General features: G+C 65.8%; 41 protein-coding genes and 1 tRNA gene (1 of these 42 cut by a window edge). 25 read left to right on the forward strand and 17 right to left on the reverse strand.

Annotated elements, in window-relative coordinates:
• Nucleotides 1–1,005, reverse strand: the 5' portion of a protein-coding gene (gene acs, locus AOP74_RS06675) for an acetate--CoA ligase (protein WP_061961524.1). Its footprint begins 993 nt before the window's first position; 1,005 of the gene's 1,998 nt are visible here — the first part of the coding sequence; it begins with the start codon at nucleotides 1,003–1,005; its stop codon lies beyond the left edge, outside the window.
• A 227-nt stretch (nucleotides 1,006–1,232) separates the two neighbouring features.
• On the opposite strand from acs, the gene AOP74_RS06680 reads away from it, so the two are divergent.
• On the forward strand, nucleotides 1,233–1,508 hold the full coding sequence (locus tag AOP74_RS06680; protein ID WP_152649205.1) for a hypothetical protein: 276 nt from the start codon (nucleotides 1,233–1,235) through the stop codon (nucleotides 1,506–1,508).
• Nucleotides 1,509–1,541: 33 nt separating this feature from the next.
• Here AOP74_RS06680 and AOP74_RS06685 read toward each other — a convergent pair whose 3' ends face one another.
• From AOP74_RS06685 to AOP74_RS06695, 3 genes are all read right to left on the reverse strand, one after another.
• Entirely contained in the window at nucleotides 1,542–2,006 is a 465-nt protein-coding gene (locus tag AOP74_RS06685; protein WP_061961526.1) for a GNAT family N-acetyltransferase, read from the reverse strand.
• Nucleotides 2,007–2,031: 25 nt separating this feature from the next.
• Entirely contained in the window at nucleotides 2,032–2,964 is a 933-nt protein-coding gene (locus tag AOP74_RS06690; RefSeq protein ID WP_061961527.1) for a hypothetical protein, read from the reverse strand.
• Nucleotides 2,965–3,165: 201 nt separating this feature from the next.
• The gene (locus AOP74_RS06695) at nucleotides 3,166–3,969 is read right to left on the reverse strand and encodes an HAD family hydrolase (RefSeq protein WP_061961528.1); all 804 of its coding nucleotides are present in this window, start codon (nucleotides 3,967–3,969) and stop codon (nucleotides 3,166–3,168) included.
• 174 nt (nucleotides 3,970–4,143) lie between these two features.
• Here AOP74_RS06695 and AOP74_RS06700 point away from each other — a divergent pair, with 174 nt between their 5' ends.
• Together AOP74_RS06700 and AOP74_RS06705 are read left to right on the forward strand one after the other, a co-directional pair.
• Nucleotides 4,144–5,163, forward strand: coding sequence for a TadA family conjugal transfer-associated ATPase (locus AOP74_RS06700; protein ID WP_061961529.1), 1,020 nt, complete (start codon nucleotides 4,144–4,146; stop codon nucleotides 5,161–5,163).
• On the forward strand, nucleotides 5,153–6,145 hold the full coding sequence (locus AOP74_RS06705; protein WP_061961530.1) for a hypothetical protein: 993 nt from the start codon (nucleotides 5,153–5,155) through the stop codon (nucleotides 6,143–6,145). Before AOP74_RS06700 ends, AOP74_RS06705 begins: the two co-directional genes overlap by 11 nt.
• 19 nt (nucleotides 6,146–6,164) lie before the next feature.
• Here AOP74_RS06705 and AOP74_RS06710 read toward each other — a convergent pair whose 3' ends face one another.
• The 4 genes from AOP74_RS06710 to AOP74_RS06725 are packed head-to-tail and all read right to left on the reverse strand — an operon-like array spanning nucleotide 6,165 to nucleotide 10,156.
• Nucleotides 6,165–7,427, reverse strand: a complete 1,263-nt coding sequence (locus AOP74_RS06710; RefSeq protein ID WP_061961531.1) for an alanine racemase — start codon at nucleotides 7,425–7,427, stop codon at nucleotides 6,165–6,167.
• A 9-nt stretch (nucleotides 7,428–7,436) separates the two neighbouring features.
• Nucleotides 7,437–7,823, reverse strand: a complete 387-nt coding sequence (locus AOP74_RS06715; RefSeq protein ID WP_061961532.1) for a RidA family protein — start codon at nucleotides 7,821–7,823, stop codon at nucleotides 7,437–7,439.
• 27 nt (nucleotides 7,824–7,850) lie between these two features.
• A complete protein-coding gene (locus tag AOP74_RS06720) occupies nucleotides 7,851–8,579 on the reverse strand; it encodes an IclR family transcriptional regulator (protein ID WP_061961533.1) in 729 nt (242 codons plus the stop codon).
• Nucleotides 8,576–10,156: an N-acyl-D-amino-acid deacylase family protein gene (locus AOP74_RS06725; protein WP_061961534.1), complete on the reverse strand. Its 1,581-nt coding sequence runs from the start codon at nucleotides 10,154–10,156 to the stop codon at nucleotides 8,576–8,578. Before AOP74_RS06725 ends, AOP74_RS06720 begins: the two co-directional genes overlap by 4 nt.
• A gap of 242 nt (nucleotides 10,157–10,398) precedes the next feature.
• On the opposite strand from AOP74_RS06725, the gene AOP74_RS12050 reads away from it, so the two are divergent.
• Genes AOP74_RS12050 through AOP74_RS06735 form a run of 3 tightly spaced genes read left to right on the forward strand, consistent with a single transcriptional unit; the run spans nucleotide 10,399 to nucleotide 11,284 of the window.
• A complete protein-coding gene (locus AOP74_RS12050; RefSeq protein ID WP_236683741.1) occupies nucleotides 10,399–10,572 on the forward strand; it encodes a DUF4244 domain-containing protein in 174 nt (57 codons plus the stop codon).
• A gap of 29 nt (nucleotides 10,573–10,601) precedes the next feature.
• A complete protein-coding gene (locus AOP74_RS06730; RefSeq protein WP_152649206.1) occupies nucleotides 10,602–10,898 on the forward strand; it encodes a TadE family type IV pilus minor pilin in 297 nt (98 codons plus the stop codon).
• Nucleotides 10,850–11,284 (forward strand): hypothetical protein, encoded by a 435-nt coding sequence (locus tag AOP74_RS06735; protein ID WP_152649207.1) that lies wholly within the window; start codon nucleotides 10,850–10,852, stop codon nucleotides 11,282–11,284. Before AOP74_RS06730 ends, AOP74_RS06735 begins: the two co-directional genes overlap by 49 nt.
• 23 nt (nucleotides 11,285–11,307) lie before the next feature.
• Here the strand turns inward: AOP74_RS06735 and AOP74_RS06740 are convergent, their stop codons facing one another.
• Nucleotides 11,308–13,140, reverse strand: coding sequence for a hypothetical protein (locus AOP74_RS06740; RefSeq protein WP_061961537.1), 1,833 nt, complete (start codon nucleotides 13,138–13,140; stop codon nucleotides 11,308–11,310).
• On the reverse strand, nucleotides 13,137–13,682 hold the full coding sequence (locus AOP74_RS06745; protein WP_061961538.1) for a sigma-70 family RNA polymerase sigma factor: 546 nt from the start codon (nucleotides 13,680–13,682) through the stop codon (nucleotides 13,137–13,139). The genes AOP74_RS06740 and AOP74_RS06745 overlap by 4 nt, the downstream gene beginning before the upstream one ends.
• Before the next feature lie 171 nt (nucleotides 13,683–13,853).
• Here AOP74_RS06745 and AOP74_RS06750 point away from each other — a divergent pair, with 171 nt between their 5' ends.
• From AOP74_RS06750 to AOP74_RS06765, 4 genes are all read left to right on the forward strand, one after another.
• Nucleotides 13,854–16,145 (forward strand): sodium-translocating pyrophosphatase, encoded by a 2,292-nt coding sequence (locus AOP74_RS06750; protein WP_061961539.1) that lies wholly within the window; start codon nucleotides 13,854–13,856, stop codon nucleotides 16,143–16,145.
• A 223-nt stretch (nucleotides 16,146–16,368) separates the two neighbouring features.
• The gene (locus AOP74_RS06755) at nucleotides 16,369–17,895 is read left to right on the forward strand and encodes an MFS transporter (protein WP_082096069.1); all 1,527 of its coding nucleotides are present in this window, start codon (nucleotides 16,369–16,371) and stop codon (nucleotides 17,893–17,895) included.
• Nucleotides 17,892–19,292 (forward strand): M20/M25/M40 family metallo-hydrolase, encoded by a 1,401-nt coding sequence (locus AOP74_RS06760; RefSeq protein WP_061961540.1) that lies wholly within the window; start codon nucleotides 17,892–17,894, stop codon nucleotides 19,290–19,292. The genes AOP74_RS06755 and AOP74_RS06760 overlap by 4 nt, the downstream gene beginning before the upstream one ends.
• 32 nt (nucleotides 19,293–19,324) lie before the next feature.
• Nucleotides 19,325–20,857, forward strand: a complete 1,533-nt coding sequence (locus tag AOP74_RS06765) for a DUF7059 domain-containing protein (protein WP_061961541.1) — start codon at nucleotides 19,325–19,327, stop codon at nucleotides 20,855–20,857.
• Nucleotides 20,858–20,876: 19 nt separating this feature from the next.
• Here the strand turns inward: AOP74_RS06765 and AOP74_RS06770 are convergent, their stop codons facing one another.
• Nucleotides 20,877–21,698, reverse strand: coding sequence for an inositol monophosphatase family protein (locus AOP74_RS06770; protein ID WP_061961542.1), 822 nt, complete (start codon nucleotides 21,696–21,698; stop codon nucleotides 20,877–20,879).
• 185 nt (nucleotides 21,699–21,883) lie between these two features.
• On the opposite strand from AOP74_RS06770, the gene topA reads away from it, so the two are divergent.
• The 5 genes from topA to AOP74_RS06795 all read left to right on the forward strand — a co-directional run bounded on the left by topA (nucleotide 21,884) and on the right by AOP74_RS06795 (nucleotide 29,525).
• Nucleotides 21,884–24,562, forward strand: coding sequence for a type I DNA topoisomerase (gene topA / locus AOP74_RS06775; RefSeq protein ID WP_061961543.1), 2,679 nt, complete (start codon nucleotides 21,884–21,886; stop codon nucleotides 24,560–24,562).
• An 83-nt stretch (nucleotides 24,563–24,645) separates the two neighbouring features.
• On the forward strand, nucleotides 24,646–25,416 hold the full coding sequence (locus AOP74_RS06780; protein ID WP_152649208.1) for a hypothetical protein: 771 nt from the start codon (nucleotides 24,646–24,648) through the stop codon (nucleotides 25,414–25,416).
• Entirely contained in the window at nucleotides 25,413–26,924 is a 1,512-nt protein-coding gene (locus tag AOP74_RS06785) for a hypothetical protein (RefSeq protein ID WP_061961545.1), read from the forward strand. Before AOP74_RS06780 ends, AOP74_RS06785 begins: the two co-directional genes overlap by 4 nt.
• On the forward strand, nucleotides 26,917–28,437 hold the full coding sequence (locus AOP74_RS06790; protein WP_061961546.1) for a hypothetical protein: 1,521 nt from the start codon (nucleotides 26,917–26,919) through the stop codon (nucleotides 28,435–28,437). Before AOP74_RS06785 ends, AOP74_RS06790 begins: the two co-directional genes overlap by 8 nt.
• A gap of 47 nt (nucleotides 28,438–28,484) precedes the next feature.
• Nucleotides 28,485–29,525, forward strand: coding sequence for a Gfo/Idh/MocA family protein (locus AOP74_RS06795; RefSeq protein ID WP_061961547.1), 1,041 nt, complete (start codon nucleotides 28,485–28,487; stop codon nucleotides 29,523–29,525).
• On the opposite strand, the gene AOP74_RS06800 is transcribed toward AOP74_RS06795, so the two are convergent.
• Nucleotides 29,526–30,158: an SGNH/GDSL hydrolase family protein gene (locus AOP74_RS06800; protein WP_061961548.1), complete on the reverse strand. Its 633-nt coding sequence runs from the start codon at nucleotides 30,156–30,158 to the stop codon at nucleotides 29,526–29,528.
• Between the two features lie 161 nt (nucleotides 30,159–30,319).
• Here AOP74_RS06800 and tmk point away from each other — a divergent pair, with 161 nt between their 5' ends.
• The 4 genes from tmk to AOP74_RS06820 all read left to right on the forward strand — a co-directional run bounded on the left by tmk (nucleotide 30,320) and on the right by AOP74_RS06820 (nucleotide 33,780).
• Complete coding sequence (gene tmk / locus AOP74_RS06805) at nucleotides 30,320–30,976, forward strand: dTMP kinase (RefSeq protein ID WP_061961549.1); 657 nt, start codon at nucleotides 30,320–30,322, stop codon at nucleotides 30,974–30,976.
• Nucleotides 30,973–32,115: a DNA polymerase III subunit delta' gene (locus AOP74_RS06810; RefSeq protein ID WP_061961938.1), complete on the forward strand. Its 1,143-nt coding sequence runs from the start codon at nucleotides 30,973–30,975 to the stop codon at nucleotides 32,113–32,115. The genes tmk and AOP74_RS06810 overlap by 4 nt, the downstream gene beginning before the upstream one ends.
• A gap of 10 nt (nucleotides 32,116–32,125) precedes the next feature.
• Nucleotides 32,126–33,667, forward strand: coding sequence for an alpha/beta hydrolase (locus AOP74_RS06815; protein WP_061961550.1), 1,542 nt, complete (start codon nucleotides 32,126–32,128; stop codon nucleotides 33,665–33,667).
• A gap of 37 nt (nucleotides 33,668–33,704) precedes the next feature.
• Nucleotides 33,705–33,780, forward strand: a tRNA-Thr gene (locus AOP74_RS06820).
• 302 nt (nucleotides 33,781–34,082) lie between these two features.
• Here AOP74_RS06820 and AOP74_RS06825 read toward each other — a convergent pair.
• The gene (locus tag AOP74_RS06825; RefSeq protein ID WP_061961551.1) at nucleotides 34,083–34,310 is read right to left on the reverse strand and encodes an RNA-binding S4 domain-containing protein; all 228 of its coding nucleotides are present in this window, start codon (nucleotides 34,308–34,310) and stop codon (nucleotides 34,083–34,085) included.
• 110 nt (nucleotides 34,311–34,420) lie between these two features.
• Here AOP74_RS06825 and AOP74_RS06830 point away from each other — a divergent pair, with 110 nt between their 5' ends.
• The 3 genes from AOP74_RS06830 to AOP74_RS06840 all read left to right on the forward strand — a co-directional run bounded on the left by AOP74_RS06830 (nucleotide 34,421) and on the right by AOP74_RS06840 (nucleotide 36,363).
• Complete coding sequence (locus AOP74_RS06830; RefSeq protein ID WP_152649209.1) at nucleotides 34,421–35,479, forward strand: tocopherol cyclase family protein; 1,059 nt, start codon at nucleotides 34,421–34,423, stop codon at nucleotides 35,477–35,479.
• 114 nt (nucleotides 35,480–35,593) lie between these two features.
• A complete protein-coding gene (locus AOP74_RS06835; protein WP_061961552.1) occupies nucleotides 35,594–35,935 on the forward strand; it encodes a YciI family protein in 342 nt (113 codons plus the stop codon).
• A 23-nt stretch (nucleotides 35,936–35,958) separates the two neighbouring features.
• Complete coding sequence (locus AOP74_RS06840; protein WP_061961553.1) at nucleotides 35,959–36,363, forward strand: VOC family protein; 405 nt, start codon at nucleotides 35,959–35,961, stop codon at nucleotides 36,361–36,363.
• Nucleotides 36,364–36,367: 4 nt separating this feature from the next.
• Here the strand turns inward: AOP74_RS06840 and AOP74_RS06845 are convergent, their stop codons facing one another.
• On the reverse strand, nucleotides 36,368–36,694 hold the full coding sequence (locus AOP74_RS06845; protein ID WP_061961554.1) for a hypothetical protein: 327 nt from the start codon (nucleotides 36,692–36,694) through the stop codon (nucleotides 36,368–36,370).
• 186 nt (nucleotides 36,695–36,880) lie between these two features.
• Here AOP74_RS06845 and AOP74_RS06850 point away from each other — a divergent pair, with 186 nt between their 5' ends.
• Together AOP74_RS06850 and AOP74_RS06855 are read left to right on the forward strand one after the other, a co-directional pair.
• Nucleotides 36,881–37,420 carry a PadR family transcriptional regulator gene (locus tag AOP74_RS06850; protein WP_061961555.1) on the forward strand — a complete coding sequence of 180 codons (540 nt, stop codon included), beginning with the start codon at nucleotides 36,881–36,883 and terminating at the stop codon, nucleotides 37,418–37,420.
• A 38-nt stretch (nucleotides 37,421–37,458) separates the two neighbouring features.
• Nucleotides 37,459–39,135 (forward strand): ABC1 kinase family protein, encoded by a 1,677-nt coding sequence (locus tag AOP74_RS06855; protein WP_061961556.1) that lies wholly within the window; start codon nucleotides 37,459–37,461, stop codon nucleotides 39,133–39,135.
• Between the two features lie 26 nt (nucleotides 39,136–39,161).
• On the opposite strand, the gene AOP74_RS06860 is transcribed toward AOP74_RS06855, so the two are convergent.
• Together AOP74_RS06860 and AOP74_RS06865 are read right to left on the reverse strand one after the other, a co-directional pair.
• Complete coding sequence (locus AOP74_RS06860; RefSeq protein ID WP_061961557.1) at nucleotides 39,162–40,622, reverse strand: NAD-dependent succinate-semialdehyde dehydrogenase; 1,461 nt, start codon at nucleotides 40,620–40,622, stop codon at nucleotides 39,162–39,164.
• A gap of 130 nt (nucleotides 40,623–40,752) precedes the next feature.
• On the reverse strand, nucleotides 40,753–42,405 hold the full coding sequence (locus AOP74_RS06865) for a DUF389 domain-containing protein (RefSeq protein ID WP_061961558.1): 1,653 nt from the start codon (nucleotides 42,403–42,405) through the stop codon (nucleotides 40,753–40,755).
• A 123-nt stretch (nucleotides 42,406–42,528) separates the two neighbouring features.
• Between AOP74_RS06865 and AOP74_RS06870 the strand changes: the two genes are divergently transcribed.
• The gene (locus tag AOP74_RS06870; protein ID WP_201774300.1) at nucleotides 42,529–43,350 is read left to right on the forward strand and encodes a L,D-transpeptidase; all 822 of its coding nucleotides are present in this window, start codon (nucleotides 42,529–42,531) and stop codon (nucleotides 43,348–43,350) included.
• A 301-nt stretch (nucleotides 43,351–43,651) separates the two neighbouring features.
• On the opposite strand, the gene AOP74_RS06875 is transcribed toward AOP74_RS06870, so the two are convergent.
• Nucleotides 43,652–48,952: hypothetical protein (locus AOP74_RS06875; protein ID WP_160297467.1), on the reverse strand; the 5,301-nt coding region annotated here is incomplete at its 5' end.

Consider the following 48,952-nt stretch of genomic DNA (forward strand, 5'->3'; position numbering starts at 1 on the left):
AGCGCCGTTAATCATGGGGCCGTAGACGATGTACGAGTGGCCGGTGATCCAGCCCACGTCCGCGGAGCACCAGTAGACGTCCGTGTCCGGCTTGAGGTCGAACACGACGCGGTGCGTGTAGCTCGCGCCGGTGAGGTAACCGCCGGTGGTGTGGAACAGGCCCTTGGGACTGCCGGTGGTGCCGGAGGTGTAGAGGATGAACAGCGGGTGCTCGGCCTCGACCATGACGGGCGTGTGCTCGTCTGAGGCTGGCTCGACGACGTCGTGCCACCAGATGTCGCGACCTTCGGTCCAGTCCGTGTCCTGTCCGGTGCGCTTGATGGTCAGGACGTGCTCGACCGACTCCGCTTCCGTGGGATTGGCCTCCGACGGCGCCAACGCGGCGTCGACCAGCGGCTTTAGGGCAAGGTGCGAACCGCGGCGGTTACCACCGTCGGCCGTGATGACCAGCTTGGCCTCGGCATCGTCGATGCGCTGACGCAGGCTATCGGAGGAGAAGCCACCGAACACGACCGAGTGAATCGCGCCGATGCGCGCGCAAGCAAGCATCGATACGACAGCTTCGGGGATTTGGGGCAGGTAGATGGCGACGCGGTCGCCCTTGGTGAGGCCAAGTGACTCGAGGGCATTGGCGGCCTTCGAGACCTCGCGCTGCATGTCTGCGTACGTGAGGGTGCGGGTGTCGCCCGGCTCGCCCTCGAAGTAGAAGGCGACGCGGTCGCCGCGGCCCTCGCGAACGTGGCGGTCCACAGCGTTGTCGCAGGCGTTCAGGGTGCCGTCTGCGAACCAGCGCGCCACAGGGGCGTTGGACCAGTCGAGGGTTTCAGTGAAAGGCGTGTCCCAGTGCAGGTGTTGTGCCTGGTCACTCCAGAAACCGAGGCGGTCTGCCGCGGCCTGGGTGTAGAGATCTGCCTGGGCGTTGGCCTGGGCAGCGAAGTCGGGAGACGGCGGGAACGACCGCGTCTCGGTGGACAAGTTCTCGATAGTTTGGGCATCGTTGACCATGCGCTCACTCTAGTTTGTTAGGAAAGTTTCGTAAACTCTCGACCAGGGGTTTGTTAGGTGCCCTGGTAGAAGCGCAATCGAGGCTTCGGGCATGCAACGTTTCGAGTGATTTCGCCGGTTTCGGCGTTGCTCACGGAGCCGCTAGCAGGAGTGTTAGGCCGGTGCTCACCGCGCGGCCACGATGGCTCACCGCGCGCCCGGGCCCCATCCGTGTGACGATGATTTGCATGAGCACACCAGAGGGATACGACTACCGAGCTCGCACCAATGGCGAGGTGGCGATCTTCCATCACGGCAAGCTCGCCAAGATGATGCGCGATGAGGAAGCACAGGAGTTCCTCGACGCCATGAAGGACGGCGACGCGCAAGAGGTCATGGGCCGCTTCGCGGGATTCGACGGGCAGACTCAGCGCCCGGGCACTGGACCGCAGTCGGGGACGGATGCGCTCCACGGCAACGGCGAGGCCCACGCCCAGAAGGACTTCCGCCGCAAGACTGGCTGAGGGCTCACCTCTTGACCGGTGGCGACCCGGGCATCAGTCAGCGTCGAGGCTGAGCGTCATGAATCTACTGTGCGGGTCGACGGAGTAGCCCGCGAAGGGTTCGCAGTCGAGGAACCCGTGTCGTGAATAGAGCCGATGCGCGGGATAGAAATTCGTGTCCGTCCCGGTTTCTAAGCTCACCGCAGCGTAGCCGCGCGCTACGGCAGTTGCCAGGAGTTCGTTGAGGATGGCAGTGGCGACGCCCTTGCCTAGGGCTTCGGTTGCCGTCTTCATTGATTTGATCTCACCATGCGTAGGGTCGAGTTCTTTGAGTGCCCCGATGCCCAATAGTGTCGGGCCCTTCCAGGCCGTCCGCACAGTGACGTTCGTCTCGCGCAGCGATTCGATCGGCAAAGCGTGCACCGAGTCTGCCGGTGAGGTTGAGTGCATCGCGTCGAGGTGTGCGGTGAGTAGCGCATGGACCTCTGGCCGGGTGAGGTCGTCGATCGCAATCAGCATGAGTCCGCCTCGCTGGTGCTTGCGCTTAATTGACCGTGAAGGTGAAGGCTTCCGAGATCGCGACGACCGGCTCGTCGTCGACGATGTAAGACTCCGGCACATCCCGCTCGAGTAGCTCCATCAGCACGTCCTGTGGCACGTCGCACAAGAGTTCAGTACCGCCGTCCGGCGTCTCATTCTCACTGCAATAGGGCTGGATTGCGGGGTCATCCGCGAGCGGTGAGTAGCCCGCTGTGTACTGCAGGAGCGCGAGGTCGGTGATGCCCTCCTCGGCGAGCTTGCGCGCCACGGCTGCCTGCTCGCCCACGATGATGGGCGTCCACGCGTAGACCTTGTACTCCCCTGCGGGCAGAGCCTGGTTCTCCTGCTCAAATTCCGCGGCCTTCTCATACTGAGCGGCGATCTCGTCCTCGGTCGCGTTCTCCCAGTCGAAGTCGCCCAGAATCGCGTCGAGGTCACCGGCCACGTCGCACAGCGAAGCTCCAGACATTTGCAGCGTGGCGCCAGGCGCGGTGTCGTGATCCTCGGTCGTGACGAAGAGTTCGGGCGCAAACTCGGTGCCCCAGTCGGGAGTGACCACGACGTCGTCGCGAGTCACGATCACTTGGCCCTCCTGTGCAAGGAACGCCGTCACGCCTTCGAGGTCTGAGGTGAAGGCGACATGCACGGAAGCGCCGTCGTCATCGGTGGCGACATCGACGACCGGCATGACGTGATTGCCGCGCGTGGCCTGCGCCGTCCACTCCTCGCCGCACGCGGGCGGGGTGAACAGGTCGGCACCCTCAGCGGCGACCTGGGACAAGTCGAACGTCAGGGGAACGGTGGCTCCGGCGGGCTCTCCGCCAGCCGATGCATCGGTCTCGTCAGGTGCGAACAAGTACTTCACGCCGTACCAACCCACGGCCGCAGAGGCTCCGGCGATCGCGACGGCTCCGACCACCATGAGGGCCTTGTTCATCGCTTGCCTATCCTCCCGGCGCATGCGCGCGCCCCGTCTTGCCGTGTGGTGTGAGGCATAAGGATACGTGCCGGATATGTCCGGTGTGTATCGCTCACGGCGCTCCTGTACGCCCCACGTTCAGGCGCCTGTGGATAACGCCTGGTGTGGGCCTTCAGGACATTAGACGCACGCCGCGCAAAAAACGTTGCGTGCGATTTGTCACGCGGGGTCGGAGTTGGACACGCCGCGCGTCAGCAACACCACTCCGGTGACGATCGCCGCGACTGCCAGGACACCAAACAGCAGGGATTTCGTGGGTGGTCCTGCGTGGAGGCCGACGGGCTTCTTGAAGTGAAGGTTGCCCCATCCGTGTTCCATCGCGGCCCTGCGCAGTGCGCGATCCGCGTTGACCGTAAAGCCGTGTCCCACGGCGTCGAGCATGGGGGCGTCGGTGATGGAGTCCGAGTATGCGTAGGAACGTCGCAGGTCGTAGCCACGCTTGGCAGCCAGGTCGCGCATGCCTTCAGCCTTGGCCTCGCCGTAGGCGTAGGACGTGATCTCACCGGTGTAAAAGCCCTTCTTGACCTCTAGTTCTGAGGCAATCACGGCATCGGCCCCAAGGACCTCAGCAATGGGCTCAACTATGTCGCGCACGGATGCCGACACGATGACGACGTCGCGCCCATTGGCCTGGTGCCGCTTGATGAGCTCGACGGCCTCAGCGAACACGACCGGGTCGATGTGCTCGTGGACCGTCTCCTTCACGATCTCCTTGACCTTGGCGACTTCCCACCCCTTGATGATGTCGGAGAGCGAGTCGCGAAGACGCGTGGTCTGTCGTTCGTCAGCCGAGCCTACGAGGAACAGGAACTGTGAGTATGCCGAACGCAACGCTCCGGATCGCGTGATCAAGCCGCCGTCGTAAAACGGGCGGGAGAACGCCATCGACGAGCTGGTCGCGATGATTGTCTTGTCGAGATCAAAGAATGCGGCGGACCGCGGTGCGGGCTTCTTGCGGGGCATAGGCACCTCCTAGTCCGCACAGCCTATCTGGCACCACCGACACGATGCCAGGGCCGCGGGGTGCACGTCTGTTCAGTGTCGCGGCGTCGTCCCCAGCGCCCCTGATCGGAAGGTATGTCCCGAGATGCGCGTGCGGCGACCGCGGGCAGGTGACATGCAGGCAAATCTTGAGGCATGAGCACTCATCACTCTGCCTGGGCCGGGCCCCTGGGACCCGTGTTGGGCATGCCCGGCGTGACTGATGTTCTGGTCAATGAGCCGGGGAAGGCGTGGGTTGATCGGGGACGTGGGCTTGAATCGCAAAGCGTGGACCTGGCCGATGCTGCGGCTGTGCGGGCATTGGCAGTCACCATGGCGAGCGCCGGAGGTCGCAGGCTTGACGATGCGAGTCCCCTGGTCGACGCCCGGCTTCCCGACGGCACCCGACTGCACGCCGCTCTGCCTCCCGTCGCGCAGGACTGCGCGGCTATCTCGTTGCGACGCGTGCGGACCTCGGCATTGTCGCTGGACGACCTCGCGGTGGGCGGGATGATCAGTGCACCCGCGGTGCCTCTGGTGCGGGAGTTGGTACGCCGACGGTGCTCCGCGCTCATCACGGGAGCAACGGGCTCCGGCAAGACGACCCTCCTCGCATCCCTCCTGTCCGAGGTTGAGCCACGCGAGCGCATCCTCATCATCGAAGAGGCGGGCGAGCTGCAGCCGAGACATCCGCACGTGGTCCGGCTCGTCGAACGACGGGCCAACATTGAGGGCTCCGGTGCCATCAGCATGCCGACGCTGGTCCGCGAGGCTTTGCGCATGCGCCCCGACCGGGTGGTGCTGGGCGAGTGCCGCGGTCCAGAAGTGCGAGACGTGCTGACGGCGTTCAACACGGGTCACCGTGGCGGCTTCGCCACGTTGCATGCGAACTCACCGCAGGACGCCCCAGCGCGGTTGGTGGCGCTCGGGGCGCTAGCCGGGATGGACCAGCGGACCGTCGAGGTCCAAGCGGCGATCGCGTTCGACGTGGTGCTGCATGTGGAACGGGTACGTGGCGCGCGCCGCCTGTCCAGCATCGCGGTGATGGAGATGGGGACCGCGGGCCTGAGCGCGGTTGAGGCTGTCGGTTGGACGGCACGTGGTTGGCGTCAGGGACCGGGATGGAGCACCCTCGTGGCGGCCATGGGCGGATGGGAAGTTGCCGATGCCGCGTAAAGAGACCGATGTTGACGCGCAATTGGCCGATGCGGTGGCGCTGTTGGCCTCGGGCCTCCCTCCGCAGGTGGCATGGGCGGAGGCGGGGATTGGCCTCGACGACAACGGGATGCCCGAACTCGCGGGCACGCAAGCTGGCACGGTCGCGGCGGTGCGGGCTGCCGCGACGCTGGCCCGCGACTGCGGGGTTCCACTCGCCGCCGTGCTGAAGCGGGTTCTCGAGGTCGAGCGCGATCGAGAAGAGGCCCGCGACGCGTGCGAGGCGGCATTGGCAGGCCCCAAGATGAGTGCGCGCGTGCTGGCGTGGCTGCCGCTCGCGGGGGTGGGTCTCGCCGCTCTACTTGATCCTCGCGCGATTGATGTCCTGGTTTCGACGCCCATTGGCTGGGTTCTGCTCGCGCTCGCGGCCATCCTCACGTGGTGCGGGCGCCGCTGGACCCGCGCGTTGCTCGGCGCCGCCACGCCGGACTCCGAGGACGTTCCGCCGGCCTTGGCGCTCGCGCTGGTGGAAGCGGCATTGTCGAGCGGGATGGATGTGCCCGGTGCGGTCCGAGCCGTCGGGGGCGTCGTGGATGGCGTGGAAGGAGACGCGATGGTGCGTGCGGGTGCTTCGCTCAGCACAGGGGCGGCCTGGGACGAGGCGTGGGACAGGCCTGCGCAGCGCACACGGCGTTGGCGCCCTTTGCGACCGGGCTCCGTGGCGCGCGGACCGGGGCAGTCGTTGTGTGGGCAGGTCGAGCGGGCGCTGCGGGCACCTCATCGTTGCGGGGCATCGGCCGTGCCCGCCTTGCGGTCGGCGACCGAGGGTGCGCTCCGGCGCTCGCGGCGGGATGCGCAGCAAGCGGCCGGGCAACTCGGCGTGACGCTTTCGCTTCCGCTCACAATGTGTCTGCTGCCAGCGTTCATTCTCGTCGGGATTGTGCCGATGGTGCTTGCCGTGTTGGCGAGTGTGTCCCTGCCTCAACTTCCCGGAGAGGCCTGAGGCAGTGTGTGACCGTGGCTTAAAGAGAGGTGGGAAGCAGATCCACAATGACAGCGTCGGCCCCGCGCGCCAGGTCGTCGACGACCGGGATGAGTCGCCACTTGTCCGTCATCGTGCACGGGTGGGACAGGGCGAGTTCAATGCGGTCGCCCACGGCCAGTGCGGCGTCAGGCGCGCGCAGGAACGTGTGCTGATCGTTGAGGGCGTCGATGTGGGCGTTGGCGAGTCCGTCGCGCTGGCCCCCCGTGCGCAGGATCGCCACGGGTGTGGGGAGGCCCTCGTCGTATGGCACATCGCGTTTACCAGCGTCCAGCAACGCCAGGCCCGGTTCAGGCACCGACGTCACCCGCGCATGGGCTCGTGCGGCGGGAAGCAATCCGCTTTCATGTCGGGTGTGGTCGAACGGCGACATCTCCAAGTAGTGGCCCTCGTCGTGCAGCACGTACGCGCCGCACCGGAGGACGCCGCGGAGCCCTTTCGCGACTGCCGGGGCAAGCGCGTCGGCCACGGCGTCGGGGTACGCGGATCCGCCTGCAGTGACGATCAGGCCCCGGCCGTCGGAGTTGCCCGCGGCGCCGGCGTCTCGAGCCTCAACTGCCAGCGAGACAAGGTCAGCGACGTAGTCGCGCACGGTGTTCAGAGCCTCGGCCGAGCGGCCACGAGTGATCGCGCCCTCGTAGCCGGCGACGCCAGCCAGGCGCACCCCCGGCGACTCGCGGACGAGCGCCACCAGCGCGCGAGCCTGCTCGACAGTGCGCGTACCGGTACGTCCGCCCGGACGCCCCAACTCGACGAGAACGGGAACCTCCGTGCCCGCGGCGACCCCGGCATCGGCCATCAACGCGATTCCGGAAGGCGAATCGACCCAGGTGATGACCTCTGTCCAGCCCGACTGCTGGTCGGCGACCCACCGAGCCGTGCCGGCATCGGCCGCCTGATGGGCAAGCATCACCGTCGAAAAGCCGGCCTCCACGGCAATCCGCGCCTGCCAGGGCGTCGCCACAGTGATGCCGCTCGCGCCGGCGTCGATCTGCTCCCGCCATAATCCGGGCGACATGGAGGTCTTGCCATGGGGCATGAGCTCCAGTGCTCGCTCGTTGACCCACTGGGAGAGGAAGCCGATGTTGTGGCTGAGGCGCGCACGATCAATGAGGAGCAGGGGAGTCCAGCATTGATCGACCGTGGGGCGGCGGGACAAGAACTCGTCCACCGTGAGCCCGGCGGCCCACGGCGGCAGAGACTTGTCGCTACCCAGCACGGTAGCCCGGTCGATCAATGCCATGGCGGGCGCCTACTTGTCGCCGATGTATGCGACGACGTCGATCTCGACCAAGATGTTCGCCAGATCGGAGCCGACCGTCGTGCGCACGGGGTAGGGCTCGTTGAAGCGTTCCCCATATGCGCGGTTGTACTCGGCGAAGTCGCGGTCCAGGCGCTCGAGGTGAGTGGTCACCTTCACGACGTCGTCCAGCGTGGCGCCGTGGGCTGCGAGCACGGCCTCGACATTGGTGAGCACCTGGTGGGTCTGTTCGTAGACGCCGCCGGTGACGACCTCGCCGGTGGCAGGGTCCTGGGGGCCAAAGCCCGCGGTGTAGAGGAAGCCTCCGGCAACAACGCCGTGGCTGTAGGGACCGGCGGGCTTGGGGGCGTTCTCGATGAGTACGGCCTTCTTTGCCATGGGTGTCCTCCTGGTGAGTGGTTGGGGTTACAGGGCAGAGCCGATGCGTGTGGCAGCGGCCGTGAGAGCGGGGCGGTGGCGCAGGAGCGAGTCCGTGCCACCGGAGTCGCGAGGTGTTGTGACGGAGAGTGCGCCGACCACTCCGTGCGAGGCGATGATCGGCACTGCCAGGCACGTGACAAATGACTCGAACTCGCCGTCGTCGACGGCCCACCCATTCTCGCCGACGGTGACCAGCTGTGCGTCCAGTTCGCGGCGCGACGTGATCGTGGTGGGCGTGAAGGCTTGCCAGGTGACGCCATTGAGAATGCGGTTGCGGCCGGCACGGTCAAGTTCCGACAGGATCGCCTTGCCGGACGCCGTGCATTGCGGAATGACTGCGCGGCCCACCTGTGAGTAGAGGCGAATGCCGCGGGGATCGTGGCGCTTGTCGACGTAGACGATCGCGTTGTCCATCAATGCGGCCAGGTGCACGGTGCCGCCAACCTGGGCGTGAAGCGCGTCGACCGTGGGGCGGGCGACGTCGCGCAGGTCGATCTGATCGAGCGCGGCCTGCGCGAGCGCGATGAGGCGCACGCCCAAGCGGTAGCTGCCGCGCACGTCACGTCGCAACAGCCCGGCATCCTCGAGGGAACGCAGTTCTCGGTACATCGTGGTGCGGTGCACGCCAAAGTCGTCCGCAAGCGCGGAAATTGGTTGGGGACCTTCGGCAAGGCGCGTGAGGATCTCCGCGCCGCGGGTCACGGACTGAGTCATCGTGCGGCTCCCTGCCTGCGCAGCCCGCGACCGGGTGTTTCCTCGGTCAACTCCCCGCCGGCCAGGACCGGAACTCCCGCGACGAGCACATCGTCGATTCCGGTGGCGAGGGCGCGGGGGTTCTCGTATGTCGCTTCGTCGCGCACGGTGGTGGGGTCCACGACCGCAATGTCGGCGATCCAGCCCGGCCTGACGGCTCCCCGGTCGCCGAGCCCGAACCGCTGCGCCGTTCGGCCCGACAGGTGCGTCGCCGCTCCGGCCCATGTGAAAGAGCGGCCCACGAAGAAACTCAGAAGCCTCGCGAATGCTCCGAACGCGCGCGGGTGTGGCGACCCTCCCAGCACAATCCCGTCCGAGCCGGCGATGAAGCTCTCGTGAGAGAACAGCTTGGCCAAGTCGGCATCGGGCCGCTGATCGCGCACCGCCATCACCGCCGATACTTCGAGGCGCAGTTCGATCAGCAGGTCCAGCACCGTGTCCACCACGGTGTTGCCGCTGCGCCGGGCGATCTCCTCGAGAGTGAGCCCCTCCGTCCACATCCAGTCCAGGTGTGGCGCGTGGGCGATCGTGATCATGGACGGCCAGGCGGGGCCCAGGCTCGCCTTTTGGGCCACCTGGGGGAACCAGTCCTTGAGCAGGCGCTGACGTTCGCGAGTGGTCTGCAAGCGCTCCACGGCTTCATCGACCCCGAGCGCCGAGTACTCCGGAGGTAGCAGCGGCATGGCCAGCAACGTGCACCCGCGTGTGTAGGGGTACATGTCGAAGGTGACGTCGTGCCCGGCCGCCGCGAGGTCAGACAAGAGGCGGCGGCCCTCTTGGGCGGCCACGTGAAAGTGCGAGATGTGTCCGCGCACTCCAGAGCGCTCAAGAATTCGGGCAACTTCGCGTACCCCGAACTCGCTGTTGGCCTCGTAGCCGCCGCGCATATGGGTGACATAGACGGCTCCTGCGGCCGCGACAGGTTCACACAGCCGGGCAATCTCTTCCGCATCGGCGAAGAGGCCAGGCACGTAATCCAGTCCGGTGGATAGACCCAGCGCGCCGTCGGTGAGCCCATCGCGGACCATGCGCTTCATTTGCGTGAGTTCGCGGGACGTTGCGCGACCGGTGTCCATCTCCATGACGGCGTGACGGACGTTTCCCGCCGGAACTAGGAGTCCCACGTTGACGGCCGTGGTGCCGTCGTATGTCTTGAGAGCGTCGCGCACTCGCGGCTCTGGAAGGTGGGGGTGGGGCCCATTGATCGCCGCGAAGTATTGGCTAGCCCAGGCGCTGTCTCCAGGGACGTAGGAAACCCCGTCCTGTCCCGCGATCACGGAGGTGATGCCCTGGCGAAGGGTGGCGCGCTGGACGTCGCGGTCGAAGATCCCGCCCTCGAAGTGGGCGTGGGCATCGATGAAGCCGGGCATGATGAGCCGGCCGGTGCAGTCAATGATGGTGTCGCGGGGGTGGCTATCTACGTGGCCGACCGCGGTGATGCGCTCGCCCTCGATCGCCACATCTGCGGCGCGCGTGCATTGGCGTAGCCCATCGACAACGGTGCCGCCGCGAAGGACGAGTCGTCTGCGGTGCGCCATGAACCCCCCTGGTTGCAGTATTTGCACGGCGTGTGCGGACGTCGCACGTCGCCACACTAACGTCGGAGGCGGACCGTTGCCAACCACGGGTTAGTCTTTGGAATCCACAAACCCCCTCCTATGTCCCCAGGTCGCCCCGAGGGTCGCCGGTTCCACAGATGTGTGGCGACCCATGCTGTGGCCGAGGAATCCGGCGCATCGTGGTTCTGCGCCCGGAAGCACCGGACGCAGAAGGGAGAGCAATGCAGTGGTGGAGGAGCCGGCTAGAACTCAAGGGCGACGAAGGAATGGCGACCACGGAGTACGCGCTCGTGACGGTCGCGGCCGCGGCATTCGCGGGCCTGCTGATCGCGATCATCAGGTCCGAGGAGGTACGCGAAATGCTGCTCGGCGTGATCCGGTCCGCGTTCGGATGAAGGTTCACGCCCGCGGCGACCGTGGTTCCGTGACGACCGAGTTCGCGCTCGTACTTCCCGTCGTGGTGATCGTGATGGGACTGGCGCTCGCGGCGCTCGCCTGGGGCGGGCATCGCCTCCAGGCGAGCGACCTCGCGTCGATGGCTGCTCGCACGGCCGCCGTGGAGGGAGACACGTCCGCGCATGAAGCCGTGAGCGCTGCGGCTCCTGGGGCTCATCTCGCCGTGTCACGTAGCGGCGTATGGGTGACGGTGACCGTCTCCGTTGAGTCGGTTTCATGGCTTCCTACGGCCGATGCTCGGGTCACCGCGAGAGCGGAACCATGAGCGTTCCGGTGGCGCGCGCGGGCAATAGGCCCGATGCTGGGAGCACCTCCGTACTCATGGTGGCCGTCGTGTGCGTAGTCATGGCGGCGACAGCCGTCATGGTGCTGGGGTCGCAGGCACTGGTCGCGCGAGCGCAAGCCAGGGTTGGTGCGGATCAGGCGGCGCTCGCGGGTTCGATGGTGGCCCGCGAGCACGCCGCCTCCGGTTTCGCGGATACGGCTGCGGTCTGCGCGGTCGTGGCGGAATCGGCGTCCCATAACGGCGTCACCGTTGTGACCTGCAGGGTCGACGGGGCTCTCGTGAGAGTTGAGGCTGCCGGCGGAAGTGGGCTGAGTGCCGGCCATGCGTCAGCGACGGCGGGCCCGCAGTGGGCCGCGCCGCCGTGACGTGTCCCGGCCTGGGCGGAGTGTCAGCCGGTGACGGTGATGGTGCCCAGCGACGTCCACAGTTGCAGGTCCACCCACGTGTAGTCCTCGATGGGCGCGATAGCGGTCGCTGGCTCGGTGACATCGAGCGACTCACGGGCGAGCGCCCTTGCCTCACTGTCGGCGGTGTCGCCGGGGCTGTCGAAGAGAGTGGGCTCACCCGAGGAGGCATAGTCGTTGACCGTGAGCGATGTCGATGCGAGCAGCGTGTACACACCTGCCTCGACTCCCGCGGCGCGCCCGTTGTCGGTGTCGCAGCGGGTGATGTCGCGCCAGAGGTAATCACCCGCGACCGACTGTCCCGCATCTAGCCGCTGAGCGTCCGGAGCTGGCCAGATGAGCGCCTCGGCGTCGTCTTCCATGATCACGGCGTCGGGCTCGTTTAAGCCGATCGGGTAGCCCTCAGCGACGATGACTCCGTCACGCACCAAGTAGAGCTGCGGCTGGGCCGATCCCCAATAGTCGTAGATGTCGTACTCGGACACGTTCGTGACCGTCGAGCGCACCTCCGGGTTGCCATCCACGACGAATCCGTAACTGACCGACAGTGACTTGGGTGCGGCGACATCGAAGTCCAGCAACTCCATCGTCGAACTCGACTCGGGGAAGTTCTGACCTTCCATTCCGCCCCAGGTGCACCCGAAGTGCGAGTAGGCCTCGCCGCCGCTGTCATTCATGAGCCAGCGATGCGAGCCCGCCTCCATGTCCCACGCGTCGCCCACGGCTGATGCGGCGTACAAGTCACGGACGATGTCCGGCGTGAGCGCATTGTCGGGAAGCGGGGCCGGTTCCACCGGCGTGCCGGGCTGTGAAGGCTCGAGCATCGGCTCAAGTGGAGTGAGGTAGTCACTAAACGGATCGTCGACCTTCTCGCCGTCGATCGTCAGCGTGACGGGGCCTCCTGCGACACGGAACGCCTCCCAGTTCCTCTCTGGCCCGGGAAGTTCCTCCGCGGGGCCAGCGGTCGCGGCATCGCCGGATTCTTCGGTCTCGATGACGTCAGGGGTGTCCGAGGGTGCGGGGGTCGCGCTGGACCCCGGCTCTGCGCCGGGACCTGCCGACGGATCGGTAGCCGCGGCGTCGTCGGCCGGGTACGCCAGCGTCTTCGCCAGGTGGACCTCGTAGGTGCCTGCAGGCAGCGGCGCACCGTCCCAGCAGTTGACCGCGCCCACAACAATCTGCTGCTCGAGTGTGGAGAAGTCGCTGCCGGGGTCAAGACGCTCGTACGCGGCACCGTCGGGCAGCATCGGCTCATCGGCTGGGCCGTACTGAATCGGCGAGTGCTCGATGTAGCGGCCCACGACCATGCCGTCCCACGTGATGACGTAGTCGCTACCACTCAGGAGATCGACAGGACGGTTCGCCGTGATGGTCTCCGACACGAAGTACTCGCCCTCCCCGCCGGACGTGCTGGCGCCCACCTCGCCCACCTCGTACGTCACTCCCGAGGTGTCGCCGTAGGACCACGCGCCGTCATCGGGCCGGAACTGAGACCCGCACATCCACTGCTCAGCAACCATGGAATCCGCGGCGGAGTCGAGAGACTCGGTCGTCGCACCACCCATCGCGGACTCTTCGCGCGCCTCATCGGCAGCGCCCGCGCTCTCGAAGTCCGCCGCAGAGTCGTTCATCGACCCCACCGGCCCAATGAACGCCATCCCCAACACGGCCACCGCGCCAGCCCCCACCAGGGCATTGGCCCCCGTGTGAAGGCGACGGCTTCGCGTCACCCTGCGTGCAGCATCGGCCGTGGAAACCCGCGCCTCATCGACAGGTGCGCGATCCGCAGCACCTCGCATCGCATCGGACAGCCTCATGATCGGTTCCTTCCACTCGCAGGAGCGGACTCAGAGTCGGCAGAGTCCGCATCCTCCAACGGGCCCAGCGCCAGTTCTAGCTGGCCCATCCCGTCGCTCAGGTAGCGCTTGATGGTGCCCTCGGCCAACCCCAGTTGGCGAGCGATCTGCGGCACCGTCAAGTCATCGAAGAACCGCAGGACCACGCAGGCCCGGACCCGGGGAGGAAGCGTTGCCAAGGCGTCCACGACATCGGACCCTGCCTCGACTTGGCCAAAACGATCGGGAGCGATCGCCTCGGGACGGAACAAGTGCTGGACTCGCTGCCAGCGCTGTTGGCGCCGGTACTGGTCCACGAAGGACGACATGATCGCGCGCCGGACATAGCCCTCGGCCTTGACCGCAGTGAGTCCGCGCCGCTCGCGGCTAAACGTCCTCACCAGCGCGTCTTGCACAAGGTCCTGCGCCTGCACCGCATCGCCGCACACCAGGTACGCGTAGGACAGCAGGGCGCGTTCGCGATCACGCACCAGCTGTTCCATAGTGTCCCGCCACTGGGCCATGAGTTCCTCCGGGTGCCTTCCAGGTTTGGTCGGTTCACTATGTCGACGCACGGCACCGCTAAAACGTTGGGTCTCACCGTGCCGCGATTTCTATAGTCCCTTACAGTGGCCTTAATCCTGGTAGGAGGCACAAAGGCGTGCCTGCTACGTGAGCGTCGTCAAGGAGGACGGATGCACACGCTGGTCAGCACAGAAGTTGAGGTGGGGTCTAACAACCTCCTCATCGTGGGTGTCATCGCGGCCATTGCGGTTGCGGCCCTCATATTTTCCTTCGCCCTTCGACAACAAGTCTTGAAGGCTCCCGACGGCAGCGAACGCATGCGCGATATCGCCGGCGCGGTGCAAGAAGGGGCATCGGCATACCTGAGCCGACAGTTCCGCACGTTGGTGCTGTTCGCCGTCGTCGTCTTCGCTTTGCTGTTTTTGCTTCCTGGCGATGCGGGCGTTCGCGTGGGACGGTCGGTCTTCTTCCTTCTGGGCGCGGGCTTCTCCGCGGCGATCGGCTACATGGGGATGTGGCTGGCGGTGCGGGCGAATGTGCGCGTGGCAACGGCGGCGACCAAGCCCGGTGGTCGGGCCGAGGGCGCGCGCATTGCATTCCGGACCGGCGGTGCTGTGGGGATGTCGGTGGTCGGCCTAGGACTGCTCGGCGCCTCCGCCGTGGTGCTGTTCTACCGGGGTGATGCGGCGGCGGTGCTTGAGGGATTCGGCTTTGGCGCAGCCTTGCTCGCAATGTTCATGCGCGTGGGAGGCGGAATCTTCACCAAGGCGGCAGATGTTGGGGCTGACTTGGTCGGCAAGGTCGAGCAGCATATTCCTGAGGACGATCCGCGCAATGCCGCGACGATTGCGGACAATGTGGGAGACAACGTCGGCGACTGTGCCGGCATGGCAGCCGACCTGTTCGAGTCCTATGCCGTGACGCTGGTCGCGGCGCTGATCCTTGGCAAGGCGGCGATGGGAGAGCAGGGCCTGGTCTTCCCGCTCATCGTGACGGCCGTCGGCGCGTTCGTGGCGGCCATCGGTGTGTTCATCACGAAGGTGCGCAAGGGAGAGTCCGGCCTGGCGGCGATCAACCGTGGCTTCTACTCCGCGGCCGCCATTGGCGCGGTCCTGTCCGCCATTGCCGCGTTCGTCTACCTGCCCGACTCCTTTGCAGAGTTCACCGGTTCCACCATCGAGAACGAGACCGGCGACCCGCGCATCATGGCGACCGTCGCGGTCTTTGTCGGAATCGGCCTGGCCGGCGCCATCTTGTGGCTGACCGGATTCTTCACCGACACCGCAAAGAAGCCGACGAAGCGGGTGGCAGCCACCTCCAAGACTGGAGCTGCGACGGTGGTTCTATCCGGCATCGGCCTGGGACTCGAGTCCGCCGTCTACACCGCAACCGTGATTGCGGGAGCCATCGTGGTGCTGTTCTTCGTGGCGGGCGGGTCGGTCGCGATGGCGCTGTTCTTGGTGGCGCTCGCGGGCTGCGGACTACTGACCACGGTGGGCGTGATCGTGGCGATGGATACGTTCGGTCCTGTCAGCGACAACGCGCAGGGCATCGCAGAGATGAGCGGCGAGGTCGACGAAGAGGCGGCGCAGATCCTGACCGACCTCGACGCGGTTGGCAACACGACGAAGGCCGTGACGAAGGGCATCGCGATTGCGACCGCGGTCCTCGCGGCGACGGCGCTGTTCGGGTCCTACTCCGACGCTGTCGCGAAGGCGATGCTCGAGGCTGGCAGCGCGGTGGCCGACTTCTCCTATGAGGTCATCAACCCGCTCACGCTCGTCGGCATCATCATCGGTGGCGCAACGGTCTTCCTGTTCTCCGGGCTCGCGATCGACGCCGTGACCCGCGCTGCCGGCGCCATCGTGTACGAGGTCCGCCGCCAGTTCCGCGAGAACCCCGGCATCATGACCGGCGAGGTCCGTCCCGAGTACGGCCGCGTGGTCGACATCTGTACTCGTGACTCGTTGCGCGAGCTCGCGACTCCGGGTTTGTTGGCCGCGATGGCTCCGGTGTTTGTGGGCTTTGCGCTCGGGCCGGGCGCGCTCGCTGGATTCCTCGCAGGGTCGATCGGTACGGGTGTGCTGATGGCCGTGTTCCTGTCCAACTCCGGCGGTGCGTGGGACAACGCCAAGAAGATCGTCGAGGACGGCCACCACGGCGGTAAGAATTCCCCGGCGCACGAGGCGACCGTCATCGGTGACACCATCGGCGACCCCTTCAAGGACACCGCCGGCCCGGCGATTAACCCGCTGATCAAGGTGATGAACCTGGTGGCGCTGCTGATCGCTCCCGCGGTCGTGATGGTGACGTACGGCGACGGTGCCAACGACGCACTGCGCTGGGGCATCGCCATCGTCGCGGGAGCCATCGCCGTGGTGACGGTCGGCATCTCTTCACGCCGGGCGCACGCGGCCGGCATTGAGGACGAGGCGGACGAGGTGGCTGCAGAAGCGCAGTAGGGCGCATAGCCGTCTGACTGATGCGCTCACATGGAGCGCGAGCCGCCATCGACAAGCGTTCGTGGCGGTTGGTGCTCCATTTAGGGCACGGCACATGCGTACTGGTGGGCACCGGCGCCGGCTGCGGGGCACGGGCGAAGGCGACACCCACGGGTCACAGTGTGGCCACAAGTTTCCGGTACGCAACGTCCCGGACACACAGCGCGTCCATACTTTCGGTGTGATGGCACGCAAAGGAGCCCTCGCCGGCGGCATTGTCGGCGCGCTCGTGGTGGTTGAAGCCACGTCCGGAGTCCTGCAGGGGTACTACACGCCTCTGTTCACCGATATCGCTCGGCATCTCGGCATTAACGATGCGGATATCAACTGGTTCGAGGCTGCGCAGCTGCTGCTGAGCGCCATCGTGGTGCCGGTGCTCGCGCGCCTGGGCGACATGATTGGCCACCGCAAGGTGCTCATCGCCTCGCTGATCATCACGATGATCGCCAGCTACCTGATCGCGTTTGCGCCAAGCTTCCCGCTCTTCGTGGCTGCTTGGGCGCTCCAAGGCTTCTACGTGGTGTGGCTCCCACTGAATGTCGCCATCATCTTCTGGCGCGCTCGTCAACAACCCGACACCGCCGCGCTGACCCGCAAGGGCGCCGGCGTGATTGTGGTGGCGCTCCAAGCAGGCGCAATTGGCGGCGCACTGCTGGGCGGCCAGGCCGGCGCCATCCTGCCCCTGTGGGGCGCGCTCCTGGTCCCCGCCGTCATGGTGACCATCGCGCTGCTCGTCGTCCTCTTCAAGGTTCCTGACACGGGTGTGCGCGGCGGCGGCACCATCGACTCGTTCGGTACCTCAGTCCTCACCATCGCACTGCTGGCCATCATGGGCGGCCTGTCGCTGGTCCGTCTGGATGGCATCACCCTGTGGGTCGTTGGCATGGTCGCCATCGGTATCGCATTGCTGTTCGTCTTCGTGAAGGTCGAGCAGCGCCAGGAGCACCCGCTCGTCGACATGGAGATGATGCGCAACCCCGCGCTGTGGCCCGTCATCGTGACCTCCACCCTGTTCGGCGTGAGCGTCCTGGGAGCCCAGGGCCCGCTGTCGACCTTCGCCCGCACCGACCCGGATGCGGTCGGCTACGGACTCGGCCTGAACTCCGCGACCGCCTCGTACCTCATTGGCGCTTACGTCTTCTCGCTGCTCATTGGAGCGGGACTCTTTGCGCGCATCTCCGCCCGGTTCAGTCCGCGCAGCGTGCTGATTGGAGCCTCGTCTCTAGTCTCGATCGGCTACCTCGCTCTTATCCCGTTCCACGACAACGTGACGCAGGTCGTCGCGTGCATGGTCGTGGCCGGTCTGGGGTCGGGCGCGCTCGTCGCAGCCCTCCCGGCAGCAGCGGCCGCCGCCGCGCCGCCCGAACACACCGGCGTCGCCACCGGCCTGACCAACACGACCAAAACCATCGGTGGAGCCTTCGCGTCCTCCGCGTTCGCACTCGCGCTCGCGAGCGGTGCCACAGTCGCGCTCGACGGCACCGAGTCCACCGCCGGGTCCATGTCCGGCTACATCGGCGTGTGGGCCATCTGCGGCGGCACGGCGATCGTGGCCACGATCTTCCTCTTCGTCGTCCCCAAGGTCGCATTCAGCGGCAGCGGCGATACGTTGGTGGCGGAAGCGGGCATTGATCTGCAGGCGGATCCGGCCGATGCTGCGGAGACTCCCGCATCCACGCCCAGCCCCGTACGTGAGGAGAGGGAGCAATGAAGCGCAAGCGAGCATCGGCCCGACAAACACCCCCGGCCCCGAGCGAGCGCGCCCGGCGCATCGCCGAGCATCTAGCCACCGTGGTCCGCATCCCCACGATCGCTCCCGATAGTCCCCGCGCCCTCACCGACGAGGAAGAGGAGACGTTCGCCAGCCACCGCGCAGCGCTGCGCGACCTCTATCCGGGAGTCTTCGCGGCCGCTGAGACCGAACAGGTGGGCCGTGCCGGTCTGCTCATGCGTGTGCCCGGCGCTACCTCTGAGCGACCCATCGTGCTGATGGCGCACCAGGATGTGGTGCCGGTGCCCGAGGAGTGGGAGGCCGAGGGCTGGGAGCACGCACCCTTTGACGGCGTGATCGCGGAGGGGCGCGTGCACGGTCGCGGCACGTTGGATGACAAGGGCGCGCTCATCGTGTTGCTTGAGGCGCTTGAGGAACTGCTCGCCGAGGGATGGAGTCCCGCGCGTGACGTGTGGCTGCTGTTTGGCGGGGACGAGGAACAGCACGGTGCATCCGCAGTGGAGGCCGTCGCCTTGCTTGAGGAGCGCGGGGTGGAGCCGTGGTTCGTGCTCGACGAGGGCGGCGCCGTGGCAAGCGGAGCTTTCCCGGGGCTCACGACCCCGATGGCCGCGATCGGTGCGTCCGAGAAGGGCATCCTGACGCTCGAACTGATTGTGGAGGGGCTCGGCGGGCACGCCTCGATGCCGCCGCGCCAGTCCGCGCCGGGAATCCTCGCCCGCGCCCTGACTGAGGTAGAGGACAACCCCTTCCCGGTGTCGATGCACGACATTTCTGTGGAGATGTTTGAGGGCGTTGCGCCTCATTTGAAGGGGCCGATGCGCGCGGTGCTCAGCCGCGCCGAGCGCCTTCGCGGACCACTCGCCCGGGTGCTTCCGCGCTTGGGAGCGGAGCTCGCTGCAATGGTGCGCACCACGGCCGCGATCACGATGCTCGAGGGTTCTCCCGCGCAGAACGTCTTGGCTACGCGAGCGAAGGCGACGCTCAACTGCCGTATCGCTGTGGGCTCGACTGTCGCCGAGACGGTCGCGCACCTCGAGGAGGCAATCGACGACGAGCGCGTGAAGGTGCTGATCGTTGAAAGTTCAGAGCCGTCGCCCGTGTCGCCTACCGGTGATGATGTGCGCTGGACGGCGCTTGTTGACGCAGTGGGCGCTTCCTACCCGGATGCGGTCACGGTGCCGTACGTGATGATGGCGGCGTCCGATGCTCGGCACGTCGCGCGCATTGCGCCGGCGGTCTATCGGTTCTCGCCATTGGCGATGGATAAGAAGCAGCGTGAGGCTATCCACGGCCCCAACGAGAACGTCGAGATCGCCTCGTTGGAGCGCGGCGTCGACTTCTATCGCGCGTTGCTCACCGGGCCTGTTCTGGCCTGACCGCGGACACCGAGGCGGATAACCTGAACGACGTGAACGCCACGCCTCCGCACCTCACCCCTGAAGCCGCGAGCCAATTGCGCGACGATCTCGACGGGTGGACTGTCGACACGGTCCAGGACACGCTCGGTGAGCGCGCGATGCGCGCCTTTGGACGGGAGCAGCTTCTGCCTGCCACGATCGCTGCCCGGGCGGCGGGGCGTGAACGCATCGCGATCCTCAGCAGGCTCTTCATTCTGGGCGATGCAGTGCCGCGAGAGGACGTCGATGCAGCGCTCCCCACCCTCGGTACCGACGGCGCGCTCGCGACCGGATTGGTCGAAGCATCCGGCGACGCCGCAACCGACGAGATCCGCGCCCTCGTCGACCTACGCCCCACGAGCGCGACAACGGAGGACGGTGAGCTGACGTGGTGGGTTGCCCACGACCAGGGCGAGTCCATCACGGGTCGCGCGGTGCGCGAGGATCACGTGCTGGGGGTGGGCGGAGCATCGTCCACGCTCGCCTCGATCACGATGCGCACGCCTGTGGGCCGCACCTTGGACCTGGGCACTGGCTGCGGCATCCAGGCGCTTCACGCCTCCCAGCACTCTCAGCAGGTCGTCGCGACCGATATCTCCCGCCGTGCGACGGCATTCGCGGCCTTCAACGAGGCTCTCAATCAGCCCCCGGGCGCCGCCTGGGACATCCGCGAGGGCAGTCTGCTCGAACCGGTAGCGGGGGAGCAGTTCGACCTCATCGTCTCCAACCCGCCCTTCGTTATCAGCCCGCCCGGCACACCGCAGTTCGAGTACCGCGACGGAGGCCTGGAGTGGGATGGCGTGGTTGCGGCACTTGCGACGGGCGTTGGCGCGCACCTCAACCCCGGCGGCGTCGCTCAGTTCCTCGGCAACTGGCTGATTCGCGACGACTGGACTGAGCGTTGGGAACAGTGGCTCGACGCCTCCGAGGTGCCGCTGGACGCCTGGGTGATCCAGCGGGATGTCCTGGACCCCGCCGAGTACGCCGAGACCTGGCTACGCGACGCCGGGATCACCCGCGAGCGCGACGAGGCCCGTTTCTACGCCGCGTACGAGGCGTACCTCGCTGGATTCGATGCTGAGGGGGTGGAGGGCATCGGTTTTGGTGCGGTCCTGCTTAGACGGCCGATGCTCGGGTCGCCAACCCTGCGGCGTCTCGAAGAGCACGAGGGTGCCTTGCAGTCGCCGCTAGGCCCGCACTTGATCGACGTCCTGGCCGCAAGCGACTGGTTGGCGGGAGCGAGCGATCAGGAGGTTCTCGACACCGCCTTCACCGTGGCACCCGACGTCACCAAGGAAACCTACGGCCGCCCCCTGCAGCATGAGCCCGAGCACATTCTCATCCGCCAGGGAGGCGGGCTTGGCCGCTCCATTAAGGCCGACACCGCCCTCGCGGGACTCGTCGGTGCATGCGACGGCGAGCTCACCGCTGGCCAGATCGCGCATGCGCTCGCGGCATTGCTAGACGTACCGCCAGGCGAGATGATCGGCGGGCTGGTGCCAGCGGTTCGCGACCTCGTCCGGGACGGATTCCTGACGCGCTAACGGAACCCCAGCATCGGCCCTAGGAGCCGGCGGCGAGGCCCTCGACCAGGACTTCGAACTCACCTGGGCGCGTCACCAGGAACGGGCGCCCGGGAACCCCAGGTCGGTAGGGCGCGCCGTCGTCGATGTAGCGGGCTTCAAACCCGGCAGCGATACAGATTGCGGCGCCGGGGGCGTGGTCCCACGGCTTGGCGCGGGAGTACAGCAGGAAGTCGACGTCTCCGTTGAGCAGGTCCCAGTAGTCCCACCCTGCGCACATGCGCGGTTCTGTCGCGCCGCCCAGGTTCGGCAGCATAGCCTCGACCTGCTCGCGCAGGCCATCGGGTGTGAAGCGGGTGACGACCATGCCGCGCAGGGCATTGAGCGGCCGCACCGGACCCTTGGAAGCATGCAGCGGGCGGGACAAGCCCTGCAGGTTGGTGACCTGCGCACCGCCACCAATGACGCCGTCGATCATGTCGCCGGTCTCCGGGTGCAAGATCCAGCCCGCGTGCGGATTTCCGTTCAGGACGTGAGCGACCATGACCGCGTAGTCCTCGCGGCCGTGGGCAAAGTTCCAGGTGCCGTCCACGGGGTCGACTGTCCACGCCGCATCCGCGTCCGCCAAGATATCGGGGAGCGCGGGGTTGTCGGCGGTGGCCTCCTCGCCCACAACGGGGATGTCCTCGATCTCCTGGAGCAGGGGAGTGATGGCTCGCTCGGCCTCGACATCCGCGATCGTGACTAGGTCGCTAGGACCTTCCTTGGTGTTGATCTGGCTGTCGGTGAGGGCGCGGAACCGGGGACGAATGTGCTCGTCGGCGATGGTGCGCATGAGCGGTGAAACGGCGTCGGTCGTCATGCTTCCATCGTGTCACGTCCACCTGGCGGCAGGGTGAACACGGACGGCCTCAGAAGCTCTCCGGCCTACGGCCGGCCCACTAGTCCCGCTGGACACCGCGATTTCCCTATGTATTCTGTGAGCGTCTCGGCCGTACCGATCTGGCAGGCCGCAACCCCACTTTTACCCGAAGGCAGGACACCCATATGGCCCACAAGCTCGTCATCGTCGAGTCGCCCACCAAGGCAGGCACGATCGGCGGCTACCTGGGAGACGACTATGAGGTGCTGTCTTCTGTGGGACACATCCGTGACATCCCCGAGCCCAAGGAGATGCCTGCCGAGGTCAAGAAGGGACCGTTCGGCAAGTACGGCGTCAACATCGAGGGCGACTTCGAGCCGTACTACCAGGTGTCGCCCCGGGCCAAGAAGACTGTCGCCGAGATTAAGCGACGCCTGAAGGATGCCGACGAGCTCTACCTCGCAACAGATGAAGACCGCGAGGGAGAGGCCATCGCGTGGCACCTGCTCGAGGTCCTGAAGCCCAAGGTCCCCGTGAAGCGCCTGGCCTTCCACGAGATCACCCGCGAAGGTATTGAGCGTGCTTTGGCCGCTCCCCGCGAGGTCGACATGGAGATGGTCGAGGCGCAGGAGACGCGTCGCATCTTGGACCGCCTGTACGGCTGGGACATGTCCGACGTCATGCGCCGCAAGGTGGGACAGGGCTCCTCTGCGGGCCGTGTCCAGTCCGTTGCGCTGCGCCTTGTCGTGGACCGCGAGCGGGAGCGTATGGCGTTCCAGGTCGCTGAGTATTGGGACCTCACCGCCCGCTTCACTGCCACGCAGGGGGCCGATGCTGGGGTTTCCTTTGTCTCTCGCCTCGCCAAGGTTGACGGCAAGCGCGTCGCCTCGGGTAAGGACTTCGACGACCGCGGCGTGCTGACGACAGACAAGGCGCACCACGTCACCGCTGGAGAGGCTGGAGCGCTCGCTGCGGGGCTGGCCAATGCCGACTTCTCGGTGCAGGACGTCACGTCCAAGCCGTACAAGAAGCGCCCGGCCGCGCCCTTCATTACGTCTTCGCTGATCCAGGAGGCCTCGCGCAAGCTGGGCCTCGGAGCCCGCCAGGCGATGTCCGTGGCTCAGGGTCTGTACCAGCAGGGTTTCATCACCTATATGCGTTCGGACTCACCAGCGCTGTCCGCTGAGGCGACCAAGGCCGCACGTTCGCAGGCCATTGAACTGTTTGGCTCCGACGCCGTGCCGACGTCGCCCCGTGTGTACTCTTCCGGCGACTCGAACGCCCAGGAGGCACACGAGGCGATCCGCCCCGCAGGTGACAAGTTCCGCACCCCGGAATCGTTGCGCGCCCAGCTTCGCGGCGACGAGTTCCGTATGTACGAGATGATCTGGAAGCGCACCTTGGCTTCGCAGATGGCCGATGCTGTGGGTACGACGTCGACGATCACTATCGGGGCAAAGTCCTCGGCTGGGCATGCGGTGGAGTTCACCAAGTCCGGCACCATCCTCACCGCGCCCGGCTTCCGTGCCCTCTACATCGAGTCCACGGAAAAGGCCCGCTACGAGGACGAGGACGGCAAGCAGCCCGCCGACGGTGACTCGCGCCTGCCGCAGGTCACCAAGGGCGACGGCATGGATGCCTCCGAGCTCGAGCCGCTGACTCACACCACGAACCCGCCGCCGCGCTTCACGCAGGGCTCCATGATTAAGGAGCTCGAGGACCGCAAGCTCGGCCGTCCGTCGACCTACGCGGCGACCGTGGACGTCATCATCGACCGCGGCTACGTCCGCGTCGACAAGCGCGTGCTGGTTCCGACCTGGCTCGCCTTCAATATCATCACGCTGCTGGAGACGCACTTCCCGACGCTCGTGGACTACGGCTTCACGGCAGAGATGGAAGCCGGGCTGGACTCGATCGCCTCCGGCTCGCGATCCATGCGCGACTGGCTGCAGGAGTTCTACTTTGGCGGCGCCGACGCTCAGCAGGAGGGCTTGCGCGAGCTGCTCGACAACATGGGTGAGATCAACGCTCGCGCCGTCAACACCTTCGAGATCGGCGACGGCATCACCGCGCACAACGGCCGCTACGGCCCGTTCGTGGAGCGCGTGGTCGACGAGGAGAAGCAGACCGCATCGATTCCCGAAGAATTGCCGCCAGGCGACCTCACGGTTGCCAAGGCGGAGGAGTTGCTGTCGAACCAGGGTGGCGACGAGCGCATCCTGGGTGAGCACCCTGCCCTGGGAACCACGATTGTCGCGAAGGCCGGCCGCTTCGGCCCCTACGTGACGGAGCAGCTGCCCGAGGACGCCAAGGGCAAGCCCAAGACCGCCTCGTTGTTCAAGAGCATGGACCTCGAGACTGTGTCGCTTGAGGACGCCGTGCGCCTGATGTCGCTGCCGCGCGTTGTGGGCGAAGACCCCGAGTCCGGTGAATCCATCACCGCGCAGAATGGTCGCTACGGCCCGTACCTGAAGAAGGGTACGGACTCGCGCACGATTGAGTCCGAAGAGCAGCTGCTGTCGATCACGCTCGACGAGGCGCTTGCGATCTATGCGCAGCCCAAGCGCGGTCGTGGTCGCACGGCGAAGCCGCCGCTGAAGGAGTTCGGCGCAGACCCCGTTTCCGGCAAGCCTGTGGTCGTCAAGGACGGCCGCTTTGGTCCCTACGTCACGGACGGCGAGGTCAACGCGACGATCCCGAAGTCCGAGGATGTCGAGGCTCTGACTGAGGAGCGGGCTTTCGAGCTCATCGCTGACAAGCGCGCCAAGGGTCCCGCCAAGAAGAAGACCACGCGTAAGCCGGCGGCCAAGAAGCCCGCCGCGAAGAAGCCTGCTGCGAAGAAGGCTGCGCCCAAGAAGAAGTAGCCCGAGTCGACGCGCGGTTCCCGGACGGAACTTGCGCGCCCCCGGTGGTGTGTCCTTAGGATGCGTTCACAAGGGGGTGCCGTGTGAGTGACCGACAGGTGCTGATCGAGGACGTGCTCGATGAGGCTGGGGCGCGTCTAGGCGCGTTCGGATGGTTGCTCACCGGGTCTGAGGATGATGCCGCGCAGTTGGTGCGTGACGGGCTCACATCGGCGTTCGGCGTCCTGCGGCCCCCTCGGAGCGTTGACGTAGCTGAGCAGGCAGCCCGTGCGCAGATGGGGCGCCTCGCCGCACGCCATTGTCGGAAATCCGAGAATGAGGATTCTGAAGCGCCGCCTGCGGAACCCTCGTCCGATGGCGAACCGCGCACGGTCGCGTCCGGGGAGGCCTCCGATGTTCCCAGCGCGCCCCTGACCGAGAATGTCGAACCGTCCACGTCATCAGCTGACGAAGACCCGTGGGCTGCCTGGGCGCCGCCGTCCGCGGACTCGGCGGCAACGGACGTTTCCGTGCCGAACGACCCGGAGGCACCGACGGTCGAACCCGCCGCCGCCATCGCGTACCCGGAGGTTGCCGAGGCTCCCTCCCCAGAGGCGCCGTCCCCAGAGGCAAGGGATGGCGTGAACCCGGCCCTGGCATCGGCCCTATCCACGATGGAAGCGCGCGTGCGCGTCGCCGTGGTGTTGGCGGAAGTCGAGGGAATGGCTCCAGAGCGTATTGCGCGCTCGATGCGTTGCCCGACCCGTCGGGTCGAGGCTGATATTGCGCACGGGCGCTCGGTGCTGGCCCCCGTGTTGGGGTTGCCTCCGGATGACGTGGAATTTGTCGACGTTGTGGGTGGCCCGCGCCGATGAGTGAGCTGGGTGACGCGCTCGGATCCCATGCCACGGAGCACGGTGATGTGGTCCGGCATGGGCTTGCTCCGGAAGTGGCGGGGGACGTCGCTCGCGACGCGGTGCGACGGCGCGGGCGACGCCTGGTGACGGGGACGAGTGCTGCGCTCGTCGCTGTGGTCGCTGCCGGCGGCACAGCGTGGGCCCTTGCGCCCGAGCCGCCGGTTCCCGCCATGCAGGTGGCCGATGCGGTGGTCGCGGATGTCCCGCCCATTCCATCTGACTTCCGCGGGGAGACGTGCTCGAACGTTCGCCCGGACCCCTACGTGCCGTGGGCAGCTCAGGGCGTGACGATCTCTTCCGAGGACGTGCGGGAGATGGGGCTCGAGGTGACTGCGCGCCTGTTTGAGATCGACCCGTCGGACGGCAGCGAGGACGCCGTTGAGGTGGACCCCGGAACGGCGATCGTGTTCGACGAGTCCGGCAGTTTCGAGGTGATCCCGGACATTGCGGGGGTGGAGTTCGACATCTCGTGGCGCGGTGAGGCCCTGTACCAAGTGGACGCCACCGCGATCCTTGTGTCAGGCGAGCGGGTGATGACGCCGCTGTCCTCGTGGGAGGCGGGCATCTTGGACGCAGACAGCGGGCCGACGTTCCCCGCGGAGTCCACGTACGACCCTCAAACAGACACATCCCGTGCCGTGCGGACCTCGATCATGCAAACCGGAATCTGTGGCTACGGCTCTTCCCAGACCGCGCGACCCATCCCGCCCGGGCCGGCATCGGTCCACACCCTGGTGCAGATCAAGGACGAGGCGGGAGTGCCGCTCGCGACGTGGGTCGACTCCAACGGAATTGACGGCACAACGGTCGACTTTGACACCCCGCCGGACGCCTCACCCGTGCGTACCGCGGAGCCCGTGCCGGATGAGGAGCGGGAAACAGTCCTGGCAGAGCGTGCGGAACTGGAGCCGGTTCCGTCAGGGGAGGCCGTGCTCCGGGATCTGATCGCGCAGGAAGGCGAGCCATTGGGTGAGGCTCAGCAGGGACTTGTGCGCCAAGCCATCTGCCCGGCCCCGGACTCCATGCTCCTCGAGGAGCCCGTCTACGAGGTGACGGACTTTGCGGTCGCGGACGGCGTCACGCTACTGCCTCCACTGCCGTCTGAGGTGCCTTTCGGAGCTGTCGACGGCGGGACTGTGACGATCGAGGAAGGTGCGCGCAGCTCGGGGATCTCGGCGCAGGCGCGCGTTTTCTTCCTCGATTCCACGGGGGCCATCGCGGGGCTGACCAACGCTGTGTTCACCGGCCGCGGCTACGGAGGAACCTGGGAGTTCGTGGACTGGGAGCCATGCGACGACGTCTCCGGCCTGGTGGCAGGAGAGGCGTACACCGTTGTGGGCCAAACGCAGGTGTGGGACGAGCGATGGGTGCCGACCGATCTGCCGCAACCCGCAGTGTGGGACATCGCAGCCCGCGAGGTCATGGGGACGGTGACGCTGGTCGACGCCGGGGCAGCAGATGAGTGATCTGGGTGACGCGCTGTGGCGCGAGGCAGAGGCGCGGGCTGATGCGTCTGGTGACCGCGTTGGGAATGCGGCCGGGGTTGCGGACGCCGCCCGCCGTGCACGCGGGCGCCGGGTGCGCGGCGCGGGCGCGATGGGGCTGGTCGGGGTCGTGGCTGTGGGCGCGGGCGCGTGGATGCTGGCGCCCGAGCCTCCGCTACCCGCCATGCAGGTCGCTGATGGCGTGGTGTCCGCGGATGTGCCACCCGTGCCTCCGGACTTTCGAGGACTCACCTGCTACGAGGAGGGATTCGAGCCCTACGTTCCGTGGGCCGAGCCGGGGGTGACGATCGCGTCCGCGGAAGTGCAGGATCTCGGCATCCACGTTGACGCCACGCCGTACCTGCTCGAGTGGGGCGATAACGAGGTGGATGCGGAGGAGTTGGAGCCAGGCGGAGTCGTGAATCTCGCCGTGCCGGAGGATCTGATTGAGCGTCCCGAGCTTCTTGCGGTCCAGTTCGACGTGAGTTGGGATTCAGACGCGCTCTACCAGGTCGCCGCGACGGCGTTCGTGACGGCTGGCGAGCGCGTGGTCTCGGAGATGGGGGGCTGGGACGCCGAGGGGTGGTGGGGTGGTGACCGCCCCGACTTTCTCGCTGAGGCTGCGGCGCAAGACGGAATGTCGTCTGTGTCGCTCACATCGGTCCCAGATCATGTGTCGTGCGCAGTGAATATTTCTGGCGACTTTGATGATCAAGCCGACGTCCCAGTGCCAGCCGGGCAACTCGAGTTACACACGCTGGTCCAGATTAAGTCGGAGGACGGCGAGCCCCTGGCGACCTTTGTCGATGCAGTGGGCCTGGACGGCACGTCGGTCCAGTACGGCGACGGCGCGCCCGAGGACCCCATGGTGTTAGACCCGATTGAGCCCAGCGAACTCGAGTATGAGGCGCTACAGCGGAGCATGCTGGAGCCGGTGGCGTCGTTCGACGCGGCGCTGCGCGATGCGCTGGAGGCCGACGGTGAGCCGCTGCGCGAGGCGGGCGTGGGATTCGTCGGGGGCCAGTACTACCAATGCGCGCGTCCGGGCGGGCGCCTCCTTGACGAACCCATACTGCCGTTCGCTGGCGACGACGCTAGCGAGCGAAGGTCGCTCGTTGGTGTACTCCCCGCCGCACTGCCGCTTGACGAACTCAAGAACCAACGCGTCATGGAAATTGAGGTGCCGGAGTCCAGCGAGGTGATCACCGGATCCATGGATGCGCAATTGGTGTTTCTAGATCAGGACGGAGTCGCGGTCGCGAGCCACAACGTCTTCTACGGCAACACGGGCAACGCTGCGACGCTCGACTTCGAGCACTGGAGCGATTGCGCCGATATTGCCGCGCTCGAGGTAGGCGAGACGTATGGTGTCGTGGCGATGCTCGGCGATCTGGGGCTCTCCGCCCTGGATGACGACATCCGCGAAGCGTATGAGAGTGGATCTGCGGGTGCGATCACGAGGGTGGAGTACGTCGGCGAGGTGACGTTCGAGTAGTCGCCCGGATTTGTCGCAGGTTCCACCAAGCCCACTAGGCTGGCCGCATGAGCGACAACGCGAAGATCCAGGACATCATCCGCGACGCAGCAACCGCCCCCGATCCCATGGAGGCGCCTGCTTACCGATGGGGGATCCTCGGGGCTGGCGGCATTGCCCGCAAGCTCACGGATGCGGTCACCGATCACACGCAGTCCGAGGTGCTCGCCGTCGCGTCGGCCTCTAGCGCCGCCAACGCGCAGGCCTTCGCTCAGGAGAAGGGCATCGAGCGCGCGTACGGCTCCTACGCGGAACTCGTCGCGGACCCCGACATCGGCATCGTCTACGTCGCCACCACTCACTCGAACCACCACGAGCCCGCGCTCCTCGCGATCAACGCAGGCAAGCACGTGCTCGTCGAGAAGTCGTTCACGCAGAACCTCGCTCAGGCCAAGCAGGTCGTCGAGGCGGCTCGCGCTAAGGGCGTCTTCGTCATGGAGGCGATGTGGACCCCGCACCTGCCCCACATGCACGTCATTCGTGACCTCATCAAGCGCGGTGTGATTGGCGACGTCGTCTCGCTTGAGGCAGACCACGGCCAGAAGCTCACGCACGTTGAGCGCATGGTCCGCCCGGAACTCGCCGGCGGTGCACTTCTTGACCTCGGCGTCTACCCGGTCTCCTTCGCGCACGACATCTTGGGCGTGCCGGACCGCGTCACGGCCCGCGGACGTCTGCGTGACACCGGCGTTGACGGCCAGGTCGGCATGATCTTCGACTACCCGAACGCGCAGGCAGTCCTGGCGACAAGCATGGAAGCCAAGAGCGGCAACGTTGCGCAGATCGCCGGCACCGAGGGCTGCATCACGATCGACGGCGTCTTCTACAGCCCCACGACCTACCGCGTGACTCTCATGGACGGCACCGTGATCGAGCTCGACGGAACTGTCGACAACGGCTTCCAGTACGAGGCCGCCGAGGTCGCTCGCTGTGTCGCGGCAGGCCTCACCGAGTCGCCGCTGCACACGCTTGACCAGAGCCTCGAGATCATGACGATCCTCGACGAGATCCGCGCGCAGATTGGCCTGGTCTACCCGAACGAGAAGTAGTCAGTCGCCAGCGATCACGTTGGAGGTCAGCTCCGCGATGACGTGGTGTCCCTCCGCATTGGGGTGGAAGCCGTCGCTCGCGAGCAGGTCGGGGCGGTCTTGGAGAGGATCGCCGATGTCGACGAACACCGCGTCGATTTCCTCGGCCGCCGTCGCGACGGCAGCGTTGATGTCATCAAGGGCCGATGCCGTGGCTGCGTTGGGAGCGTTCCCCGCCACCGCGTAGATGGTTGCCTCGGGGTAGGTGTCGCGTACTGACAGGTACGTGGCGCGCACTGCGGCCTGAACTTCCTCCCCGGACGACTCAACATCGTTAAGGCCGCCGGACAACACGATGATGTCGGGCTCAGCCTCGATGTGGACCGGCAACTGCTCGCGGAACGTCGTGAGGCAGACGCTGCCTTGGCGCGTATAACCGGCGCCCGCGCACCCAGCGTTGATCTCTTCCCAGCCCAAAGTCTCGGCGAGGACTGTTGGCCAACGCTCGCCAGCATCGGCCGGTCCAAGGGCGTAGCCCTCCGTGAACGAGTCCCCGACGAACACGGCCGTGGGAGCTTCGGGGGGCGCGGCGCATGAGCACAGCAACGACGCGGCCAGTGCCGCTGTTGCTACGACCCGCGCGCGTATCGCCATCGCCCAACTCCCTCGGTGCCTATTGTGCTCCTGCCCATAGCGATTACGGAAGAGGCATGTGGGGTGTTGCACAGGTTGAACGGGCCGATGCTTGGGTTCCCTCGGTCACGAGGCGCCGTGGAGGGGCGCGTGGTGTCGGGGGTCGCGGGTAGGTTGGTCGCATGAGCGGGTTCTTCGTGGTGTTTGAAGGTGGCGATGGCGTGGGAAAGTCCACGCAGATTGACCGGTTGGCGGAAGCTCTTCGGGGCGAGCGCGAGGTGGTGGTGACCCGCGAACCCGGCGGCACCGACCTAGGTCAGCAACTTCGGCAGGCGATCATGCACGGTGGGCACGTCGCACCGCGTGCGGAGGCGCTGCTGTACGCGGCTGACCGCGCCCACCACATCGCAACCAAGGTGCGCCCTGCGCTGGACCGCGGTGCCGTCGTGGTGCAGGACCGCTATCTGGACTCGTCGATCGTCTATCAAGGCGGTGCGCGGGGGCTCGGTGAAGAGGTCGAGCGCATCTCGACGTGGGCGACCGAGGGACTGGTGCCACACCTGACCGTCTTGCTCGACATGGAGCCAGGGGAGGGCCGGCTGGACCGCGAGCTCGACCGCGTGGAGCGGGAGACAGGGGAGTACAAGGCGCTCATTCGCCAGGCGTTCTTGGACCTTGCGCGTCGCGATGCAGATCGCTACGTGGTCGTCGACGCCGCCCAGTCCATCGACGAGGTCGCTGAGGCGGTGCGCGTCGCCGTCGACGAGGCTCTTACCAAGGCCGGTCTGCCTGGGTTGCCCGCGGGGCCACGTGGACTTGAACCGTGGGGCACCCCGTGACCGTGTGGGATGACCTTGTAGGCCAAGAGGACGCGATTGCGCCGTTGAGGTCTGCGGTCGAACGGCCTGAGGCCATGACGCATGCGTGGCTCGTGACGGGGCCACCGGGGTCGGGGCGTTCCGTCGCGGGGCGGGCCTTCGCCGCCGCGCTGCAATGCTTGCAGGGCGGCTGTGGTGAGTGCCGCGCGTGCGTGACGGCGATGAGTGGAGCCCACGCGGATGTCACTGTCCTCGCCACCGAGAAGGTGACGATCGGTATCGACGAGGTCCGCGACCTCGTGGCCACGGCGCAGACATCGCCCAGTCAGGGGCGTTGGCGAGTGATGCTCGTCGAGGATGCAGACCGCATGACGGAGCGAACCTCGAACCTATTACTCAAGTCGATCGAGGAACCGCCCGCGCGGACGGTGTGGATTCTGTGCGCGCCGTCGGCCGAGGACGTCATGGTGACGATCCGCTCGCGCTCCCGGCATGTCAGCCTGCGTGTTCCAGACCCGGAAGTGGTGGCGCAACTGCTCGTCGATCGCGATGGAGTCGATCCGGAGCTGGCCCGCGAGTGTGCGTACGCGGCGCAAAGCCATATTGGCGTTGCGCGCCGCCTCGCGCGTGACGGCGATGCCCGTGCTCGTCGCGCCCAGGTGTTGGCGCTCGCGACCGAGATCCGCGGAGTAGGGGACGCCGTGCTGGCCGCCGCCGACCTCGTAAAGGTCGCTGAGGAGGATGCCGCCGCTGCGACCGAGGAGCGCAACGTCGAGGAGCGAAACGACTTACTCCGCACCTTGGGTGCAGATGACGGCGGGCGCCTGCCGCCCGCCCTGCGCTCGCAGGTTAAGCAGCTGGAAGAAGACCAGAAGCGCCGTGCCACGCGCCACAAGCGCGACGTCTTGGACCGCGCGATCGTGGACCTGCTGTCGCTGTACCGAGATGTTGCGTGCGTCCAGGTCGGCGCGGGCGTGCCTCTCGTGAACGCATCGCACCGGGCACACATCGCTGGGCTGGCCGAGCGCACCACGCTCGCTGACACCATGAGGTGCCTCGATGCGCTCGGAGTGACGCGAGAGCGGCTCGCGGGCAATGTCTCACCCGTTCTCGCGCTTGAGGCCATGGCGCTCGCGCTGCGGCCGCGAACCGCCGCGTAGGGTAGGAAACATGGTCACTCGCATGCGCTCTGCGCTCGCTGTCATCGCAGCATCGGCCCTGGTGGTGGCGGGGTGCACGCCCGACAAAGAGCAGGTCACGGTAGATGAGTCCTCCTCGGCTGCCCCTTCCGCAAGCGGCAGTGAGCCGACGGAAGCCACTGGCGACATCTACTCGCAGCAGGTCGCGTGGGGAGCGTGCGGGTCCCTCGAATGCGCCACGGTTCAGGTGCCGGTTGACTGGTCCGAGCCCGACGGCGACACCATGGACCTCGAGATCAACCGTTCCGTGGCTCGCGACGCGGGAGCGCGGATTGGCTCGCTGCTGATCAACCCTGGCGGCCCTGGTGGGTCCGGGCTCGACTTCACTGAGTACTTCGTGACCACCGCCGGCGAAGACCTCTTGGGCGCCTATGACGTGGTGGGCTTTGACCCGCGCGGTGTAGGGCAGTCCACTCCCGTGATGTGCGGCTCTGATGAGGTCATCGACGCGTATTACATCCCCGACTACCCGCTGACATCGCAAAGCGACCTCGACGACTGGGCCACCCGCACCGAGGCCTTCGCTGCCGAGTGCGCCGCCGACTCCGGTGCCGTGGTCGAGAACGTGGACACGGCATCGGCCGCCCGCGACATGGACCTGCTGCGGGAGATCCTTGGCGATGAAGAACTCCACTACCTGGGCTTTTCGTATGGCACCCAGCTGGGCGCGACCTACGCGGAACTGTTCCCCGACAACGTGGGCCGCCTCGTTCTCGACGGCGCCGTCGACTTCCTGCTCCCCGGTGAGGAGCAGTCGATCGGTCAGGCCGAGGGCTTTGAACAGGCGCTGACGAACTTCCTGGTGTGGTGTGACACCCGCGACGACTGCGCGCTTGAGGGCTCCGTCGAGGACAAGCGCCAGCACATCTCCGACCTCATGGCGCAGGCCCTCGAAGACCCGTTTGAGACCGGCGAGGCGTGGGAGCTCAACGGCAACCTCATGGTCTACGGCATTGTCGTGACGCTGTACGACGAGGCCTCTTGGGGTCTGCTCAACACCGCGCTGACGGAGCTCGTCCAGTCGGGGACCGGGTCTGTGATGTACACACTCGCGAACTTCTACCTGGACCGCGACGGCGCCACTGGCTCGTACACCGCGAATGCGACCTGGGCTTTCACCGCGATCGGTTGCCTCGATGCCGGTGAAGAAGAGCCGTGGTCGTACGAGGACGTCGAGGAGTTCCGCGCACTGATGGTGGATGCCTCGCCCACGTTCGGCTGGTGGTTCGCCGCAAGCGCCGGCTGTGAAGGGTGGCCGTGGGTCGCCGACGACGTCATCACCTCGCTGGACAACGCGGCCTCCGCGCCGCAGATGCTGGTCATCGGCACCACCAACGACCCCGCCACCCCATTGGTGTGGGCTGAGTCCCTCGCGGACCGCCTTGATGCCGAACTCCTCGTGTACGACGGCGAGGGGCACACCGCGTACGGGCGCTCCAACCAGTGCGTGATCGACAACGTCGATGGGTTCCTCGTGGATGGCGTGATGCCGGATTCGGGAACTGAGTGCTGACGCGCTAGTATGTCTACTCGCACCCCTCGGGGTGTAAGCCGCCTTAGCTCAGTCGGTAGAGCGATTCACTCGTAATGAATAGGTCAGGAGTTCGATTCTCCTAGGCGGCTCCATCAGGCCCGGTTCCCCCTGTGGGGGCCGGGCCTTTTCTCGTCCCTGGCCAAGTGGCATCCGGTGGCATCTCCACGCGGCGTCGCGGCGTCGTTACCTCGCGGCGTCCCGGCCCCGGTGCCTCGCTGCCTCGGTGAAGAAGCTGCGGCCACCCGAACCGGGTCTCGCCGTCGCCGCACGATTACGCAGACCTGATCCTGCTCACCGCAGAGTTTTCACGAGCCGCCATGGTGGGCTTCACCGCCATCCCCCCAGCGGAGGTGCGCTTTGGGCTCAGCGAAGCGGCCAGCGAAAGCGCCGGTCGCTAGCGGCTGACGCGCACCTGGCGGTCGCCGCAGGTCACCACGTCGCCGACCTGGAGCTGACGTCCGCGGCGCAGGTCGACCTCCCCGTTGACGCGCACGTCGCCCTCGCGGATGGCCTCCTTGGCCTCTCCGCCGGAGTCCACGAGCCCGGCGAGCTGAAGAAACTGCCCTAGGCGGATGCCGTCGTCGCCAATGGGTGCGTCCTGGATTGGGTCGGTAGGTGCCATAGGTGAATGCTAACGGGCCTGCGGCGAGTGCCGCGTGGGGTGCTGCACCCGCGCGAGGCCCGCGCCAGGCTGCCATCGCGTGCCGCCCACGCGGTAGCTACTCTGAACAAATGGGCATCGGATCTGGCATGACGCGCTCCGCGCACGCGGTCACACGCACGGCACGCACTCTCGCCGCGACTCGCCACCCCGCGGGCTACCACGGTGACTACCAGGGCAACGTGGGCTTCTTCGAGGGCTGGTACGTCAAGCTCGTGTCGGCCGACCGCGAGCACCGGATCGCCGTGATCCCCGGCATCTTCAAGGGCGGTGAGGGCCGCTCGGATGAAGCCTTTGTGCAAGTGCTCGACGGCGCCACGGGGGAGTCCTGGTACGAGAGGTATCCGGCCACCAACTTCAGCGCGGACACCCAGCGATTCAACGTCGCAGTGGCGGCTCAGCGCTTTAGCGACAGGGGGATCGCCGTCGACCTCCCCGGCTCGCGCCTCAAGGGCACAGTCCGCTTCACGACGCCGCTGGACCCGTGGCCGGTCACGCCAACGTCGCCGGGGATCATGGGCCCCTACGGCTGGGTGCCGGTGATGGAGTGCTATCACGGGCACCTATCCTTCGACCATGGGCTCGAGGGGACTTTGACGCTGGGTGATCGCGAGCTGAACTTCGATGGCGGGCGCGGGTATTTGGAGAAGGACTGGGGGCGCGCCTTTCCGTCCGCCTACGTGTGGATGCAGACCAACCACTTCGACACTCCAGGGGTGAGCCTCCTCGCCTCGATCGCCACCATTCCGTGGGGAAAGCGAAGCTTCCGCGGTTTCATCGTGGGCCTGCGCATCCCCGGCCGCAACGGCGGCGCGCTCCACCGTTTCGCGACTTACACGGGCGCCAGCACGGACCAACTTGAGATCGACGATGCCTACGTCACCTGGACACTGCGGTCCAAGACGGGGCGGCTCCTGAAGATCCGGGCGGAGCGTCGCGGCGGTGGCCTGCTGCACGCCCCGGTGCGGACGGAGATGCACCGCCGGGTCGAGGAGACGCTCGATGCCCGCATTCACGTCGAGCTGATCGCGCCCGATGGCCGGGTGCAGTTCGAAGGCACGGGCGAGGCGGCCGGGCTAGAGGTTCACGGTGACCTGGATGCGCTGATGGCCATGGCGGACCGCGTGTGAGGCCCGCCCCAGCGCGCGCACCCTGGCGAACAGGACGATGATGGAAAGAGGCGCCGCGCGCGGTGCCTCCGACGCGGATGGCGCGCCGGAACCTCAATGACGAGGAGGGCAATCATGCCCCGCTATGTATTCATCTATCACGCACCACCCATGCCCACAGATATGGCACCGCCGTCGGCCGAGGAAGGCAAAGCCATGATGGACGCCTGGTACGCCTGGGCGCAGAAGGTGGGCGACGACCTCGAGGACCTGGGCGTCCCGCTCGGCGGAGGCCAGCACGTCACTCCAGGCGGGGTGCAGGACTCCACCCGAGAGGTCGCTGGCTACTCGATTCTCAACGCGGACTCGATGGACGCGGCACTCGATCTCGCCAAGGTTCACCCGCACCTCAACATGCCCGGCGGATGCACTATCGAGGTGCACGAGGCGATGCCGCTGCCGGACGCCGCAACCTAAGCCACAACCTAAGGAGGGGCCCCATGGCCGATCTTGCACACAGCGCCGCCGTGACCGCGTTCTCCGTGGACTCGGCGCGCGACGCTGCCGCCTTCTACGCCAACACGCTGGGCCTCAACGCAGAACTCAACGAGCCGGACGGAGCCACGGGAGCGATGGTGACTGTCACCTTCTCCCACGGCGCGCAGGCACTGATTTACGAGAAGGAGGACCACGCACCGGCCAGCCACACGGTCCTGATGTTCCCGGTGGAGGACATTGGCGAGACCGTCGCCACCCTTCAGTCGCGTGGCGTTGTTCTCGAGCAGCTCGAGTGGACGGGCGAGGACGGGATCGCGCGTGACCCGGAGGGCGCGATGCCGAGCATGGCCTGGTTCAAGGACCCGGCCGGCAACTGGATTCACCTCATCGAGGGGCCGGTGGTGTGACGGTTTAGTCGTCCACCGCGTCCTTGAGTTCGTCCTTGTCCATCTGCGAGCGACCATCGACGCCCTTGCGCTTGGCCTCTTCGTAGAGCTGGTCCTTGGTGCGCCCCTGCGCGCCGCTGTGGGAGCGCTGGCCGCCACGTTCGCCGCTGGACATGTCCTCAGTGGACGTCTTCGAGGCTTCCTCAGCCTCGCCTGAGCGAGCGCGTTCCTTGTTGACCGTCCGGGCCGCAATTTCCTCAGCGGTGTCCTCGGACTCGCCGCGATCCAACGCGGACTCCTTAACGTGCTCGTACTGGCGCTCGCGCTTGTCTGACCATTCCTGGGGTGCCATGAGAAACCTCCCTGTAGCGGTTGTCACATGGGTCAACAGCCTCGCTGCCGCACATCTTCCCGGCCCTGGCCGCGACGGAGGGCCGATGCTGGGGAACAGTTGCGAACGGACCGCAGCAGTGGTTCCATAGAGATATATCGCTACGTATCGCTGACTATCGTTCGCGATGCAGATGAGGAGGTCATCATGACTACTGGACACCGTTCAAGCCGAGGCGTGAACCCCGCCGATGCCATGTGGGAAGCGATGCAGCAGGTGCGCGCTGGATTCGAGAAGAAGGTCGCGCCCCGCATGGGACGCGGCGACGTGCGCGCGGCCGTGCTTGCTCTTCTGAGCGAGGACCCCATGCACGGCTACCAGATCATGCGTGAGATCGAGGAGCGCACCGACGGACGGTGGAAGCCCTCCGCCGGCTCTGTCTACCCCACGCTCCAGCAGCTTGCGGATGAGGGCCTCGTGACCACCGAGACCGTCAAGGACCGCAAGGTCTACACCCTCACCGAGGAGGCGACCGCTCAAGCGGAAGCCGCCGCAGCATCGGCCCCCTGGGCGGCCGAGGACGAGCCCGAGGCGGGCCAATGGTCCAATCTCTCCAAGGCTGGCTTTGATCTCGCACAGGCGGCCGGTCAGGTCGCGACCAGCGGCACCAAGGAACAGCAGCGCCGTACGACTGAGGTCTTGGAGCAGGCACGACGTACCATTTACTCAATCCTCGCTGAGGACTGACGGACACTCGTCGGTCCCGGTGGGGCCGAGGAGAGTTGATGTCTGACACCACTCAAGGGCGCGCCCGCTACCGCCGCATCACGCGGTTTTTCGCGCGCCACTTGCTGTCCATCTGGTGGTACGACGTGGCGTTGCCGATTATCGGCCTTGGCCGGATCGGCGACCGCAGTCGTAGCGCCCGCATGGAGCGCTTCGCGGGTCAGTTCCGCGATCTTGCCGTGGAGCTCGGCGGGCTGATGATCAAGCTGGGGCAGTTCATGTCCACGCGCTTGGACGTGTTGCCGCCGCAGATCACCCAGCAATTGCAGGGGCTTCAGGACGAGGTTCCCGCCGTCGAGTTCGAGCAGATGCGGACGCTTGCTGAGACCGAACTCGGGATCTCCGTTGAGTCCGCCTTCGCGGACTTCGACACCGACCCCGTCGCAGCCGCCTCGCTAGGGCAGGCCTACAAGGTTCGCCTGAGCAGCGCCGATGCCGCCGAACTCGGCTTCGACAAGGCCATCGTCAAGATCCAGCGCCCGGGCATCGGCGCGGTCGTGGACGTGGACGTGTCGGCAATGCGCCGGGTCGCGGGGTGGCTCAGCCGCTTGCGTGTCGTGAACCGTCGCGTTGACATGCCCTCCCTCGTCGATGAGTTCGCCCGCATCAGCCGCCAAGAGATCGACTACCTGCACGAGGCTGCTGCAGCGGAGCGGTTCGCGGAACTGTTCGCCGACAATGCCCGAGTGCGCGTCCCGCAGGTGGTGTGGGAGCGCACCACGCGCCAGGTACTCACGCTCGAGGACGTCTCGGGCATGAAGGTCACCGACCGCGTGGCGTTGCGCAAGGCGGGTATCGACCCCGCCGAGGCCGCCAGCGCGTTCGCGTCGATCATGTTCGACCAGTTCTTCGAGTTCGGCTACTTCCATGCCGACCCCCACCCAGGTAACCTCTTTGTCTCGCCCGGGCCAGCATCGGCCCCCGAATCTTGGACTATCGCATTCATCGATTTCGGGATGATGGGTTCGGTGCCGGAGCATCTGCGCAAGGCGATTCGGGCGCTCTTCATGGCCTCGGCCGCCCGCGACGGGCAGGCGATGGTTGGGGCGATGGACGAGGCCGGCGTCATCCTCGAGGGCGCCGACACCTATGAGCTCGAGCGCGCCATGACGAAGGTCTTCGCGCGTTTTGGCGGCATGGCCGTTACGGAATTGCGCGATGCTGACCCCGAGATGTTGCAGGAATTCGCGATGGAGTTCGCCGACCTTCTCGTCGAGCTGCCGTTCCAGATGCCTGAGGACTTCCTCATGCTCATCCGGTCGATCTCGCTGACCTCCGGCGTCTGTACCGGTCTAGACCCCGCCTTCAATGTGTGGGACTCGGTAGAGCCGTACGCCGCGAAGATGCTGCGCGAGGAAAGCACCCACCTGGCAGGCGACCTCGCAAAAGACGCCGTCGACATGGTCGGAATCGCGTGGCGCCTCCCGCGCCGGCTGGACGGCGCACTCCAGCGGGTCGAAGAGGGGCGCATCGGAGTCGTGGCGCCCAAGATCGAGTCGGCGATGGTGAGGCTCGAACGCACAGGACGGCGCCTGATCTCGGCGATGATCTTTGGCGCGCTGCTGGTCTCGGGCGCGCTCGTGCACGGCATCACCGAGTGGCTCGGCTACGTGCTGATGATCGCCTCGATGGTGCCGCTTGGTCACGTCGTGTTTGGCCGGCGCCGGTCCCGCTGATCCAAGTCGGGCCGATGCTCGGGTTGCTAGGGCGTCAGCGTGTACTTGGTCTCGAGGTACTCGTGGATACCTTCGGCGCCGCCTTCGCGGCCTAGGCCCGACATCTTCCAGCCTCCGAAAGGCGCGGCTGCGTTCGAGACGACGCCCACGTTGAGGCCCATCATTCCGGTCGCGAGCTGGTCGATCATGCGCTGGCCGCGCGCGAGCGACTCGGTGAAGACGTAGGAGACCAGCCCGTACTCGGTGTCGTTAGCGAGACGCACGGCTTCCTCTTCCGTGTCGAACGTGGCGATAGCCAGGACTGGCCCAAAGATCTCTTCGTGGAGGATGTCCGACCCAGCCTGGACATCGGCCAGGACCGTTGGCTCGTAGAAGGTGCCGTCGCCGGCCACGACGTTCCCGCCGGTGAGAACCCGGGCACCCCGCTGGACGGCATCGGTGACCAGAGCAGCGGCCTTATCCACCGCAGCCTCGTTGATGAGAGGCCCGATGTCGACGCCATCCTCGGTGCCGCGCCCGATCCGCATGCCCTTCACCTTGTCCGTCACGCGCGCGCCAAACTCTTCTGCCACCGAGGCGTGCACGATGAAGCGGTTGGCGGCCGTGCACGCCTGCCCGATGTTGCGGAACTTCGCTGCCATTGCGCCCTCGACCGCCGCGTCGAGGTTGGCGTCGTCGAACACCACGAAGGGCGCGTTTCCACCGAGCTCCATCGAGGTGCGCAGGATGCCCGGAGCCGCCTGCTCCAGCAGGGATGCGCCGACCTTGGTCGACCCTGTGAAAGACAGTTTGCGCAACCGGGGATCGCGGATGATGGGCTCCGAAACCTGCGAGGAATGCGCGGTCGTCACGACGTTGACGACGCCATCGGGAAGCCCTGCTTGGCGAAGGAGCTCGACGAACCTCAAGGTGGTGAGCGGAGTGAGCGAAGCGGGCTTGATGACGACGGTGCAGCCCGCGGCCAGGGCAGGGGCAATCTTGCGCGTGGCCATCGCGAGCGGGAAGTTCCAGGGCGTGACGAAGTAGCACGGCCCCACGGGATGCTGGGTGACGATCATGCGGCCGGTGCCCTCGGGGGTCGCCCCGTAGCGCCCGGCCGTGCGGACGGCCTCTTCGGAGAACCACCGCAAGAACTCTGCGCCATACGTGACCTCGCCGCGTGACTGCTCGAGTGGCTTGCCCATCTCCAGAGTCATGAGCAACGCGAGATCGTCTGCGTGCTCCGTCACGAGGTCGAATGCGCGGTGCAGAACCTCGCTGCGCTCGCGGGCGGGCGTCGCGGACCAGTCGGGGAAAGCATCCACGGTCGCGTCCAGCGCTGCTGTGCCGTCGTCGACCGTGGCCGATGCGATGGTGGCGAGCGTCTTGCCCGTCGACGGGTCCTGGACGTCAAGCGTTCCGCCATCCGATGCGGCACGCCACTGGCCGCCGATGAAGAGCTCTGTGGGAACGTCCGTCAGGACTGCCTGTTCACGGTCGGTTGTCATTGCGCCTCCTCGTCGTCGAAGCGACCTGCGTCGCTAGAGTGCGGTCGACTACGTAACAACATCGAGCATCGGCTCATGCCCGAGGCCTCCTGGCCCTGACCAGACCGCCCAGGCGGCACCCGGGCGAGTGTCAGTTCCGAGGAGCCTCGACACTCGTCACCTCAACGGGCGTGTGCTCGATCGTGATGGCGACTGTGGTCGGCAGCACGTCCGCAAAGTCCTTCTGAAGCAGAACCGCGGACGGAGGTTGCCCTGGGCCCGCGAGAGCGACTGTAACCCCGTCGGAGTCCACTCGGATGTCCTGGATCTCAAGCGCGCTGTCCTCCCCGAGCCAGCCTTCCACGACCTCGCGAGCCTGATTCTGGACTGCCGCGGTCGCGAGGAGTCCCTGCGACGTGAACATCAACGGCACCAGCACTAGCGCGGCAAGCGCGACAAAGGGGATGACCGTTGTCAGGATGCCTGATGCGCGCGACTGGAGGACGGCCGGGCGCGCGAATCCGGTGAGGACAAACACCGCGCATGCCGACAGCACGATTGCCACGAAGTTGGTCAAAAACAGCAGCATCGCTCCTGCGGCATCTTCGAACCTGCCCGCACCGAGCGTGACACCCACGACCGACAGGGGAGGAACTAGAGCGACGGCGATAGCGACGCCAGCGATCGAGGCGGATACGCGCTTATCGACCGTGGCGAATGCTCCCGCCGCTCCGGCCGCGATAGCGATGAGCATGTCGACCATGCTTGGGTCGACGCGGGAGACGATTTGAGAGTTGGTATCAAACGCGACGGCGACGGGTGCCCATGCCGCGAGGCCATAGGACAGCGTGATCGACGCGAGGACCCCCAGCGTGACGAGAATCAGCGAGTCAATTGCGCGGCGCCGCCAGCCGTTGATGATCGCGCCAGCGAGGCCCAATATTGGTACCATGAGGGGCGCGACCAGCATGGCGCCGATCACGACCGCGGTTGAGTCGGCGAGGACCGCAAAAGTCGCAATCGCCACCGACAGCACGAGCATGACCCACCACGCAGTGCGCTTCGCGAGGCGGGCGGGTGACTCGTAGTAGAGGCCCTGAGCCAGTTCCTCGCGGCGCTCGCGGCCGATGTCTGAGTTCTTGATCGAGTCCCACAAAATTTCGGGGAGAGTGTTCGTGTACGGGTCAGCCTGGGTGGGGATGGCGCCCTCGGTGCGCCGCAGGCCCCACGTCACGAGGACAAGTCCCAGCACGATCGCCAAGACCGCCAGCCCTGAGATGACCGATGAACTAACGGTCCCAGGGGCGGCGAAAGCGATCGCACCGAAGGCCGTTGCCGTAATCGCGCCGGTGACTCGAAGGAGTCGGTGGGTCACGTTGCGCCGGACCGCGGAGGCGACGCCGTAGAACGCCCCGCGGAACATGACATACATTCCGGCGATCGCGACGAGGAGTTCAAGGCCAATCTCAGCGCCCTGCGCGGTGACAATCGCAAGGTAGAGAGTGAACGCGCAAAACGCCAAGGAGACGATTCCGCGGATGAAGGCCCACACGCGGTTGTTGCGCTTCCGCAACCGGTGTTTACCGGTGAAGACGGACATCAGGTCCAGGATTCCCGAGGCCGCGATCGACGCTCCGAGTGCGAGGGCTACGACCGCGGTGGCTAAGCCAGGAAGGAGCAGTACGGCAGTGCCGCCGAGAGCTGCGATGAGCCCCTTGAGCGACGCCGGATTGGAGATAGCTGCCACTCCGTTGCGCACGCGCATTTCGAGGCGGTCTGCGTCGTGCGCGCTATCTGGCGACATCGTGTTCTCCCTGGTGAGGTGCGCCTATATTACGGCCGTGCGTCGATGCCCGCGCGCGCTCGCGCGCGAGAAAGGCCCTCGATAGACTTCGAGGAGATGTTTCGCGAGGGGTGGGGTGGTCCTGTGAGTGCCTGGATTGGGCCGATGCGCGGGCTGGCAATCGCTGGCCTCGCAGCATTGGTGCTGGCCGGCTGCAGTGGTGACCCTGAGCCCGAGGTCTCGGACACCGCGCAGCCCCAACCGCAGCCGTCCATCTCTGCAACAGGTCCTACCGGATCGCCTGAGGTCGAAATTCCGCAGGTGGTCCAGCAATCGACCATCGCGACTGCTGTTGACGGTGCCATCACGGTTTACGACGGAGTCGACGGTGGCGTGCAGCAGGAGATCAATGCTGACGACGTGCTGTCCGTGCCGGACTCGACTCCACTCACTTTCCTCGTGAAGTCCGTCGAGGACGGGTGGCTCGAGGTGTACCTGCCGATTCGGCCCAATGAGTCGACGGGCTGGATCCCGGCTGACTCCGTCACGCTGACCTCTACGGACTACCGCGTGGAGATTGGCCTCGATGACTTCACGCTGACCGTGTACGAAGGCAACGATGCAGTGGTGTCGACGCCGATCGGTGTCGGCACGGACGAGCGGCCCACACCCGGCGGCGTGTACTACATTCGCGAGTTGCTCCAACCGCCCACAGACGACGGTCCCTACGGCCCGTACGCCTACGGCCTGTCGGGATACTCGCCCGTGCTCGAGACGTTCAACGGTGGCGAGGCCATCATCGGCATGCACGGCACGAATGACCCTGACTCCATTGGCGAGTACGTGTCCTCCGGCTGCATCCGTATGGAGAACGACGTGATCACTGAGCTCGTCAACGACTACGGACTTCCCCTGGGAACGCCTGTCTATATTTCTGAGGACGCCGCTCCCGTCACAAGCGCCTGATCGTCGCGCTCGCAAAGTCGGTTCCTCGCTCATTTCGCTTCCTGACGAAGCCAACGTGCCCGTGGCTCCCCGTTGCGGCGTCCGGTGTGCCCTGTGAGCATCGGCTTCGCGCGGGTAGAGGGGCTCTCCTAGCTCGCTTAGGCAGCCGACTCCATGTCTATCCGCCGTGGCGCAGAGTTGTCGTGCAGCCGCTATGGAACTGAACTGCCAGGGGATGCTCGGGCAAGCGGACAAAGAGCGACGCCCGCCCCGCGAAACTGAGATTCGCAGGACGGGCGCCCTTGGAGCGGCTGAGGGGGAATCAGCCGGTGTAGGTGATCACCGTGGCAGCGACCGCAGTCGCGGCGGGTGCCTCGGCGCTCACGTTCTGTGCCGGAGCCGATACGCAGGTCGGCGTCGGCGGCGGGTAGTTGACTGTCAACGAGGTGGACGGGTTGACGTCGAGGCGAACCTCGATGCCGAAGCGCGTCCAACCGAAGTTGTCCAGTCCGATCTCGATCCACTCACCCGAGGCATCTTGTGCCCAACCGGGCCACCCGGTGGGAACAAAGGTGTCAGGGTTCGTCGGGTCGATGTCAGCCTCGGTGTAGCCCTCGGCGGGTTCAACTGAGGCTCCAGGCCACATGACGTATCCGCTACCGATCGGCACCTCCACAACGACGTTCTGGCTCGCATCCGTGGGGTGAACGAACGTGATGGTTGCCATACCGTCGTCGGTCGAGACCTCGTCGGGATCCTTGAGTTCAACGTCGTAGGTCAGCCACGGCGAATCCGCGACACAGACGCTGCTGAGGAACGAACCCTCAAGCGTCGGGTTCTCCGGGGGGTTGCCGGCGCAATCCGGAGTAGCTGGCGGGTAGTTGAGTGTGACGATCAACTCTGGGTTGACCTCGATGCGGACGTCGACACCATTGCGGGTCCAACCGAAGTTGTCCTGCGGGCTAGCGTCTTCGAACCAGTTGCCATCAAGATCCTGGTGCCATCCGGGCCAGCCGGTGGGTACGAACGTGCTGGCGTCGTAAGGATCGACTGCTCCGCCACCAACTGCCTCGACGCTCGCACCGGGCCACAAGGTCCGACCCGCGAGCGTGCCTTCCGCGGTCAGCATCAGTGAGTCGTCCGTGAGCACGTAGTCCTCGCCGTCGGGGTTGATGAACGTGATAGTCACTGTGCCGTCGCCCTCGTACTGGTTGTCGGGGTCGTACAGTTCGACCTCGTAGTCCAACCACGGCGAGTCTGCGAGGCATACCGACGTGAAGAGCGAACCATCGAGTGCCGGTTCCTGAGCCTCGCGGCAGCCACCTTGGACCTCAGCTTCGGGGTTCCACATCTGGTGGATCTCTTCATTGAGTTCGGAAGCCATGATGACCATGGATCCGTACTCGCCGGTCTCGGGGTCCCCTTCAAGTAGGACGCAGATCTCTACTGGCGTGCACTCCGCGCCACCGTTCCACAGGATTGCGTCCTCTGGAGCGATGCCGTAGAGCGTGGTCTGAACCGGCACGCCCCTCTCCTCGTCCCACTCACAGATGTCGTAAGTAGGCGGATTCGGGCAGTCGGGCTGCTCGGATGGGTAGACGTCAGCCTCGAACTCGGCTTCCGGGTTGACCTTGACGTGCACGTTCATGCCGTCGCGAGTCCACCCGAAGTTGTCGTCACCCACATTGACGTAGGTGCCAGTTGCCTCGTCAAAGGCCCATCCAGGCCATCCCTGAGGATCAACCGAAGCTCCCGGCCACAACACTTCGCCGGTCCAGGTGTGCGTCATGGTCGACTCGTCATACGAGTAGGTGATTCCGTCCTGGGTGGCCTTCGCCAGCGGGATGGTGTCCATGATGTGCGAGTACGGAGCTTCCGTTCCAGTGTCATCCGAGAGGGTCATCACTGCGCCCTCTTCGAGGTTGACCTCCTCGAACTTGTCCTCCACAACGATCGTGAAGTCCATGTACGGAATCCCGTCAATGCAGATGCCACTCAAAATGTCGGGGTTGAGTGTCGCGCACTCTTCCTCGGGCCGCTCGATGGTGAACGTCGCACCATAGGTCAGTTGGTTTACGGCGCTTACGGTTTCGAATCCGTACTCTCCGTGTGTCAGCCCGCTCACCCCGAAGTCGTGCTGGCCCGCGCCCTCAATGATCTCCTGGAGGATTGGCATAGATCCCTCAGCGGCTGGGGTGCCGTCGACGTTGAGGTAAACCTTCTCTCCCTCGACCATGCGGAAGAGGCGAATCTGCACGTTTCCGTTGCCGGTCGCAACGCGGTACGCCGCGTCGATTGCACCGCCCTCGGGGTTCTCACAGGTCACGTGCACGAGGTCGACATCGATGATTTCGTCGACGGGGTCACATCCCGTGCCGTAGATGGCCTGGTTGAGTGGCGTCCAGTTCACGCCCGGGTGGTCAACTGCGACTCCATAGTGCTCCGATGTAATTGGGGGCACGATGACGTTGGTGTCCTCTAGCGACAGCAGCCAGGGGAAGCCGAACACAGAGTCGCCGCTGTCGAAGGCTGCCACAGGCAGGCCGAACAGGGTCTTGTAGAAGGACCAGCCGTTCTCGCCTCCCCAGTACGCCTTCCACGGGATGGTCAACTCTGTCCATCCGTCGCCGTGATGCGTAGGTACGCAGACGTCGACCCGTCCTGTGGGCTTGAAGCAGTCCTCAGGGTCGCCCGTCCAGGCCTTGTAGTGCACGAACTTTGCCTTCTCCCACGGGTAGAGCTCGAGCGCAACCCACTCGTTTGCATCGCCCTCAAGCACGATCGGGCAATACTCGTCGGGGCCAGCGCACTTGTTCCGGAGGAAGTCCACGAATGTGCCTTCGCCGCTCCATGTTGCTGCGATGGTTTCGAAGGTGACCGGCGGGTCTTCGTGGGTCAGGATGTCGAATCCTGCGTGCAGATAGCCCGCCAGCTCCTCTGGGTTTGTGGTGTAGGACTCGGTGCCATCGGCGGTCTTGGTGTAAGTCCACTCGATGGTGCCGGGCACGTATCCGGATGCTGCGTCATCGTGGGGCACGCAGACCGGGACGTTTCCGCTGTTGGTGCAGTCCTCTCCGTTCTGCTTGATGACGAGGTGAGTGACGTAGATGCTTCGGTCCTCAGCGCGACCATTGTCCAGACCTAGGCCGTTGGCGATGACACTTGTCAATGTGGAGTAGTCGTCGTCACTGAGAATCTCGTACTTATCGAGTTGGAAGGCCGTCATTTCGCCACATAGTGGTGTGGGTGCGCAGTCTTCTAGAGCCTTGAGCGCGTTGAAGCTGTCGCCCCAGCCGATGAACTGTTGCTTGGGATCGAAGTTTGCTTCTTGCACACGCAACCTCTCCCCCTCGGGTCCGGTGACGGCCAGGAGGTCGACTCCGCCGGTGATTTCCCAGCACACGTAGATTTCGAAGTCGCAGTACCCGTTCTTGTTGGGCTCGTGCGCGTTCGGGTAGTTGTCAGCACGTTCTTGTTCGCTGACCGTGATCACCATCCACGGGTTGGTCGGAACACCTGGTGTCCCAACGACCCTGGCGGAGACCTCAGTGTTGTTGTCGTCGTCGTAGTCGACGGGAACACAGATTTCAACGTCGGTTTGGCACAGGTTCGCGAGGTACGCCTCGAATGTGCCTTCGCCGTTCCATGTTGCTGCGATGGTTTCGAAGGTGACGGGAGGTTCTTCGTGGGTCAGGACATCGAAACCTGCGTGGAGGTAGCCCTCCAGTTCCTCTGGGTCGGTGGTGTAGGACTCGGTGCCGTCGGCAGTCTTTGTGTAGGTCCATTCGATGCTTCCGGGCACGTATCCGGAAGCGGCGTCGTCGTGGGGCACGCAGACCGGGACGGTTCCACTGTTAGTGCAGTCCTCGCCGTCTTGCCTAATGATGAGGTGGTCGTCGCCGTAGATGGTGTGGTCGCCGTACTTATTGCCATCCATGCCTAGGCCGTTGTCGATGAGCTCGAGCAGCGTCGCGTACTCGGAGTCACTGACGATCTTGTAGAGGTCAAGTTGGAAGGCTGTCATGTCGCCACACACGGGTGTGGGTGCGCAGTCTTCGAGTGCCTTGAGGGCGTCGAAGCTGTTTCCCCAGCCGATGAACTGTTGGGCGTCGGGCGTGAAGTTGGCCTTGAAGACCGAGTTCCTCTCGCCTTCGGGGCCGGTGAGAGCCAAGAGGTCGACTCCACCGGTGATCTCCCAGCACACGTAGATTTCGAAGTCGCAGTACCCGTTCTTGTTGGGCTCCTGCGCGTTCGGGTAGTCGTCAGCACGCTCTTGCTCGCTGACCGTCTTCACCATCCACGGGTTGGTCGGAACACTTGGTGTCTCAGCGAACTTGGCGGCGAGTTCGGTGTTGTCGTTGCCGTTGTAGTCGACGGGAACACAGATCTCAACGTCGGTTTGGCACAGGTTCTCGAGGTATGCCTCGAATGTGCCTTCGCCGTTCCATGTTGCTGCGATGGTTGCGTGAGTGTCGGGCTCGTCTCCGTGGGTCAGGATGTCGAATCCTGCGTGGAGGTAGCCCTCCAGTTCCGCGGGGTCAGTGGTGTAGGACTCGTTGCCTTCGGCGTCCTGTGTATAAGTCCAGTCGATGCTTCCGGGCACGTACCCCGAAGCTGCGTAATCGTGGGGTACGCAGACCGGGACGGATCCGCTGTTAGTGCAGTCTTGACCGGCCTGCTTCACGAACATGTGGCTCTTGTAGATCCGGGAGTCCTCGGGGCTACCGTTGTCGTTAAGGCCGAGAGTTCCAGAGGTGAGCAGCTCGTCGAGTAGTTCGTGATCGCTCTTGCTTTCGATGGAGTAGAGGTCCAACTGGTAGCGGACGTCGTCACCGCATCGGGGCGTGTCGAAGAAGCAGTCGGTCAGGCTGTAGAAGGTGACCGTTCCGTCGGGGTTTTGGTACTTGTACTGCACGAGGAGTTGTTCTTCATCGAACAGCTCGTACGGGTCACCTGTGATTTCCCAGCACACGAAGATCTCGTAGTCACACCATCCACGGTGGTCAGGAGTGGGGGCATTGGGGTAGTCATCGGCACGTTCTTGCTCGGTGACTTCGATGATCTTCCACGGGTTTACTGCAGTGGTCGAGGATTCCGCCGCGAATGAGGCTTGCGCAAGCGCAGGTGCGTCGTTGCCGTTGTCCTGCTGGTGATCCAACGGCACACAGATCTCCGTCAGTCCGGCACAGTTGTTGCTGTAAAAGGCTGGATCCCAGTCGTCGTGGGCGTCATAGGAGTGGTGCTCGATTCCGTTGTGATCGTTGACGACGAACGCCGGGTGCAGAACATCGGCGAGGACCGATGGGTCGGTGGTGTGGGACTCCACACCTTCTGCAGTCAGGGTGTAGTTCCAGTTCAGAGCGCCTTGGGCGTAGCCGGATGCGGTTGAGCTATCGGGAACGCAGACCTCGAGTTGACCAGTGTTGGTGCAGTCCTCTCCATTGGAGGTGCTGAAGAAGTAGTGCTTGTTGTTATAGATGTGGTGGGGGCTTTGATCTCCGGGCTTCCCGTTGTGCCAGCCCAGACCGTTTTCCATGAGGCCGATCAGGTGATCTAGCTCATCCTTGGATTCGAGTAGGTAGCGGTCGAGTTGGTACCAGGTGCCTGGACCACACATCTGCTC

Source organism: Demequina flava (assembly GCF_000975035.1).
Classification (GTDB): domain Bacteria; phylum Actinomycetota; class Actinomycetes; order Actinomycetales; family Demequinaceae; genus Demequina; species Demequina flava.

Bases quoted from the DNA above. Each gene is read 5' to 3' on its own strand.
- AOP74_RS06680 (WP_152649205.1), top strand. From the start codon at position 1,233: ATGAGCACACCAGAGGGATACGACTACCGAGCTCGCACCAATGGCGAG.
- AOP74_RS06685 (WP_061961526.1), bottom strand. From the start codon at position 2,006: ATGCTGATTGCGATCGACGACCTCACCCGGCCAGAGGTCCATGCGCTA.
- AOP74_RS06690 (WP_061961527.1), bottom strand. From the start codon at position 2,964: ATGAACAAGGCCCTCATGGTGGTCGGAGCCGTCGCGATCGCCGGAGCC.
- AOP74_RS06695 (WP_061961528.1), bottom strand. From the start codon at position 3,969: ATGCCCCGCAAGAAGCCCGCACCGCGGTCCGCCGCATTCTTTGATCTC.
- AOP74_RS06700 (WP_061961529.1), top strand. From the start codon at position 4,144: ATGAGCACTCATCACTCTGCCTGGGCCGGGCCCCTGGGACCCGTGTTG.
- AOP74_RS06705 (WP_061961530.1), top strand. From the start codon at position 5,153: ATGCCGCGTAAAGAGACCGATGTTGACGCGCAATTGGCCGATGCGGTG.
- AOP74_RS06710 (WP_061961531.1), bottom strand. From the start codon at position 7,427: ATGGCATTGATCGACCGGGCTACCGTGCTGGGTAGCGACAAGTCTCTG.
- AOP74_RS06715 (WP_061961532.1), bottom strand. From the start codon at position 7,823: ATGGCAAAGAAGGCCGTACTCATCGAGAACGCCCCCAAGCCCGCCGGT.
- AOP74_RS06720 (WP_061961533.1), bottom strand. From the start codon at position 8,579: ATGACTCAGTCCGTGACCCGCGGCGCGGAGATCCTCACGCGCCTTGCC.
- AOP74_RS06725 (WP_061961534.1), bottom strand. From the start codon at position 10,156: ATGGCGCACCGCAGACGACTCGTCCTTCGCGGCGGCACCGTTGTCGAT.
- AOP74_RS12050 (WP_236683741.1), top strand. From the start codon at position 10,399: ATGCAGTGGTGGAGGAGCCGGCTAGAACTCAAGGGCGACGAAGGAATG.
- AOP74_RS06735 (WP_152649207.1), top strand. From the start codon at position 10,850: ATGGCTTCCTACGGCCGATGCTCGGGTCACCGCGAGAGCGGAACCATG.
- AOP74_RS06740 (WP_061961537.1), bottom strand. From the start codon at position 13,140: ATGAGGCTGTCCGATGCGATGCGAGGTGCTGCGGATCGCGCACCTGTC.
- AOP74_RS06745 (WP_061961538.1), bottom strand. From the start codon at position 13,682: ATGGCCCAGTGGCGGGACACTATGGAACAGCTGGTGCGTGATCGCGAA.
- AOP74_RS06750 (WP_061961539.1), top strand. From the start codon at position 13,854: ATGCACACGCTGGTCAGCACAGAAGTTGAGGTGGGGTCTAACAACCTC.
- AOP74_RS06755 (WP_082096069.1), top strand. From the start codon at position 16,369: ATGGCACGCAAAGGAGCCCTCGCCGGCGGCATTGTCGGCGCGCTCGTG.
- AOP74_RS06760 (WP_061961540.1), top strand. From the start codon at position 17,892: ATGAAGCGCAAGCGAGCATCGGCCCGACAAACACCCCCGGCCCCGAGC.
- AOP74_RS06770 (WP_061961542.1), bottom strand. From the start codon at position 21,698: ATGACGACCGACGCCGTTTCACCGCTCATGCGCACCATCGCCGACGAG.
- topA (WP_061961543.1), top strand. From the start codon at position 21,884: ATGGCCCACAAGCTCGTCATCGTCGAGTCGCCCACCAAGGCAGGCACG.
- AOP74_RS06785 (WP_061961545.1), top strand. From the start codon at position 25,413: ATGAGTGAGCTGGGTGACGCGCTCGGATCCCATGCCACGGAGCACGGT.
- AOP74_RS06790 (WP_061961546.1), top strand. From the start codon at position 26,917: ATGAGTGATCTGGGTGACGCGCTGTGGCGCGAGGCAGAGGCGCGGGCT.
- AOP74_RS06795 (WP_061961547.1), top strand. From the start codon at position 28,485: ATGAGCGACAACGCGAAGATCCAGGACATCATCCGCGACGCAGCAACC.
- AOP74_RS06800 (WP_061961548.1), bottom strand. From the start codon at position 30,158: ATGGCGATACGCGCGCGGGTCGTAGCAACAGCGGCACTGGCCGCGTCG.
- tmk (WP_061961549.1), top strand. From the start codon at position 30,320: ATGAGCGGGTTCTTCGTGGTGTTTGAAGGTGGCGATGGCGTGGGAAAG.
- AOP74_RS06815 (WP_061961550.1), top strand. From the start codon at position 32,126: ATGGTCACTCGCATGCGCTCTGCGCTCGCTGTCATCGCAGCATCGGCC.
- AOP74_RS06825 (WP_061961551.1), bottom strand. From the start codon at position 34,310: ATGGCACCTACCGACCCAATCCAGGACGCACCCATTGGCGACGACGGC.
- AOP74_RS06830 (WP_152649209.1), top strand. From the start codon at position 34,421: ATGGGCATCGGATCTGGCATGACGCGCTCCGCGCACGCGGTCACACGC.
- AOP74_RS06835 (WP_061961552.1), top strand. From the start codon at position 35,594: ATGCCCCGCTATGTATTCATCTATCACGCACCACCCATGCCCACAGAT.
- AOP74_RS06840 (WP_061961553.1), top strand. From the start codon at position 35,959: ATGGCCGATCTTGCACACAGCGCCGCCGTGACCGCGTTCTCCGTGGAC.
- AOP74_RS06845 (WP_061961554.1), bottom strand. From the start codon at position 36,694: ATGGCACCCCAGGAATGGTCAGACAAGCGCGAGCGCCAGTACGAGCAC.
- AOP74_RS06850 (WP_061961555.1), top strand. From the start codon at position 36,881: ATGACTACTGGACACCGTTCAAGCCGAGGCGTGAACCCCGCCGATGCC.
- AOP74_RS06855 (WP_061961556.1), top strand. From the start codon at position 37,459: ATGTCTGACACCACTCAAGGGCGCGCCCGCTACCGCCGCATCACGCGG.
- AOP74_RS06860 (WP_061961557.1), bottom strand. From the start codon at position 40,622: ATGACAACCGACCGTGAACAGGCAGTCCTGACGGACGTTCCCACAGAG.
- AOP74_RS06865 (WP_061961558.1), bottom strand. From the start codon at position 42,405: ATGTCGCCAGATAGCGCGCACGACGCAGACCGCCTCGAAATGCGCGTG.